This window comes from Lactobacillus melliventris, assembly GCF_013346935.1.
Lineage (GTDB): Bacteria > Bacillota > Bacilli > Lactobacillales > Lactobacillaceae > Lactobacillus.
In genome coordinates this window covers 1-57,671 of the sequence record NZ_JAAEEB010000005.1, presented here as the reverse complement: position 1 = coordinate 57,671, position 57,671 = coordinate 1, and the positions used below count along the sequence as shown (strand labels likewise).

The 57,671-nt window shown below is 34.1% G+C and carries 56 protein-coding genes (1 of these 56 running past the window's edge); 13 read left to right on the top strand and 43 right to left on the bottom strand.

Annotated features, from left to right (window positions below):
• The 6 genes from GYV61_RS06040 to GYV61_RS06015 all read right to left on the bottom strand — a co-directional run.
• Nucleotides 1-1,438, bottom strand: the 5' portion of a protein-coding gene (locus GYV61_RS06040) for a M13 family metallopeptidase (RefSeq protein ID WP_174795159.1). 512 nt of this gene lie to the left of the window's left edge; 1,438 of the gene's 1,950 nt are visible here — the first part of the coding sequence; its start codon is at nucleotides 1,436-1,438; the stop codon falls past the left edge of the window.
• A 95-nt stretch (nucleotides 1,439-1,533) separates the two neighbouring features.
• A complete protein-coding gene (locus GYV61_RS06035) occupies nucleotides 1,534-2,754 on the bottom strand; it encodes an MDR family MFS transporter (RefSeq protein ID WP_174795158.1) in 1,221 nt (406 codons plus the stop codon).
• 170 nt (nucleotides 2,755-2,924) lie between these two features.
• The gene (locus GYV61_RS06030; RefSeq protein WP_174795157.1) at nucleotides 2,925-4,181 is read right to left on the bottom strand and encodes a carboxylate--amine ligase; all 1,257 of its coding nucleotides are present in this window, start codon (nucleotides 4,179-4,181) and stop codon (nucleotides 2,925-2,927) included.
• Nucleotides 4,182-4,200: 19 nt separating this feature from the next.
• Nucleotides 4,201-6,150, bottom strand: coding sequence for an asparagine synthase (glutamine-hydrolyzing) (asnB, locus tag GYV61_RS06025; RefSeq protein ID WP_174795156.1), 1,950 nt, complete (start codon nucleotides 6,148-6,150; stop codon nucleotides 4,201-4,203).
• A gap of 109 nt (nucleotides 6,151-6,259) precedes the next feature.
• Nucleotides 6,260-7,657, bottom strand: coding sequence for a metallophosphoesterase family protein (locus tag GYV61_RS06020; protein WP_174795155.1), 1,398 nt, complete (start codon nucleotides 7,655-7,657; stop codon nucleotides 6,260-6,262).
• 55 nt (nucleotides 7,658-7,712) lie between these two features.
• On the bottom strand, nucleotides 7,713-8,198 hold the full coding sequence (locus GYV61_RS06015) for a hypothetical protein (protein WP_046325563.1): 486 nt from the start codon (nucleotides 8,196-8,198) through the stop codon (nucleotides 7,713-7,715).
• Nucleotides 8,199-8,386: 188 nt separating this feature from the next.
• Here GYV61_RS06015 and GYV61_RS06010 point away from each other — a divergent pair, with 188 nt between their 5' ends.
• Nucleotides 8,387-8,953, top strand: coding sequence for a DNA-3-methyladenine glycosylase I (locus tag GYV61_RS06010; protein ID WP_174795154.1), 567 nt, complete (start codon nucleotides 8,387-8,389; stop codon nucleotides 8,951-8,953).
• Nucleotides 8,954-9,010: 57 nt separating this feature from the next.
• Here the strand turns inward: GYV61_RS06010 and phnE (GYV61_RS06005) are convergent, their stop codons facing one another.
• The 6 genes from phnE (GYV61_RS06005) to GYV61_RS05980 all read right to left on the bottom strand — a co-directional run bounded on the left by phnE (GYV61_RS06005) (nucleotide 9,011) and on the right by GYV61_RS05980 (nucleotide 14,608).
• Nucleotides 9,011-9,823: a phosphonate ABC transporter, permease protein PhnE gene (phnE, locus tag GYV61_RS06005; protein WP_110446630.1), complete on the bottom strand. Its 813-nt coding sequence runs from the start codon at nucleotides 9,821-9,823 to the stop codon at nucleotides 9,011-9,013.
• On the bottom strand, nucleotides 9,823-10,626 hold the full coding sequence (gene phnE, locus GYV61_RS06000) for a phosphonate ABC transporter, permease protein PhnE (RefSeq protein WP_174795153.1): 804 nt from the start codon (nucleotides 10,624-10,626) through the stop codon (nucleotides 9,823-9,825). Before phnE (GYV61_RS06000) ends, phnE (GYV61_RS06005) begins: the two co-directional genes overlap by 1 nt.
• Nucleotides 10,619-11,392: a phosphonate ABC transporter ATP-binding protein gene (phnC, locus tag GYV61_RS05995; protein WP_122026543.1), complete on the bottom strand. Its 774-nt coding sequence runs from the start codon at nucleotides 11,390-11,392 to the stop codon at nucleotides 10,619-10,621. The genes phnE (GYV61_RS06000) and phnC overlap by 8 nt, the downstream gene beginning before the upstream one ends.
• 21 nt (nucleotides 11,393-11,413) lie before the next feature.
• On the bottom strand, nucleotides 11,414-12,340 hold the full coding sequence (locus GYV61_RS05990; RefSeq protein ID WP_122026544.1) for a phosphate/phosphite/phosphonate ABC transporter substrate-binding protein: 927 nt from the start codon (nucleotides 12,338-12,340) through the stop codon (nucleotides 11,414-11,416).
• A gap of 325 nt (nucleotides 12,341-12,665) precedes the next feature.
• Complete coding sequence (locus GYV61_RS05985) at nucleotides 12,666-13,598, bottom strand: phosphate/phosphite/phosphonate ABC transporter substrate-binding protein (protein ID WP_110446632.1); 933 nt, start codon at nucleotides 13,596-13,598, stop codon at nucleotides 12,666-12,668.
• Between the two features lie 518 nt (nucleotides 13,599-14,116).
• Complete coding sequence (locus tag GYV61_RS05980; RefSeq protein WP_110446633.1) at nucleotides 14,117-14,608, bottom strand: universal stress protein; 492 nt, start codon at nucleotides 14,606-14,608, stop codon at nucleotides 14,117-14,119.
• A gap of 143 nt (nucleotides 14,609-14,751) precedes the next feature.
• On the opposite strand from GYV61_RS05980, the gene GYV61_RS05975 reads away from it, so the two are divergent.
• The 4 genes from GYV61_RS05975 to GYV61_RS05960 all read left to right on the top strand — a co-directional run bounded on the left by GYV61_RS05975 (nucleotide 14,752) and on the right by GYV61_RS05960 (nucleotide 16,494).
• Nucleotides 14,752-15,552, top strand: coding sequence for a tyrosine-protein phosphatase (locus GYV61_RS05975; protein WP_110446634.1), 801 nt, complete (start codon nucleotides 14,752-14,754; stop codon nucleotides 15,550-15,552).
• A gap of 24 nt (nucleotides 15,553-15,576) precedes the next feature.
• On the top strand, nucleotides 15,577-16,053 hold the full coding sequence (locus GYV61_RS05970; protein ID WP_046325572.1) for a nucleoside 2-deoxyribosyltransferase: 477 nt from the start codon (nucleotides 15,577-15,579) through the stop codon (nucleotides 16,051-16,053).
• A gap of 94 nt (nucleotides 16,054-16,147) precedes the next feature.
• Nucleotides 16,148-16,306, top strand: a complete 159-nt coding sequence (locus tag GYV61_RS05965; RefSeq protein WP_174795152.1) for a hypothetical protein — start codon at nucleotides 16,148-16,150, stop codon at nucleotides 16,304-16,306.
• The gene (locus GYV61_RS05960; protein WP_110446635.1) at nucleotides 16,306-16,494 is read left to right on the top strand and encodes an IS3 family transposase; all 189 of its coding nucleotides are present in this window, start codon (nucleotides 16,306-16,308) and stop codon (nucleotides 16,492-16,494) included. Before GYV61_RS05965 ends, GYV61_RS05960 begins: the two co-directional genes overlap by 1 nt.
• Nucleotides 16,495-16,816: 322 nt before the next feature.
• Here the strand turns inward: GYV61_RS05960 and GYV61_RS05955 are convergent, their stop codons facing one another.
• The 8 genes from GYV61_RS05955 to GYV61_RS05920 form a co-directional block, all read right to left on the bottom strand.
• Nucleotides 16,817-17,119 carry a hypothetical protein gene (locus tag GYV61_RS05955; protein WP_146207101.1) on the bottom strand — a complete coding sequence of 101 codons (303 nt, stop codon included), beginning with the start codon at nucleotides 17,117-17,119 and terminating at the stop codon, nucleotides 16,817-16,819.
• Between the two features lie 63 nt (nucleotides 17,120-17,182).
• On the bottom strand, nucleotides 17,183-17,833 hold the full coding sequence (locus tag GYV61_RS05950; RefSeq protein ID WP_174795151.1) for an ATPase: 651 nt from the start codon (nucleotides 17,831-17,833) through the stop codon (nucleotides 17,183-17,185).
• A complete protein-coding gene (locus GYV61_RS05945) occupies nucleotides 17,830-18,006 on the bottom strand; it encodes a hypothetical protein (RefSeq protein WP_174795150.1) in 177 nt (58 codons plus the stop codon). The genes GYV61_RS05950 and GYV61_RS05945 overlap by 4 nt, the downstream gene beginning before the upstream one ends.
• Nucleotides 18,007-18,622: 616 nt before the next feature.
• Nucleotides 18,623-18,715 carry a putative holin-like toxin gene (locus GYV61_RS05940; RefSeq protein ID WP_081945322.1) on the bottom strand — a complete coding sequence of 31 codons (93 nt, stop codon included), beginning with the start codon at nucleotides 18,713-18,715 and terminating at the stop codon, nucleotides 18,623-18,625.
• Between the two features lie 263 nt (nucleotides 18,716-18,978).
• Nucleotides 18,979-19,764 (bottom strand): ABC transporter permease, encoded by a 786-nt coding sequence (locus GYV61_RS05935; RefSeq protein WP_174795149.1) that lies wholly within the window; start codon nucleotides 19,762-19,764, stop codon nucleotides 18,979-18,981.
• A 1-nt stretch (nucleotide 19,765) separates the two neighbouring features.
• Complete coding sequence (locus GYV61_RS05930) at nucleotides 19,766-20,587, bottom strand: ABC transporter permease (RefSeq protein ID WP_194240818.1); 822 nt, start codon at nucleotides 20,585-20,587, stop codon at nucleotides 19,766-19,768.
• Nucleotides 20,568-21,578 carry an ABC transporter ATP-binding protein gene (locus tag GYV61_RS05925; protein ID WP_174795199.1) on the bottom strand — a complete coding sequence of 337 codons (1,011 nt, stop codon included), beginning with the start codon at nucleotides 21,576-21,578 and terminating at the stop codon, nucleotides 20,568-20,570. Before GYV61_RS05925 ends, GYV61_RS05930 begins: the two co-directional genes overlap by 20 nt.
• Before the next feature lie 621 nt (nucleotides 21,579-22,199).
• A complete protein-coding gene (locus tag GYV61_RS05920) occupies nucleotides 22,200-22,865 on the bottom strand; it encodes a type 1 glutamine amidotransferase (protein ID WP_174795148.1) in 666 nt (221 codons plus the stop codon).
• A 174-nt stretch (nucleotides 22,866-23,039) separates the two neighbouring features.
• On the opposite strand from GYV61_RS05920, the gene GYV61_RS05915 reads away from it, so the two are divergent.
• On the top strand, nucleotides 23,040-23,378 hold the full coding sequence (locus tag GYV61_RS05915) for a hypothetical protein (RefSeq protein ID WP_174795147.1): 339 nt from the start codon (nucleotides 23,040-23,042) through the stop codon (nucleotides 23,376-23,378).
• A 46-nt stretch (nucleotides 23,379-23,424) separates the two neighbouring features.
• On the opposite strand, the gene GYV61_RS05910 is transcribed toward GYV61_RS05915, so the two are convergent.
• From GYV61_RS05910 to GYV61_RS05895, 4 genes are all read right to left on the bottom strand, one after another.
• Nucleotides 23,425-23,787 carry a hypothetical protein gene (locus GYV61_RS05910; protein WP_174795146.1) on the bottom strand — a complete coding sequence of 121 codons (363 nt, stop codon included), beginning with the start codon at nucleotides 23,785-23,787 and terminating at the stop codon, nucleotides 23,425-23,427.
• Between the two features lie 170 nt (nucleotides 23,788-23,957).
• Complete coding sequence (locus GYV61_RS05905; protein WP_174795145.1) at nucleotides 23,958-24,815, bottom strand: HNH endonuclease; 858 nt, start codon at nucleotides 24,813-24,815, stop codon at nucleotides 23,958-23,960.
• A 338-nt stretch (nucleotides 24,816-25,153) separates the two neighbouring features.
• Nucleotides 25,154-25,408, bottom strand: a complete 255-nt coding sequence (locus GYV61_RS05900) for a hypothetical protein (RefSeq protein WP_174795144.1) — start codon at nucleotides 25,406-25,408, stop codon at nucleotides 25,154-25,156.
• Nucleotides 25,409-25,435: 27 nt separating this feature from the next.
• Complete coding sequence (locus GYV61_RS05895; protein WP_046332672.1) at nucleotides 25,436-25,699, bottom strand: hypothetical protein; 264 nt, start codon at nucleotides 25,697-25,699, stop codon at nucleotides 25,436-25,438.
• Between the two features lie 204 nt (nucleotides 25,700-25,903).
• Between GYV61_RS05895 and GYV61_RS05890 the strand changes: the two genes are divergently transcribed.
• The 3 genes from GYV61_RS05890 (at nucleotide 25,904) to GYV61_RS05880 (ending at nucleotide 28,325) form a co-directional block, all read left to right on the top strand.
• Nucleotides 25,904-26,728 carry a helix-turn-helix domain-containing protein gene (locus GYV61_RS05890; protein WP_174795143.1) on the top strand — a complete coding sequence of 275 codons (825 nt, stop codon included), beginning with the start codon at nucleotides 25,904-25,906 and terminating at the stop codon, nucleotides 26,726-26,728.
• 131 nt (nucleotides 26,729-26,859) lie between these two features.
• The gene (locus tag GYV61_RS05885) at nucleotides 26,860-27,159 is read left to right on the top strand and encodes a MazG nucleotide pyrophosphohydrolase domain-containing protein (RefSeq protein WP_174795142.1); all 300 of its coding nucleotides are present in this window, start codon (nucleotides 26,860-26,862) and stop codon (nucleotides 27,157-27,159) included.
• 818 nt (nucleotides 27,160-27,977) lie between these two features.
• Nucleotides 27,978-28,325: a hypothetical protein gene (locus tag GYV61_RS05880; protein WP_174795141.1), complete on the top strand. Its 348-nt coding sequence runs from the start codon at nucleotides 27,978-27,980 to the stop codon at nucleotides 28,323-28,325.
• Nucleotides 28,326-28,573: 248 nt separating this feature from the next.
• Here the strand turns inward: GYV61_RS05880 and GYV61_RS05875 are convergent, their stop codons facing one another.
• From GYV61_RS05875 to GYV61_RS05845, 7 genes are all read right to left on the bottom strand, one after another.
• Nucleotides 28,574-30,490 (bottom strand): FtsX-like permease family protein, encoded by a 1,917-nt coding sequence (locus tag GYV61_RS05875; RefSeq protein ID WP_174795140.1) that lies wholly within the window; start codon nucleotides 30,488-30,490, stop codon nucleotides 28,574-28,576.
• Between the two features lie 15 nt (nucleotides 30,491-30,505).
• Nucleotides 30,506-31,243: an ABC transporter ATP-binding protein gene (locus GYV61_RS05870; protein ID WP_174795139.1), complete on the bottom strand. Its 738-nt coding sequence runs from the start codon at nucleotides 31,241-31,243 to the stop codon at nucleotides 30,506-30,508.
• A gap of 276 nt (nucleotides 31,244-31,519) precedes the next feature.
• Entirely contained in the window at nucleotides 31,520-32,629 is a 1,110-nt protein-coding gene (locus GYV61_RS05865) for an SLAP domain-containing protein (RefSeq protein WP_174795138.1), read from the bottom strand.
• 187 nt (nucleotides 32,630-32,816) lie between these two features.
• The gene (locus tag GYV61_RS05860; RefSeq protein ID WP_174795137.1) at nucleotides 32,817-33,962 is read right to left on the bottom strand and encodes an SLAP domain-containing protein; all 1,146 of its coding nucleotides are present in this window, start codon (nucleotides 33,960-33,962) and stop codon (nucleotides 32,817-32,819) included.
• A 398-nt stretch (nucleotides 33,963-34,360) separates the two neighbouring features.
• Nucleotides 34,361-35,590: an MFS transporter gene (locus GYV61_RS05855; protein WP_174795198.1), complete on the bottom strand. Its 1,230-nt coding sequence runs from the start codon at nucleotides 35,588-35,590 to the stop codon at nucleotides 34,361-34,363.
• A gap of 129 nt (nucleotides 35,591-35,719) precedes the next feature.
• Nucleotides 35,720-36,550 (bottom strand): helix-turn-helix domain-containing protein, encoded by an 831-nt coding sequence (locus GYV61_RS05850; RefSeq protein ID WP_174795136.1) that lies wholly within the window; start codon nucleotides 36,548-36,550, stop codon nucleotides 35,720-35,722.
• 1,631 nt (nucleotides 36,551-38,181) lie between these two features.
• The gene (locus GYV61_RS05845; protein WP_174795135.1) at nucleotides 38,182-40,167 is read right to left on the bottom strand and encodes a BspA family leucine-rich repeat surface protein; all 1,986 of its coding nucleotides are present in this window, start codon (nucleotides 40,165-40,167) and stop codon (nucleotides 38,182-38,184) included.
• A gap of 549 nt (nucleotides 40,168-40,716) precedes the next feature.
• Here GYV61_RS05845 and GYV61_RS05840 point away from each other — a divergent pair.
• The 3 genes from GYV61_RS05840 to lepB (GYV61_RS05830) all read left to right on the top strand — a co-directional run bounded on the left by GYV61_RS05840 (nucleotide 40,717) and on the right by lepB (GYV61_RS05830) (nucleotide 45,477).
• Nucleotides 40,717-42,069 carry an FAD-dependent oxidoreductase gene (locus GYV61_RS05840; protein WP_174795134.1) on the top strand — a complete coding sequence of 451 codons (1,353 nt, stop codon included), beginning with the start codon at nucleotides 40,717-40,719 and terminating at the stop codon, nucleotides 42,067-42,069.
• 968 nt (nucleotides 42,070-43,037) lie between these two features.
• On the top strand, nucleotides 43,038-44,483 hold the full coding sequence (locus GYV61_RS05835; protein WP_174795133.1) for an SLAP domain-containing protein: 1,446 nt from the start codon (nucleotides 43,038-43,040) through the stop codon (nucleotides 44,481-44,483).
• Nucleotides 44,484-44,820: 337 nt separating this feature from the next.
• Nucleotides 44,821-45,477 (top strand): signal peptidase I, encoded by a 657-nt coding sequence (lepB, locus tag GYV61_RS05830; RefSeq protein WP_174795132.1) that lies wholly within the window; start codon nucleotides 44,821-44,823, stop codon nucleotides 45,475-45,477.
• Nucleotides 45,478-45,525: 48 nt separating this feature from the next.
• Here lepB (GYV61_RS05830) and GYV61_RS05825 read toward each other — a convergent pair whose 3' ends face one another.
• From GYV61_RS05825 to GYV61_RS05790, 8 genes are all read right to left on the bottom strand, one after another.
• Nucleotides 45,526-46,314: a hypothetical protein gene (locus tag GYV61_RS05825; protein ID WP_174795131.1), complete on the bottom strand. Its 789-nt coding sequence runs from the start codon at nucleotides 46,312-46,314 to the stop codon at nucleotides 45,526-45,528.
• A gap of 10 nt (nucleotides 46,315-46,324) precedes the next feature.
• Nucleotides 46,325-46,849: a hypothetical protein gene (locus GYV61_RS05820; RefSeq protein ID WP_174795130.1), complete on the bottom strand. Its 525-nt coding sequence runs from the start codon at nucleotides 46,847-46,849 to the stop codon at nucleotides 46,325-46,327.
• Complete coding sequence (locus GYV61_RS05815) at nucleotides 46,839-47,474, bottom strand: ATP-binding cassette domain-containing protein (protein ID WP_174795129.1); 636 nt, start codon at nucleotides 47,472-47,474, stop codon at nucleotides 46,839-46,841. Before GYV61_RS05815 ends, GYV61_RS05820 begins: the two co-directional genes overlap by 11 nt.
• Before the next feature lie 10 nt (nucleotides 47,475-47,484).
• Nucleotides 47,485-48,189 carry a rhodopsin gene (locus GYV61_RS05810; protein ID WP_174795128.1) on the bottom strand — a complete coding sequence of 235 codons (705 nt, stop codon included), beginning with the start codon at nucleotides 48,187-48,189 and terminating at the stop codon, nucleotides 47,485-47,487.
• 161 nt (nucleotides 48,190-48,350) lie between these two features.
• The gene (locus GYV61_RS05805) at nucleotides 48,351-48,953 is read right to left on the bottom strand and encodes a rhodopsin (RefSeq protein WP_174795127.1); all 603 of its coding nucleotides are present in this window, start codon (nucleotides 48,951-48,953) and stop codon (nucleotides 48,351-48,353) included.
• 441 nt (nucleotides 48,954-49,394) lie between these two features.
• Nucleotides 49,395-49,772 carry a type II toxin-antitoxin system RelE/ParE family toxin gene (locus GYV61_RS05800; protein WP_174795126.1) on the bottom strand — a complete coding sequence of 126 codons (378 nt, stop codon included), beginning with the start codon at nucleotides 49,770-49,772 and terminating at the stop codon, nucleotides 49,395-49,397.
• An 18-nt stretch (nucleotides 49,773-49,790) separates the two neighbouring features.
• The gene (locus GYV61_RS05795) at nucleotides 49,791-50,057 is read right to left on the bottom strand and encodes a type II toxin-antitoxin system RelB/DinJ family antitoxin (protein ID WP_110446663.1); all 267 of its coding nucleotides are present in this window, start codon (nucleotides 50,055-50,057) and stop codon (nucleotides 49,791-49,793) included.
• 229 nt (nucleotides 50,058-50,286) lie between these two features.
• Nucleotides 50,287-51,873 carry an ATP-binding cassette domain-containing protein gene (locus GYV61_RS05790; protein WP_174795125.1) on the bottom strand — a complete coding sequence of 529 codons (1,587 nt, stop codon included), beginning with the start codon at nucleotides 51,871-51,873 and terminating at the stop codon, nucleotides 50,287-50,289.
• Nucleotides 51,874-52,608: 735 nt separating this feature from the next.
• On the opposite strand from GYV61_RS05790, the gene lepB (GYV61_RS05785) reads away from it, so the two are divergent.
• Nucleotides 52,609-53,181 (top strand): signal peptidase I, encoded by a 573-nt coding sequence (gene lepB, locus GYV61_RS05785; protein WP_174795197.1) that lies wholly within the window; start codon nucleotides 52,609-52,611, stop codon nucleotides 53,179-53,181.
• A 393-nt stretch (nucleotides 53,182-53,574) separates the two neighbouring features.
• On the opposite strand, the gene GYV61_RS05780 is transcribed toward lepB (GYV61_RS05785), so the two are convergent.
• From GYV61_RS05780 to GYV61_RS09885, 4 genes are all read right to left on the bottom strand, one after another.
• Nucleotides 53,575-54,057 carry a hypothetical protein gene (locus tag GYV61_RS05780; RefSeq protein ID WP_174795124.1) on the bottom strand — a complete coding sequence of 161 codons (483 nt, stop codon included), beginning with the start codon at nucleotides 54,055-54,057 and terminating at the stop codon, nucleotides 53,575-53,577.
• Nucleotides 54,058-54,633: 576 nt separating this feature from the next.
• Nucleotides 54,634-54,696, bottom strand: coding sequence for a putative holin-like toxin (locus GYV61_RS09890; RefSeq protein ID WP_366125402.1), 63 nt, complete (start codon nucleotides 54,694-54,696; stop codon nucleotides 54,634-54,636).
• A 628-nt stretch (nucleotides 54,697-55,324) separates the two neighbouring features.
• Nucleotides 55,325-56,908 (bottom strand): ATP-binding cassette domain-containing protein, encoded by a 1,584-nt coding sequence (locus GYV61_RS05770; protein ID WP_174795123.1) that lies wholly within the window; start codon nucleotides 56,906-56,908, stop codon nucleotides 55,325-55,327.
• A 514-nt stretch (nucleotides 56,909-57,422) separates the two neighbouring features.
• Complete coding sequence (locus tag GYV61_RS09885) at nucleotides 57,423-57,485, bottom strand: putative holin-like toxin (protein WP_366125402.1); 63 nt, start codon at nucleotides 57,483-57,485, stop codon at nucleotides 57,423-57,425.
• Between the last annotated feature and the right edge of the window lie 186 nt (nucleotides 57,486-57,671).

Sequence of the window (57,671 nt, the reverse complement as noted above, 5' to 3'; positions counted from 1 at the left end):
CATAGAATGGCTTTTGCAAAATGGCTGCAGGGAAAGTCAGATCATTTCTTTGCGGATCATAGCAGGCGTTAACTAAATTACCAGGCATTGCCCATACTGTCCGGTCAACTTCCTTGTGCAGTTGCTCAATGTTGTACTTTTGTTCTGCAATAGTAAATGCACGTTCATTTGCATAAAGGCTGCCACCTTGACTTGCAGGGATAACCTTTAAACGATTATAAATCTCCTCGATTTTATCCGGATAACCAATTTTCAAGACCAAAGCATCAAGCTTAACAATCGCCCGCTTTTTAGTTTGTTCAGAAAGCCAGTCATTATTTTGCAGGCGTTCCTTATAAACGTCAAGCATACGATGAATCATGTCCTCAACGTCTTTTTTAGCATCTTCGCCAAAATAAGTCTGACCGTAATAAACGCCGACTACTTCACTAAAGGCGCCGTTGGCAATGTGGTAAGCTTGCTTTTCACCACTAGACAACTTAGGCTGGCCATATAAAGCCTGGCTAAATGGGAACGCTGCTTCTCTGAAGTCTTGTGACAAGGAATCAGCAGCCGCGTTAATAAAGGTAACAATCATCCAGCCCTTGATTTCAGCAAAGTTTTCTTCATTGATAATTTCGTTAATGTGATCCAAGTAGCGTGGTTCTTCAACAATAATTCGTTCTGGTTCTTCGCCAATTGCTTCTTTCAAGTAGTAAGCAATCTTGAATTTATCAAACTTAGCTTCAAAGTCCTCAATCTTCATTGGATTGTAAGTAGCAGGATAATCTGCCCACTCCTCTGTAGACTTAACGATCTTAGATAGCTTAGCATCAAACTTAATAGCATCTGCTGCATATTTTTCTGCTTGAGCTTGAGCAATACCAGCCATGGTTAAAAGCTTAACTGACTGCTTTTGCAAAGTATCTAACAATTGAGGTGCATCAGGCGTTTGATAAGTTGTAGTGTCAGGCAAGAAAGTTCCAGGACCGGCAAAATACAAAGCATTAACTTTAGTATTCTTCATGTCAGGTTCAACGCTAAGGCTAAATGGGAGCATGGTAAAAGTTGCTAAGTCAGGCGCATTTAAGTTGTAGTCAGAAAAGTCCTTAATGCCGTCAAGAATAGCTAAATCGTCCTTAATCGGATCAGCACCTTCTCTATTACGCTTGTCAAAATCGCCTGCTAATTTATAGAGCTTAACTGCTTCACCTAAGTTAGGAACATCAGGAATTTCTTTTTTACCAGATGCAAAATCGGCAAAATCCTGCATTAAATGCTTTTCAACATCTACATCGATGCCGTCAAATGAAGCCATCCGTGAACGGTCTTCAGGAATTTTAGTATTTTTAATCCACTCAGAATTAATAGCCAAGTAAAGGTTGTCCTGTGGACGAGCGGCAACATTAGGTTCAATAATATCGCCACTACCGCCGCGAACAGCAAAATTTTTATTCATTCAGAAAGTCCTCCCTTTTATATCTAAATTAAAAATAGACTAAATTAATCTTATCATTTTAATTAAACCGTTAATATTAAAAAGCCTTTACAAAATCATTTATAAAGTGTGATATGTTTACGCAACTTTGCGTGAAGGGGCAATAACATTAGCACCATCAGAAAAATACCACAGGCAGCAATTATGAAAAACGGAATATAACCCGCACGATCAATTACCATACCGCCAAATAAGGGGCCAAAGGCCTGACCAATCCCGCGGGCAACATTAATTTCACCCTGGTATTTACCCTTACTGGTTGCGGGGGATAAATAGTTAATGTAAGCAGGAACGGCAGGAAAAGCTGTCGCTTCACCTAACGTCAGCACAAACATTGACAGTGCAAAGTGGGCAAAGTCCTTGGCAAAAATCAATGTGGCAAAAGAGATTGCGAACATGATCGTACCAAAAATAATTTGCTGAAACAGATTTTTAAAAATATGGGGAAAACGTGCCAAAATTACCTGGACAGTAACTATGATGGCACCATTGAAGGTCCATAGCAAACTATACATGTGGAAAGGTATTCCCAAAGACACCATGTAAACCGACAGGTTGGACTCCCAGTTCATATACATTAACCAGGTCACAGCCAAAGAAACCAAAAATCCGACCATCAACATCACGTTATATTTTGGCATAGGAATCGCCTTGGATTGTGCATTCTTTTTAACACCATTCTTTTTACGGTTTTGGTGAAAAGTGCTGATCGGGCGGTAATGAATAGCCGCGTTGACGCAAGCAATGGCAAATAAAGATGCTGCCAGAATAAATAAAAATTCAATTGAAAAATCATAGAGATAACCGACAAGCAGAGTACCAGTGACAGTACCCACGTTTTGCGCAAAATAAATCAAATTAAAAACGTAACGTCCTGAATATTTACGCAAACTCGTCGCAATTGAATTAATCAGCGTGCCGTTCCAGCCACTGATACAGCCCGTCATAATCAGCCATATCCAATATTCCGGCCAGCCGTGAAAGAATGCCATCATAAACAGAACCAGCGCATCAAGGCCTAACCCAGTAACAATTAGCGGGTAGGGGTTCAGGCGGTCGTATAAGCGCCCGGCTAAAAATGAGCCTAAGACATTGCTGGCACAATTGCAAAATAAAACAACCCCTATTACAGAAAGGCTGATGTGTAATTGCTTGTTTAAATAAACCGAAGTTAAGGGCCAAACAAAACTTGACCCAATCCACGTGGCCAGTTCCCCCAGTAGTAGCCAACGCAGCTTAATTTCTGTTTCTTCATTAGATCCGTGTTTAAGTTTCATTTATTCAGTCCTTTCTTTTTTAGATTCCATTTACCAGTTTAGCAAGAAGTATTAAAAAAGAACACCCCAAAGCTAATAACTAACTGGGTAAAAAAGATAGTTTTTATCTAAAAAGATGATCACAGCTGTCTTGCTGCAATCATCTTTGTTATTATGCAATGGAAACAGGCCTAAAAGAACTGGCCCTTATTTTCCTGGTAATACTTTTGGTAGCGTCCTTTATAATTATGAAACATGTATTTCAAAAGCAACCACCGCTTAAAATTACGATCCTGATCATAAAAGACAGTTGTACCATAGCGCCCTTCATGAATCAGTTCTTCGGCCATCTGTTTAGCTTCATTGTCCACGGCATATTCTTTGAACACGCTCACCGGAATACCCAGCCACAGTTCATGCTTTGACTTTAATTTGTTACCGTAGATTGGTTCCTTGTCCTGCAGTGAATCGTAAACATAATCGTCCACGTACCATTTGGCTAGATTATAACCATTAAGGGTCACATAGAAACTTGAACGGCCCTGACGCAAATTAATTTCAAAGAACTTATATTTACCATCGCGGGCATCATATTTAATGTCAAAGTTGGCCATCCCCGTGTAATTGATTTTTTCCAAAAATGCTTCAACCTGCTCGTACAGCTTTTCATCATAATCAGGTAAAATCGCCATATAATTGCCAATTGACTGAGGTGTGGGATCTTCCAGCAAAGGGTGACCCATACACATCATCTTAACATGATGATCCTTATCAACATAGGCATTTAACACCCGCATGTTGGAATCATCACCGGGAATGAAGTCCTGCAGAATTAAATCTTCTTTGTAGCCATTTTCATAGATTTTTGTGACAATGTCGCGCAATTCAGTTTCATTATGAATGGTAAAAGCCTTTTTGCGACCTTCAAATTGCACATCAAGCCAGGATACCGGATCTTCCGGCTTAAGCTCCATTGGGTAGCCAAAAGGCAGTTCCAAATAATTTTCTGCCTTGTAATCTGCCATAGTCACAATTTTAGTCTTAGGGTACGGCAGACCATACTTTTCCGCAATTTGATAAAAGTTTTCTTTTGAAATTAATTTTTGTAAGAGGTCGTAGTCCACGTAAGGTACAACAAATACCTGCTCTAGTTCTTCTTTGTGTTTAGCAAGCAGTTCCGAATAACCATCTCCGCATGAAATCAAAATCACCGGTTCTTCATGGTCTTGGTAGAGTTTCATTTGCTTGCGCATTACTTCAATAAAAGTGGGATCTTCACTAAAACCCTGGTGCAGTTCCACACTAACAATTTTAGAATAACGCGTTGCTGCCAGCTGGCTGTCAGCCAGTGCTTTCACGCTAATACCATAAGCCTCGTTAAACGATCGGGCCATGCCGTAAACATTAATGTCACTACCAAGTAAAATTGGTGTAAAGTTTCGTTTCATTAATAAATTCTGCTCCTCATTAAACCAATTTGCCTTGTTTAATCAAATCGGCTACTTCTGGTTGAACACGCTGGTATTTGGCAACCGTACCTTCATAATCAACAAAGAATAGTTTATACCAAACTAAGAACGTATAAATTGTCCAAATCTGTCTGCGATGAGAACCATCGCCTTTATAGTTTTCATCAAGTAAGTCTAAAATTTTATCTTGTTCAAAGATGTCCTGAACAAAGTCTTCACTGAACAGTTCGCGTACCTGCTTATAAAAACGAGGTTCTTGCAGCCATTCTTTGATTGGGGTAGGAAAACCTAGCTTTGGCCGTTTAGCCCATTCAGCTGGTAAAACTTTTTCTGAAGCCTTGCGTAAAGCATATTTAGTATCATGCTTATTAACTAGATAATCGGTAGGAATTGAATTTGCCCTTTCAGCCACCTTTTTATCAAGATATGGTACCCGCAATTCCAGCGAATGTGCCATAGAAATCTTATCTGCCTTTTGTTCAATATCATTAAGCATAAAGTGATGCAGATCAATGTACTGCATTTGCCGGACGTTATCGAGATTTTTGACCTTCTTAAAGTCGCTTTGGTAAATCCCATTAACAGTTAGTTTATTCCGGTAAGACGGCTTTAAGATGCTGTTAGCATCTTCAGAAGAGAAGATTGTCGGGTAATCCATGTCATAAATAACCGATTGGCCAACGTAAAATTCACTTGGCTCAGCTAAGTTGGTATACAGGTGCACCTTCCCCGGGAAATTCGGCATTTTCTTAATTCTGCGCGCCAACTTAACCTTTGTATTCTTAGGCAATTTCTTGCACTGTGAAGTAAAGGCCTTAATAATACTGTTATGCGTGTGCATCCCGTAATTGACATACCCTGCAAACAATTCATCTGCACCTTCACCAGACAACGCGACAGTGACGTGCTTTCGCGCCATCTTGCACAAGTACCACAACGGGATAATTGACGGATTGGCATCCGGTTCATCCATATGATACTGCATCTCCGGAAAGTCATGCATCGCTTCATCGGCTTTAACCTTGTCGGAAAAGAAGTTCCAGCCTTTGATCTCTGCTAACGCCTTGGCCTTTGATGCCTCATCATAAGTGGCATCATCAAACGAAATTGAAAAGACGTCATCTGGATTTAAAATACTGGTGATATAGCTGGAATCGACCCCTTCGGATAAGAAGGCACCGACAGGAACATCCGCGATATGGTGCAGTTTAACTGACTCATGCAGGTCTTCGTTAATCTTATTAACGGTTTCTTCAAAACTTAAAGTATTGGCTTTGTACTCGGCGTCCCAGTATTGGTGGGTTTTCATTAAGCCATCTTTGTATTCGAACCAGTGACCGGCAGGAAACCTGTAAATACCCTTAAAGAAAGTCTCATGCAGGTCATTATACTGATTCATCAAATACGGTTTAACAGCCTCAATATTTAAACGCCGTTTAAAGCCGGGCAGTGCCAGAAAGCTTTTAATTTCTGAGCCCATGATCAAATGACCATTTTCATTGCTGTAATACAGCGGCTTAATACCAAAAAAGTCGCGGGCACCATACATTGTCTGGGTCTTATCATCCCAAATAATAAAGGCAAACATGCCCCTAATTCTTTTGAGCAGGCCAGCCATACCCCATTCTTCAAAACCATGCAAAAGCACTTCCGTATCGGACTTAGTGGTAAATGTATGACCTGCCGCAAGCAGTTCTTCTCTTAAAGGCTGGAAGTTATAAATTTCACCGTTAAAGATAATCGCCTTCGTTTTATCTTCATTGTAGATTGGCTGACTGCCGCCACGTAAATCAATGATTGACAGTCTCCGAAACCCTAAAGCAATTTTGTCATTGGTATAAAAACCATCTGAATCAGGACCACGATGCTTCATTGCCGCCATCATTTTACCGATAGCAGCTTGCTTATCATTTATTTCTGGATTATAGAATGCAACAATTCCGCACATTGCTTAACTTCCCTTAATTTGTCTTACTTTGTATATTTTTGTCTTCATTTTAACTTTTCCATTATATGCTAAGAACCGGGCAATTTCCAAATTGCCCGTCGCGACTTTACTAAATATAAAAGATTCTGCGTTTGCTGGCAGCACCATAACCGAAGGTCTGAATATAGTGTCTTTGTAAATCAATGTTTACAATATAACCGGCAAATTCGGTTTGGTGGTCAATTTGCCTTTTCCAATTTTTATTGTATTTGGTGGTCAAGGCGTGATTAGGACCCATCAGTGCAGAACAGTTAAACAAGATATACTGGATTCCGTTAATCCGGTACTGATCTTCTCTATGTCTGTGGCCGCAGAAGTAGGCAATAATGCGGGCATTTTTTACATTAGTAAAATCAAACTCATTTGCCAAACGAAATTCAGGAGGCAGCCCAAAGCTGGAATGCATCTCTCCTTTTTCACCTTGATTAAAAGCTACCAGCAGTTCATGCAGTGAACGACCGTTGTACTTTAATGCGTTTGAACCCTTACGATTGATGGGATTGGCATGACTCATCAAGATAATTTGCTTATTCGATGACTGCTCCAGAATTTCAATAATTTCTTCTATTTGATCTTCCCTCACAGCCAAAGTGAGTTTAGCATCATATTTTTTTCTGCCTTGTGCATCCAGATAATAGGGCAAGTCTGAAGTATTAACAGAAATAAAGCGCAAGTCATCCACATCATAGTAACAAACACCGTGCTGGCGGGAAATATAATGGATGCCATCTTGCTGATACATAGCAGGCCACATAATTCCTTCAAATTCATTTTCAGGAAAAGAAGCCCTTAAATCATGATGTTCATCGAATTTATCATTTTCATCGTGATTTCCTTTAATTAAAATATAAGGCACCTTATCTGATTTAAAAGAATCACGCAGTTTAGTTAACTCACTTTCGCCCAAAAAGCCGGTATCAGAGCCATCGATCCAGTCGCCTAAATGAACTTTTAAACTAAGAAGACCGGAATCATCAAGATAAGAAAATTCATTAACATGTGTCAGACCATTCCAACCATAAAAGTCCATACTGTTACGGTCCTTATAATGAGTGTCCGTAATGACACTCACATTCACAGAATTTTTCCCTGTACGAATGCGGCCTTTTACTCTTTCAATAAAGCGGTCGAGATATTCTTCTACCACGTAACGCCTGCCGGTTTTACGGTTGACAAAAGCGCGATAACGCTGCAGTTCAGGACTATACCTGCGCACATATTCAGGCTCTAACTTATCCGTGCTTTCCAAGCTCAATGCCTGGTGCAACACCTTTTCTTCATCTTGATAGACAGTCAAGGTATAAGGTTGATCATTGGGAGTTCTTTGTTCACCATCAACGTGATATTCTCCTACTGTCAAATAGTCTTGCATGGGATCAAGCTGTGTATCTTTTTTCTTAAATAAGGAATGCAGCTTAGCCCCGTTTATTTTATCAGCTAATCCTTTAGCATACTTAAAAACACCCATTTTTTGCCTCAAGCAGAAAGAAAAAGAGCTGAACACACATGTTTCAGCTCTAAAATTATAAACTTTTTTCTAAAGCGTGTGCCGCTAAACCAATTGACAGAAGTGCATCCTTAGACAAAACTCCTTGTAATGTTTTTGGCGCTACCTCTTCAACGGCTCCAATTACTTTTAAGCTGTAACTAACAACGTGAAAGTCTACTATATCATTGTAAAATCCATCTTCATAAGGATTTTCATGATTATAAGTCAAGTTGATTTCATTCTTGTCAACAAAACCGTCAACGTGGTTAGTTAAAATCCGATCATGTAAATCGGTTAACTGCTCTGATAATTTAATCAAAGTCAGTTTATGATCACTTTCAGTGTCATAATACTCTTCCTGAGTCATGCCGAAGTATTCTTTTATTGGCTTATGCAATACGTGCAAATTATCAATTACACGATAAACTGCCTCGGCGTCAAAATCCGTTTCTTTATTTAAAATACTCTCTTGATTTGCGGCCAAGTCATCGGCCAAAGTTACTATTTCTAACTTCTCCATGGTTTCCTCCTAAAGTTCAATATATATTATACCAAAAAAACTACTATTGCACTTTTTGAGGACAAAGTTTCTAATATTTTAGGAAAAAGAAAATAATTAAAAGTTACTAGTCAAATTATTTTAAAAAGGATAGAAAACTTTTGGCGTATTTATTTATGAACGCTAAGATATATTTAAGGAGAATAAAAATGAATGATATCACTCGCTGCCCCTGGAGTGACCATGATGATGCTTTAGTTAGAGAATACCACGATCACGAATGGGGCAAACTAAATTTAGACGAACGCTATTTATTTGAAATGCTGGTACTAGAACTGTTTCAGTCCGGACTCAGCTGGTCCACTGTTTTGCATAAACGTTTAAGCTTTAAGCAGGCTTTTCACAACTTTATTCCAGAAGAAGTTGCTCAAATGAGTGCGCTGGACCAAACTCGCTTACTGCAGAACAAGGCAATTATCCGCAATCAAAGAAAAATTGCGGCGGCAGTTACCAATGCTCGCGCTCTGTTAATTATTGATGCCAAATACGGTAGTTTCGCGCATTATTTGCAAAAGTTTATTCCTACACCCATTATTCATCATCCCCAAACAAGTGCTGAAGTACCAACGACCAACAAGATTGCACAAGAACTAGCAAAGCAGATGAAAAAAGACGGCTTTACTTTTGTGGGTCCCGTAATTATTTATTCTTTCTTACAAAGCGTAGGCTTAATTAACGATCACCTTGAAAATTGCCCATTTAAATATCACGGCTAAAAAAATGAATCAAGTTGCTAGTTACCAACTTGATTCACCATTTGTTATATTTGCATTTTATACTAATTTCTTCCGAATCCAGCCTGAAATCCAGTCAATTACAACAACCATAATAATGATACCTAATAAAATGATACCAACACGGTTCCACTGGCGATATTGCAGCGCAATAATTAACGGATAACCGATACCACCGGCTCCAACTAAGCCTAAAATAGAAGCGGACCGAATTGAAACGTCAAACCGGTATAAGGTGTTTGAAATAAGAGCAGGCATCAGATTAGGCAGAGTAGAAAACATAATAATATTTGTTTTTGAACCACCAACCGCAGTGACTGCTTCGTTAGGGCCATCATCCAAGTTCTCAATTGCTTCAGAAAAGAGCTTGGCGAGCATTCCTACTGAGTGAAAACCCAAGGCCAAAACACCGGCTGCCGATCCTGGACCTACAGCTTTAATAAACATCAAGGCCAAAACAATTTCTGGGAATGACCTGATGATTGCCAGCACAATTTTACCAGAGCGTGAGACATACCAGTGCTTATGCTTAGTATGTGCTGCCCAAAAGGCAAACGGCAGTGAAATAATAGCGGAAATAAATGTGCCCAAAAAGGCAATGCAGACAGTTTCCCAAAGCTGCGAAAGCAGATCTTCACCCGTACCGTTATAAACATATGACCAGTCAGGATGGAAAATACCAGAAAAGATCGCACCTGCAATTTGACCGGCTGTTTCTTTAATGCCGCCAAAGTCAATACCAGTACACGACCAAATAATCAGCACTACTGTGATAATAGCCATCAACCAGTGAAAGGCACGCTTTTTAACATCTATAGGCCTAGGAGGCAACTTTTTCATACTTGTATCCATTATTGCATCAACGCCTCCCGTGACTTAGATGAAACGTAGTCAATCAGCACTACCACAATGATAATTACAATAATAATTGTACCTGTCTTCGGATAATCGAAGATTTGCAGTGTTTGTTGCAGATATAATCCAATACCACCGGCACCGATGTAACCCAAAACGGTTGAAGCCCGCACATTAATTTCGAATGCGTATAAACAATAAGAAATAAAATAGGTAATAACTTGTGGCAAAACCGCAAAGACAATAATTTGTATTTTATTAGCCCCAACTGCAGTTAATGCTTCAATCGGACCCGGATCAATAGTTTCAATAGCTTCATAAAAGAGCTTGACCACAATTCCGAATGTACAAATAGCTAGTGCCAAGACACCGGCTACCGGTCCGATACCAACAATAGCGACAAAGATGGCACCAAGAAGCAAGTCCGGTATAGTTCTGATAATGTTCATGATTATCCGCAAAATACCCGTAACTGCCTTATTTTTAACAATATTGCGGGCAATAAGCAAAGAGTAAATAAAAGCAATTACAGAACCTATTGCCGTGCCTAAGATCGCCATCTTAATAGTTTCAAGCAACAGCGGTACCACTGTTGCAAGGTATGACCAGTCTGGGTGCAACATTTGCAAGAAAATATCGGCAAATTCCCCAAAGTTGGCAAATAGAGCACCCAAATCTGTTTTGGTTTCATTAGTTGAAATGAATAGTCCGGCGACAAAAAGCAGCACCCAAAGCCAATTCAAAATTTTAAACTTTTTCTTAGGTAAAGTCATCAGCTTTTCTTGCTCTGTACTACTCATCTTGATCACCACCGGAATAGATCTGATCAAACGTGGATGCCGGAGTATCTGACATCTTGCCGTCATAAATAATTTCACCAGCACGAACACCAATGACCCGCTTACCGAATTCTTGTGCTAACTGGACGCTGTGCAGGTTAATGACTACCGTCATACCATGCTTTTCATTCAACATCTGCAAGTCTTTCATTACGCGACGTGAAGTCTGTGGGTCAAGTGAAGCTGTCGGCTCATCCGCCAAAATAATATCCGGGTTTTGAGTCAAAACACGAGCAATCGCTACCCTTTGTTGCTGACCACCAGACAATTCATCAGCTCGTGAATAAACCTTGTCTGCCAAATCCACTTGCTGGAGTGCATCATACGCGCGCTGCTTATCTTCTTTAGTAAAAAGGTTGAGAGTAGATTTCCAAGTAGGATAATAACCCACTCTGCCTGTTAAAACGTTACGCAGAACACTTGACCGTTTAACCAGATTAAAGCTTTGGAAAATCATTCCAATATGCCGGCGCAGTGTTCTTAACTTTTTACCCTTGGCCTTGGTAATAGATTCACCGTTAATTAAAATATCACCTTCAGTAATATCAATTAAACGGTTAATCGACCGCAAAAGTGTTGATTTGCCGGCGCCAGATAGACCAACAATAACGACAAATTCACCTTTATTAATAGTTAAATTGACGTCTTTTAAACCAACAACATCTTTGCCATAAACTTTTTTAACGTTTTTTAATTCGATTATTGGCTTAACTGCAGAATCTGCCATTATAAACTTCCTTTGTATTCTTTATTTTTTGGTCGATTCAATAATTTTTTCATACTTACGCACAACATTAAAGTCGCTGTCCTTAGTGTGGACATATCCTTCGTGAGTGTAAATACTTTCGATGACCTTTTTACCCTTCTTGGACTTACCGATAGCGATAAATGCCTTAGCCAATTTCTTTCTGAATGATTCACTCATGCTCGGAACAACGGAAATGGTATCGTTTGGAATAGGCTTAGTAAAGTAAATTGGAACAACTTGGCTCATGATCTTAGGATTATCGTCTTTAACAATCGTTCGTGCATCTTCAAAAACAAATGCGGCGTCTGTGTCGCCATTGAGAACATTTAAAACAGCTTGGTCTTGACCAGTTACTGTCACTAGTTTGCAACTCTTGCGCACATCAAGACCCTTTTCCTTTAATTCAGCAATTGGGAAAACGTAGCCAGCTGAAGAAGTAGGACTTTGAATAGAAATAGACTTGCCCTTTAAATCTTTCCAGCTCTTAATTTTGGAATTTTTCTTTGCCACAATTTCAGCGCGATAGAAGTTAACCAGTTCCTTAGTTGGTCGTCCATCAGGTTGCTTAACACCATATCTTTGAGCTTGGAGCAAGACATCTGCTGCACCCTGCTTATGAGCTAAAATGTAGCCATTTGGCGGCAAGAAGCCCACATCAACTTTCTTAGACTTCATAGCTTCAACCACCGTGTTGTAGTCGGTAGACATTGATACGTGTACTGGAATGCCTAAACGATCCGACAACATTTTTTCCAGCGGCTTTGCACGAGATTCCAGTTTAGTGGCAGCCTGACTAGGAACGAATTGGACGTTCAAAGACTTAGGCGTGCCAGTATCTTTGCTCTTTTCTTTGTTTGAGCAGGCAGCCATCATGAATGCTACTAAAAAAATAGCGGCACCAGCTAGTATTTTTCTAAATTTTTTCATCATGCCCTCCCAGACATAAAAAAAGACTTTAGCTAAAAACACGAATGTGAATTAAACTAAGTCTTTCAATAACACTTTTACTAAAAAGCGAACAATACCATTTTGAAAGGAACGAAAAGGCTTTTTTGCAAAAACTTCAATGAACGCCAAGCGCCGTTTTTGCATTACCTTCACCCTCCTTTCGACATACCGTATTTATTCTATCAAATAATAGCAGAAATGTTTTATTTAGAAAAGAGAATTGACTAGAAATCTTATTTTGTTTAAGAAAGTTTATTTAATTCTTGGTATGTAGCCTTTTGAGATTTTTAAAATATTGGGGAAACTATTTCTTAGTAGAAGAAACTATTTTATTGTATTGACGAATAATATCGTAGTCACTATCTTTGGCGTATGTATAACCCTCCTGGTTATAAACATTTTCAATAATCTTCTTACCTTCTTTAGACTTGCCAATAGCAATAAATGCTTTAGCCAGTTTCTTCTGGAAAGCTTTTGGCAAACTTGGGATGACTGAAATAGTGTCGTTAGGAATACGCTTAGTGAAGTAAATTGGTACTACTTTGCTCATAATCTTCGGGTCATCATTTTTAACATTGTTACGAGCATCTTCAAATACAAAGGCTGCATCAGTGTCACCGTTTAAGACGTTTAAAACGCCTTGGTCAGCGCCTTTAACAGATACCGTCTTGCAACTCTTGGTTACATCTAAACCCTTTTGCTTTAATTCGGCAACTGGGAAAACATAGCCAGAATCGGAAGTAATATCTTGAACAGAAATTGACTTACCCTTTAAATCCTTCCAACTCTTAATTTTTGAATCCTTCTTAACCAGGATCTCACCACGATAAGAATTAACTAATTCTTTGGTTTGAACACCATTTGGTTGCTTAATGCCATAACGAACAGATTGTAAAAGCAGATCAGCTGCTTTTTGCTTATGCGCCATAATATAGGCATCTGAAGGTAAAAAGCCGACTTCTACTTTCTTAGATTTCATGGCTTCAACTAGTCCGTTGTAGTCCGTTGACATTGAAACATGTACCGGAATCCCCAGACGCTTAGACAATAACTTTTCCATAGGCTTAGCCCGTGCTTCCAACTTGTTAGCTGCTACGCTGGGAACAAACTGGACGTTGAGTGACTTTGGCGTGTTACTGCTTGAACTTGATTTCTTACTTGAATTGGAACATGCGGTAGCACCAACGGTTAATAATAATGCAAAACATGCTATCAGAAACTTTTTGATTTTGGTCATTTGTTTTTTTACTCCTAATAAATACGTTTACCATAACTTTAATTTTGTTTAAGCATAAACTTCGTTGTCATATTCATGGCAATTTATTCATGTAAATATTCAAATAAAATTAACCCGAATCAGCTTCCGTTTCTATTTTTCATTACATCCTCCTGAAATTAAGCAAATAAAAAGGCATGATATGACCAATGTCATATCATGCCCTGGTAGTTATTCTGAAAGAAAAACGAACGGTTAACAAAGCTAGTTGAACAGTACATAAATAGGAAAATAAATTATAAATTCTTCCTGTTACCTTCATTGCCCTCAACCTTCCAAACAGTATAATTACGTTCATTTCATAATGATGATACCATAAATATTCGCAAAATGGCAACAAAATATCAAAATTTATTTTAAAATTGTATAATGAAAGTTATATTTACGAACACTATCATTACATAGTGCTTTAAGGTTCAGTATTCAATACAAAAAAGGCACACGAATTGTTGATCGTATGCTTTTAAATTTATGTATAATTATTTCTTACCGTTTTGCGGCTTAAGTGGATTATTATTAACGTCTGTTCTGACAATTAAAACATCAGCCAAAGCATGTTGATTAACATATTCAGTAACTGAACCCATCAACATTCTTTCGACTGCATTTAGTCCAGTTGCACCCATGATAATCAAATCATTGTGATGATCTTTAATAAAGTCATAGGAAATAATCGCCTTCGGACTGCCATAACGAATGTGATAATCAATATCATCAAAGCCCAAGTTGTCATGAGCCCATTCTTTTAAGCTTTTAAGATATTTTTCTGAATCTTGCGTCATCTGATAAACGGTGTCGCCCGTAATCAGTGTATCTTGCATCTCACCCAAAAATTGTCTGGTATCAATGACACTTAAGACATCGATATGTGCATTTTCCGTCATTGCGATTTTAACTGCTTTATCAAAGGATCTTTCTGCCGACTCTGAACCGTCAACTGGAACTAAAATGCTAGCTTTTTTCGTTTCCATGTTCTCACCCTTTTGAAATATAATGTTCTTTTGTTTATTTTACCATAATTTCACTATCCACTTAGGTTTTTTTATAATTGTTTATATACTAGTTTATTGCTAAAATTAAGTGTAATTGTCAAACGCAAAGGTGGAGGTATTCAATGACCCAAAAACTTAAAAATCAATTAATTGGCGTAACAAGTGGCCGTAATTTCCGCGAGCTGGGCGGCTATCAAACTACTGACGGGAAAACTGTTAAAATGCATAAATTACTCAGAACAGCTAACTTAGCCAAACTGGATAAAACCGATCTGAAATTTTTACATGACTATGGCGTTAAGTATGTCGTTGACTTCCGGAGCAAAGATGAGGCTGAAAAAGAACCTGATCGGGTTCCTGCAGGCGCCATTTACAATTTTGATCCGGTATTTAGTGAGGACTTGACCGAGTCATCAAAGGGAATTGATGAAATTCTTAGTCAAAAAAACCAAGATCCCAAAGCCGGATTTGACCACATGTTTTTGGCCTATGATGACATGATTAAAAGCGAGTCTGCTCAAAAAGCTTACCGCCACTTTTTTGATGTACTGCTAGCTAATGACGAAGAAGACCAGAGTGTAATTTTCCATTGCACCGCTGGTAAAGACCGAACTGGTTTTGCAGCACTACTGATTTTATCAGCACTTGGTGTGCCATTTGAAACTATCAAAAAAGATTACCTGTTAACAAACGTTGCCACCAAAGACTTTGTCCATGATTTTTTGCAAAAAGCCAAAGATGAAGGAGCAAATGACGTTACAGTAAATATCCTAAAAGACTTGCAAACCGTGCACTCCGAGTACATTGACTTTGTAGTTTCAACTATAAATAAAAATTATGGTAGCGTTGAAAACTACTTACATGATATTATGAGATTAACTGATGATGAAATCAGTAAATTACGTGAAATATATTTAAAATAGGTTTAAATGGTAAGGAGAAATTTTATGACTAAAACAAAGACTGTTTATTTTGGTGCTGGTTGGTTTAACGATAAGCAAAACGACGCTTACAAGAAGACAATGAAAGCTTTAGAAGAAAACCCAACCATTGACCTGGAAAACAGCTATGTTCCTTTAGATCATCAATACAAAGGCATCAATGTCGAGGAGCATCCCGAATATCTGCGTGATCGTGAATGGGAAACCGCTACTTACCGCGGTGATTTAACTGGTATTAAGACCAGCGATATTATGATCGGCGTCTATTTACCAGATGAAGAAGATGTAGGTCTCGGTATGGAATTGGGTTATGCGCTGTCCCAAGGAAAATACATTGTATTGGTTATTCCTGATGAAGACTACGGCAAACCAATCAATTTAATGAGCTGGGGTGTTTGCGATATTGCACTTAAGCTCAGTGAAGTAAAAGACTTTGACTTCAATAAACCTCGTTTTGACTTTTATGATGGAGCTGCTTATTAAATAGAACTTTGTTTAATCAAAACTAAATAAGACAAATAAAAACCGTTTCTTTTGTGATATGACCCCAAATTTAGGACAAATTTGGGGTATTATTATGGCTAAATTATCTAAGCAAGACAAAATTGAAATCTTTAATCTTTGGCAAAACTATCAGGTTGGAACCACTAATGCCAATCAGAATCTGCCCCATCTATCTCGCAGTAATTACTACTACACTAGAAGAAGGACAAAGAGCGGGATAATCGAGAAATAATGGCTGAAATTAAAGCTATTTATGAAGAACAAAAGCACCGCTATGGCTATCGCCGCATTACTGTGGAACTAAGACCGCGCGGTTTATTAATCAATCATAAAAAAGTGCAGCGCTTAATGAACAAAATGAAATTATTTGGCATAGTCAGTAAACGCTGGCACAAATACAACAGCTATCGCAGCACTTAGGGTCCGATCAAGCCTGACCTGTTTAAACGCAGCTTTAGTGCAGTTTAAGTGCAGTTTATCCCAATCACAAATGGTATTCAGATGCGACGGAGTTTAAGCTCAATGAGCAAAAGAAGTATTTATCACCGATCATTGATGGGTGTACTCTATTGAACTGAAACTTAAAAAATTTAAGGTTGATTTTGACGGTGGTAAAATTCTTCTATTGTTTATTTGTAACCAACGAAGCATGAACTTTATTAGTCACTTTTTCAACTACTCTAAGCAAATTAAAGAAGGCACTTTAAAGTGCCTTCTTTAACTCTAGTGATAGATGGTCTTATCAAATATCATTAGGATCTATGTGTTCACGTATCAATCTTGCAACCTCTGAAAGATCAAGTCCATAATCAGTTATTGAAATTTCATATTCAAAAGCATGAATTTCATCGACTTCTTCTGCCTTACCATAATTAAAAAAGGCACCAAGCGTTCCACATAAATGTAAAATGCTAGAGAGACTTTCAGTAGAATACACAACAATAAAAACACTATTTTTATATGATTTTTCAATTCTATATTCAAAATCATTTTTAATACTTGTTTTTATAGCAAGTATTAAATCTTCTTGTTTCTTTTCGTTCATTATTTCCTTTCTAAATAAAAAGGATGGCATATGCTATCCTTCTAATTAGCAATAACTATATTTTTATTCCTTTCGCTTTGCTCTTTTAAGTCGCTGCAGAGCAAGTTGCTTAACTCTAATCGCATGCTTATCGGCCATAATGCTTGGCTGAGCCCAGACTATAGAGGTTTTAAAAGTCGTCGTCTTTAACCTATTTCTTTCATAAATAGTCTGAAATACATTAGTGTTATCATATAGTTCTACGCTATCGAATAATGGAGCTAGTAATTCTAAATTCTTGACTGATTTTGAATAGCGTCGATCAATTACTTCGTCAGGTATCCCATGACCGCCTTTAGCTACCCTATACTTAACCCTTTCTTTAGCTAATTCTGCACTATCAACGCCCACATATAATAAATGTGTAGTAAAACCCTGCTCCTTAGCTGAACTTAAGATGTTTATATAAGTTTTTTTGGAAGAAGCTAAAGTAGTTTCCATATTGAAACTTTGTTTATTAGCAATAAAAGAATTGATTCTTTTGACTTCCATTCTCATTGCTTTAAAATTGCTTACAGGGTCGCGCCAATCCCAGTGGTTGTTCCGGGCAATTTCATCTGCATTAGCACGCCTACTGTTTTTAATTTTGGGACGCTCATTTGCATCTATTGAGCTATACAGAGTTGATTTCCCGGCTCCATTAACTCCTGCAAACATATATAGATCTATACTCATCTAATAAAGTCTTTACGATTAATTATCTGTCTCTGTCGTAATTGAAGTGCGCGATCCCGAATTGTTATCCAGAAATTGGTATCAACTTGATTAGTCGAGTTGTCAATCATTTTATTAATCTGATCATAGTTCATATTCTTAATATCTTCTTCTAATTGTTTTGGATTAACCATTATTTTTACCCCTTTCCTATAAAATGAGCGTTACTAGTTATTGATGATTATATCATTTAGAGAGTATGTGTTCTAACATAAAAAACCTTTGGGATTTGGTCTTTTGTGGTCTTGCTAACTTCAATGAACTTGGCCTTAGAATTGCGCTCTCAGCATTTGCTTTAATCAAGAATTGATCTACTTTTGTTTTGATAGAAATATTTTCCCTATACCTTTTTATGTAAACCAAAAACGTTCCTGCGCTTAATTGAAATGACCCCCAAATTTAGGACAAATTTGGGGGTCACATCAATCTAGGACGGTTTTGTTATATGTTTTCAATTGTTTAGGAAGTTTATAGTTTAGCGCGTAAACTAATTGCATGTTGTTAAATTAGCTCTATCTTTGCAATTTAAAATGCCTTATATACTTTAGCGCTATGAATTCTGCTCTATAATACTTAATTGCACCATAAAAGCATTCATGCTAAAATACAGGTGTAAGAAAAAGGAAGACTTACGCCAATAAGTCTTCCTCACGTAGAGCCACCACAAAGGACGGTAGCTGCGCTTATAGTTATAATTTTTTAAATTTATAAACCGCCCAGCCAGTATCTAGGACGGTTTTTTGATTTTGCTCATTTATCATGATGCTTGTCAATAAACATTAACAAGGTCAAGATAAACATACCAAAGTTAAGCATTAAACTTAACGCTTCGGCAGTGCTCATCAACTGCTGCTCCTTTCTTTTGGGAGACTGAAGTATGAATCAAAATAGTTCATAGGCCTCACTTCCTTCATGAAAGCGGCAGCTACCGTCCTTTTAACTTTTCTACGCTAATTAAATTATAACAAACCAATCTCAAATATTAACCAGATTTTAGGAAAATTATCTATAATCATATACACCAAGCCATTGAAATGGCTTGGTTTTTAATGTGAAATAAAAGTTATCAAACAAAATGAAATTATTGTTGAATTTTAATAATGCATCTAAGATCCTGAACTTTCATAGACAGAAATTCCCTTATGCCATATTAACAAGGATAGTGTAAAGAGCAATATTGATATTATTATTAAGCCTCCAATGTTAAACCATCCCTTATTGCCAGTTAGAAAAAAGCTGGCAGGATAGAATGCTGTGAACGCAAAAGGAATGATAAAACTAATAATAATACGAATAGTTCCGTTATATATACTTACAGGATATTTAGCAAAATTATTTAACATATAAAATATATACATCAAGCTACCTGATTGTTTGCTCCAAAAAGCAATACTTGCAGCAATTATTTTAATACTAGTATAAATTAAGGTCGCAAAGGGAATAGCAATTATAAACAAAGCAGCCTTCCACAATGACCAGTGGACGATATTGCTAGTTTTTATTAATAATGCAATTCCAATTATGAGTTCGCCACATGCATCTAGTTGAAATGTTTCTATCAAAACCTGAAAAAGTGGTGAAATCGGTCTTAACATATATTTATCAAACTGACCATTTCTAATAATTCTTTTCCCCAAGTTCCATAAATTATCAAATAATAAATGATCAATCCCTTTGGGAACCAAAGAAAAGCCGTAAATAAAGGCAATTTGAGTTAGAGTCCACCCATATAATGATGGAATCTTGGAGAAAATTATCCATAAAAAAGCAATATTTAATGCCTGTGTCAAAAATACACCTATAATTCCAATTACAAAATCAGTTTTATATTCCATTAATTGTTTTAAATATTGGACAATAAATATTTTTTGTAATTTAAAATACCTTAGCATTTTATCCTCCTTGAATCGTTAACTTACTAATTACCACAGACCAAATAAATCTCGATAATAAATAAAACGCTAGCGCCCAAAATAATTGAATTCCCAGTACTTCGAGCAGCTCCAACTCTTGATACTTACCTAAATAAATCATTACTGGTGTATAAACAAACGATCCAAACGGAAAAATCTGTAAAACAGTGGCTATAATTTTTGGAAAAAAGGAAAGCGGAATTAATGATCCAGACATAAAGGCTATAATAGCCTGTTTCATCACTCTAGCGCCCCACAGATTTTTAGAAACAAAAGCTGTGAATCCAAAACAAACATTAAAATAGAAATTGATAAAGTATGAAAGAATCGCCGAAAAAGCAAAAAATAGTATATTTAGAAAATTAATTGGAACGCTGCTGGGATTCATACTTTGAAAAATCAAAATACCGCCAAATATTGGTACTGCCAGCATTATTATCTGCAAGAGCTTTATACCAATTTCACTAAAAAGATATGTATCTACAAAGTTAATTGGCTTTAATAATCTCATACTAATGGATCCATCTTTAACTTCTTCACCAATATTGTCACTGACGCCAGTTTTAGTAATTACGCTAACAAAAAAGCTTAAAAACACATAAAGTTTCATTTGTTGAATACTAAATCCACCAATAGTAACTGCATTTGATGAATTAAAAATTGAAATCCAAAGAAAATATGTTACTACAGCTTCAAGAATGTCTCCTAGTCGATAACAAATAAAGTCTAAACGGTATGAAAGACTAATTTTTAAGCCAGCACTGATAAAAGGTGTGTACTTTTTAAACCTTCTCGGAATCATTACCAATCTCCCTTCTGATAAATCTCCGCACAATATCCTCTACGTCAGGATCCTTAACAGCTACATCAACTATAGGCACCCGATCTAAGGTATATTTTATTATGTTAGGTAAAGGAACTTTAGTTGCATCAAAGTAAACGTGGACCGTATCTTCAGCAACTGCAGTATCAATATTACTAAATTTCTTTTGATACTCTAAGATGCTAGAGTCATTTTTATTTTCAAGCTTAAAAACTACTTCATGAATTTTACCGTATTGCTTTTTTAGTTCTTCAATTGAACCGTCAAAAATCTTTTCCCCATGATCAATCAAATATATTCTCTGACATAGTAGCTCAATGTCTTTTAAATCATGTGTAGTTAATAAAATAGTCGTTTTTTCTTCTTGATTTATTGCAGTTATTGCTTTCCTAATCTTATCTTTAACAGACACATCCAATCCTATTGTTGGTTCATCTAGAAATAAAACTTTAGGTCTATGCAATAAGCTGGCTGCAATATCAGCCCTCATTCTTTGCCCCAATGATAACGTTCGAACGGGATCATTAATGAAATCATTCAAATCCAAAATTTCATTTAAAAATCCCATACGTGTCCTAAACTCTTTATCTGGAACTTGGTAAACTTCTTTTAATACAGAATATGTTTCCTGGAGAGGAAGGTCCCACCATAATTGTGTTCTTTGTCCAAAAACGACACCTATTTCTTGAACATACTTTTTTCTGTCTTTTTGAGGGTTAAAGCCATTAATAGTACATTTACCGGAAGTTGGTGTAAGAATGCCAGTTAACATCTTGATTGTTGTCGATTTACCCGCTCCATTGGCTCCTATAAACCCAAATACTTGTCCTTTTGGAACGTTAAAAGTCAAATTCTTAACAGCTTCAAAGTCCACAGTTTGAGGATTAAATAATGATTTTAAACTGCCAGCTAATCCTTTCTCCTTTACTACTTTTTTAAATGTCTTATTTAAATCGTGAACTTCAATCATATAATTGCTAGACAAAATTTTCCCTCCCTTTTTTGTTTCTTCTTTCCTTCTTGCTTCGCATAATAAAATTTGCTAATGATTTAATATCATTAACAATTTACAAGCTAGAAATTAAGTACTTTTGTTACATTAACTAATGCTAGACAAGAGAGACCCTTATTTTAGGCACATATATAGTCCTAACATAAAGTTCTGACAAATCAATATTTAGTTTAATGTTAGCGGTAACAAAATGTTTTAACTATTTATAATGGTTAAGCAAAAAGGGACTAACTTTCTCTTATCAAGCGTTAGTCCCAAATTAAATTCTATTAAAAGATCTTTTCTGACTTAATAAAAATCCTAAAAATGCTCTTTTTAATATACGCCCCAATGCTAATCATTCTTAAACCTCCGTCATGATACTTACTGTTTATTATTTTAAGGTAAAATTTGCCAGCGCCAGCTGACAATTCATTTTTCACTGCCATTGGTGTAAGACCAGCTTTTAAACACCGATTGCGCGGGAGATAATGCTTTTGCTTTAAATCTTGGAGAACTGCAATCAAAATTTCCCATTCTTTAACGGTAATTTCATCACTTTCAAGTAATTTTAAAACAAATTTTCTATAACTAAATTATTTACTCCGTCAAATAATCTAAAATGCGAAACATTGCCCTTTTATTTTCTTTAGGAACAGGATGCTCAATAATTTGCTTAGCTGTTTGTTTAAACATCGACCCAGAAAGATATTGAGAATCGTTAACCACAATCTCTTTGATATTATCTTTTTCTGGTTCTAAGTGAAACTGCAAACCCACGGCTCGCTTGCCTAAGACAAAAGCCTGATTTTGTAAATTTGCATTTGCAAATAAAATTTCAGCTTCATCTGGTATTTCAAACATTTCTTCATGCCAATGCAATACTTCTAAACTTTCAGGCAAACCGCTTATTAATTTGGACTGCAACTTGACCGGACCCCAGCCCACTTCTTTAACCGGTGCCTTTTTAACCTGATAGCCTAAAGTTTTAACAATTTGTTGGGCGCCAAAGCATACTCCTAAAACAGGCTTTCCCTCCTGAAATAGCTGCTTAATTAACTGGCGCTCTTGCTTAATCCATGGCAGATCGTCATTTGGACTCATAGGACCGCCTAAGATAACTAGTAAATCTGTTGTGGCAGCAACGGGCAAAATGCCAAACTGATAGGGATGATATACATAAAAATCATGCTGATGCAGGTCGGCCCATTCCTGAATTGAACCGGGGCCTTCGTTTGGCGTGTGTTGTAAAACATTAACTCTCATCACTTTGCTCCTTTTAAAATAATTTAGCACCATAATGTTTTTAATAAAATATTCAAATAATAATTTAATATTATTATAATTTAGTGATAAGGTATAGTTTAAGTCTATACAGTAAAAATATTACTTTTTTTATTGCATAGACTTATTAAATTTAATTTTGAAAGGTTTCAAATCATGCTGAAATATGAACTTAATCCGAAAATTGCCTTATTTTTAATGGGCATTTTACAATTTTTAATTGGTATTCTTTTTATTTATTATCATAAAAATAAAATAGCTATATATACTTACTTTTTCTTTGGTGTGATATTACTGCTAGGCGCTATTTTCATTAAAACCACCCACCCTGTAAAAATTATTCAAAAGGCTAATCTGGATGGCGGAGAAAAGTTTTTCAAGTGCTTATTTTTAGCAGCTTTGGCATTTTCGCTTCTAGTATTAATTTTTGATAGGACTAATCTGACTTCGTATATTCCGCAGATTGATGCATACTTATTTCTTATCCTATTTTAACCTGCCGGTTTTAGGGAAAGTAGTAGATAAAAAGTTCTGCAACAGCTCAATCAAAACATATGATACTTTTTATTTTCCAATTCCAAAAAGAATTGGATTTTTTTTGCATATAAATCCCAACAGGTTTATTTTTGATACTTGCAACATAATAGCCACATTCTTCAGTTCCACCTTGAAACTTGCTAATTTTCTGGCAGCGATCACTTGTTTTAAGAGAATGTAAAAATTTCACTGTTTTCCTATTAGTTGCTACTTGGTTAATTTCTCGGGTATCGTGTTTTCTTATTATTTGATTAACCTGATATTGTGCTATGTCAGGTACATAGTCATTTGATGCCCAATAGTAAAATAAAAAAAGACCTGCAGCAACAATACATGCAAATATACCAAATTTCACTTTTCTAGTCATAAGCGGTACCTCATTTATAAAGTTGACCAAATAGTAATTCATTTTATTAAAAAAGCAACATATAAAAATGACTGGCTATCATTTGCATAATGATAACCAGTCCTTAATTATATATTGATAAGCTATACTAATTAGTAGAAAAATTTTCTTTAAATTTTATTAATTTCAAATTAACTCAGCCAATTATCTATCTTAGATGTTCCACACATATCCGTTCCCTTAGGATCCAGCGCGTTTTCTATTTTGTTCCCATTTTCTTTTATTTTCTCAAGATTATCTTTGTTAACTGTATTTATAATGAACTGATACCCACCGTTTTTATTATCCCTATTTAAATATTTATTATCTACTTTTTTATACATGGTAAAGTATTTTCTAAAGCCAAAATTTTTTTGTTCTCTAACTAAGATATATCTTTCGTCATTATCTATTTTTGCTTTATAAAAGTGGTAACACTCACTTAACTTTCTTATGTAGTTTTTTCCTTTCTCCCCGATACATTCCTCAGGATCGCCAAAAATCCTATTAGACTTTTTTTCGTTGCAAGGCTCACAAACTAATGCCCAGTTTTTATAATAATCATTGCCGCCCTCTTTTTTAGGAACAATATGATCTATTTGACTATCAGTAAAACAGAGACACTTGCCACAATAAACACATTTCCCATCATATAAGTAATAAACAATTCTTTTTTCTTGTTCATTTAAAGGCGGGGTATTATTAGGAACTTTAAAACCAAACCTGCTGTGATATTCTGCTGCCCCAATAATTTTGCAGCCATTTTCTTTCATTCTATTGAGAATCGTATTTTGATTTTCAAAGTCTGCTTTTTGCATATCTTTTAAGACGTAATCCTCTTCAACAACAATAAGAAGTTTACAATCTGCTTTGGTAGAAAAGTCTTCAATATCTTCAAATACTTGCTTTACATGAGATGCAGTTTGACTTTTACTGGATTTCGTGCATAATATTTCGCCATTATGAGTGGAATATATAAGAAGAATTCCTCCCCATATAGCCAATTGCATTAAATTTTGTTAAGTCAATGTCATTAATTTCTTTAATCTTGCTACAAGGTAAACTCGAAAAAGACATATTCCTTAATTTGTGTAGTAAATTAATTTTTTTATTGCACTGAATCATGGCTATCACCTGTTCTTAAATTTGGATTATTATTTAGTAACTTTTATAATAGCATATTATTACTATACATGTATTCAAAACGCTTATTTTGATTTTTTATCAAAGTTAAATAGCTTTATTTTTATCATAGAAAAAATGCTTCTTATAATTAGATTACTAATCTATTAATAGAAGCACTTTAACGCTAAAATTCTTATTACAAATTATTTTATGCTTTTAATAACTAATCGTTCAAAGCAATTTTTCTGAATATAAAATATATTGCTGCTAGTACACATACCTGAACTACCCCAAGAATAATGCTGACACTGTTTAAAGCAGTGAAATTCTTAAATAGCAAGTACGATACAACTGGTGGTATAACAATAATTGCAATTGCTACCCCAGCAAAAATCTTGTTAAGAGCTTGCAGTTGTTCTCTTCCTGTATATTCCATTCCCGCAAATACTATAAGAAGTAAAATCATAATCCACAACATATTTTCACCTCATAATAACTCTATCGTTTATTTTGCTGAACGATAATCCCTAAAAATATAAAATAAACCTAACAGAATAAACAAAACAATTCCAGAATGGAAAGCCGGTAAAATTTGGCCAAACTGAAAATTATGTATTACTAATTCAAAGGCTACTAAGGAAACGGAGGTTAATATCAATATCATTCCCCGATTAGTCCTAAGAAATTTGATTGCTGGATTATCTTTATAGATTTTACCCAAACACCAGCATGTAATGATTAAAGATACCCCTGCTATTGTTTCGGTCATGTATTTATCCTCCTTTCCAAATAAATGTACAAAAGTCATGCTGTTACGTCTTTATAGGTAAGATGACGACTTCTTAATTAACGAAATAAATCAGATATAATTATTGATTTATTTCTAAACTAAGAATAGCATTAAACCATTATTAATAATGTGCAAAATCAGCACATCATTCTAAGAATAAATAAACATAAAAAGAGTAATACCATGAGCAATTTTGGCAAAACAATTCATAGTCTTAGAACTACACGTAAAATGACCCAGCAAGATTTAGCACAAGATTTATTTGACCGTAGTACAATTTCAAAAATTGAAAATACTGAATTATCAACTACTTATGAAAATGAACTTAAATTAATAAAGCGACTGGGTTTAACTCCCAACGAGTTTGAATATATTAGTAATGGTTATCATATTAGTACTAAAAGTCAACTTCTGCATCGGTTTTTAAACCTTGATGGTAGTATTGATAAGGATAAAATAAATAGTTTGTTACAAGATTGTCTCTTAGTCAAAAACGACGATGATATTAAACGAATTACTATTATTCTTAAAGCTCTACTATTAGTCGATAAACAAAAAGGATTTACTCATGCACAAGAACTAGTTCAACCTATTTGGTTCAACTCTCTTCGTAATATCGAGATTTTTACTGTTACAGATATTACGATCCTTAATTCAATTTTATTTGCCTTTGACTATCAAACAGCAAACGAAATTATTGCCAAGATTATTGCTAATATAGACAATCATTATCCGTTTATGAAAGCTCTGAAAACCAATACGCTAATTAATCAGGCAATAATACAAATGACGCATCACAAATTTAAGTTAGCTGTCACTACTTTAGATAGTTTAAAGCCTTTATTAAAGAGCCTAAGACAGTATGATAAATTGCTTGTTGTTAATGTCCGCATAGCAATCTGCCAGAAAAAGAAACAAGAAGCGCTTAAGCAAATTTGCTTATTACAAAAAATTGGTGCCGAAAACTTGGCAGAAAGTTTAAAACAGGAAATCGCAGAATTTTTTTAAATAATAATTATTTTTAATTAGAGTTATCAAAAATACACAATAAAAGTTTTATAACTTGACCAGATATTGATATTGTATCTATTTACAAATTAAATATAAAATAGAAAAAAATCATTATTTAGGAGTCAAAATTGATCATAGATACTAAGAAACTGCAAAAAGCAGTCATGGAAAATAAGAAAAAACACGGTTTCAATACCGCAGATATTGAGTTTGAATTATTGCGATTACATGGAGAAGCTAATGAGTTATTTGAAGCCTGGCGCAAAAATGATAAACAAAACATCAATGAAGAATTAGCCGATGTGGGGATATTCTTACTAGGCATTGCAGAAATGCTTGTGAGTGATTTGGGTGAAGACATTGTTAATAAAATGAAAATAAACGAAAAAAGAATATACAAAAATGGTGTTAAACGCAGTCCTCATTAATTATGAAATAATTAAAAATCCTGTTGCTTTTTTAATTATCAGGGTTTAATATATCCAAATATAATATAAATACCATCTTTGATATCAAGTTATATACAAGATTATTTGATAATAGAGAAAGCGTCATAATGTTATGGTTTTAAAAAACTTATCTTATAAAACTAAACATATAATATCTGGTTTTATACAAATTCTGCTAGGCCTCTTTGCAATTTTTGTGTTAAAACACAAATTTTATGTCATAGTCATATTTTTAATTCTTGCTCTCTTGGATTTTGCAAATGTTCTTTTTGGAAAGGATCCAGTCGATAAACCTAAAAAATATTCTGAAAAAGTCTATAGGAATAGGCAAATATTTTCGACTTGCGTAGGTTTAGTTTTGTTTTTTATGGCTCTAATAGAACTTATAGATCAACCGAGAAGTGGCTTAGGTCTTGTTTATATGGAATCCGGCCTGCTATGCGTATTATTCCCCTAATGAACATTTAGAAATAGTTATTTCTGAAAAATGCAATCTTGATTTGACAAAGGTTCCGAAATTTTTGGTAAATTTTTCTTCTATGGCTATTTCCCAAATACTCTTTGTTTCAAGATGTTTAGTTAATTAGTTAATTAATATGGATATATTTTTCTTTTCCTAGTTGCTTGAATTAAAACTTATATATTTTTTGGCAGCACTGATTAATTATGAAACAATTTAAAATTTTGTTGCCTTTTTAATAATCAGGGTTTAATATATCCAAATATAATATAATTATCATCTTTGATATCAAGTTATATACAAGATTATTTGATAATAGGGAAAGCGTTATACTGTTATGATTTTAAAAAAATTGTCTTATAAAGCTAGAGTTTTAATATGTGCCTTTATTCAGGTTCTGCTAGGCATCTTTTTAACTTTTGGTTTAGGAAAAAGTATTGGTTTCCTATTCTGCTTTTTAATTTTAGCCCTCATGTGCTTCATATCAGCTTTTTTTGGAAAGAATCCCACTACTAGAATTAAAAAAATTTCTAAAAAAGCATATAAAAATTCGAAAAAATTTTCTGCTATTTTAGGTTTGGTATTTCTTTTCTTAGGCTTAGTGGATATGATAACCAGTCCAAAAAGCGGTTCCAATTTTCTTTATTTAGATACTGGCCTGATCTTCTTATTGCTACCCGAGTAAAATGCTTAGAAATAGCTATTTTGGAAAAATACAATCTTGACTTGACTGAATAGTCTTGAAGAATTATTTCTTATAGACCAACAAAAGACATTGAGTTTAATGCTCAATGCTTTTTTCATATATATTTTCTCTCAGTCTTGAATTTTGCATCTTAAATAGGTCACAGACTACTCAATATGTATAAAAGCTATGGGTCTACCCTTCTTTATATGATTAATAATCTAATTTTTAAAATTATTTCGTTCTATTTATATTTCCAATAGCGCTTTAGTTTTATGGTATGAAAAAATGTAGATTAATCCATAAACTATTAAAAATAATAAACATGTTTCAATAATTGGCTTCCCCACAATTTGAAAGCTTCCTATGAGTTCCACAACATCATTTTCCAAGAAACTGTATCTAAAGCCAATAAAAGCTATTAATCCATTTAATAGTCCCATCACTGCAGGAGGAACGAAAAGCAATAAATTGCTAGCACTAGCTATTTTTTTCAATTGTTTTCTACTATAACCAATATTATCTAAAAATCTAAACTCGTCAGTTAGTTCTATAGTTTCCATTAAAGTAGTAAAGTAAAGAATACAACCGATAAAGACAAAAAATAACACAGAAATGAAAGCTTCCATTAAAAATGTTGCACTATTATTGTCAACCGCATCTTTATTCTTTTTATAAGCGCTTAAAAACCTAATGTTCATATGCTTAATATCTTGATAAAGCTGCTTGTTATCTCGTAGATTAGGCCCATTAACCGTATAAACCATTTTAGCTGAATGATGTTTACTAATTTTTTTAAAGTCTTGATTATTCAGCACTATATATGCGTAGCCATATCCTGCGTTCATAGGCCACATGTGCATTTCTTTCAAATTAAACTTGATACTATTAATATTTACCTTACGCCAAGATTTGTTTGGCTTATAAAAGGCATAAATATATCCAGTTCCCTTAGTAAATGCAAGGTTTGGGACTTGCTTATTACCTTGTAATTTAAACAGCTCTTGATAATCCTGTTTATTAATAACTTTGCATTTTTTAGTTGACTGCTTTTTGTTTACCATTATTGGTTTATCAGAAATCAGTTTAATTACCTTTGTTGCTTTAAATTTACCATCATATTTTCTAGCTATTTGCTTTACCTTGGTTACTTGATTAGGTTCAAGTTTCTGATTAATTTCAATAGCCGAAGGTATAGTTTTCATAAACGAAGCTTTTGGATAAGTTAAAAGCATGAAAGTCGTGCTGGCAAGACCAATAACAGCTGAAATAACTAAGGACAGTACAACCAATAAATTTGATTTAGTTTTTAGTTTAAACAGTGATTCTGGTAAAAAGATATTGTTCGTCGGTCGGTACAACTGACGGTGATTATTAATTTTCCGATTAATAAAATAAGCCAAAGTGCTTTTGATGATTAAGAATGTGCCAATTATTACCAATACTAATGAAATCATTGCCATTGGCGCAAAACCAATTTTAACCCATAAAGATTGTTGCTGCTTAACGAGATCTAAAACTAAGAAATAGGCTATTAATAACGCAATCATTCCTAAGTAAGCTGTCCAGGACTTGGTTTTCACTGCTTTTTCGCTAACTTGATTTAAATTAGAAATATTTAAGATAGATAAGCTCTTAATTAAATGGTAATTATCAAAAAAGATAACTAACAACATAAAAATTGAAAGTACTACTGTAATTATGAATGGTGACAAGGTGAAATGTGTTAAATATGGTATATCAAGCTTTAAAGCTACAATCAAAAGTACTTTTATTAAACTATAAAACAAAATACTAATAAGCATTCCAACAAGGCAGGCAGTTCCAATAATAATGGTGTTTTCTGTCATTAAAATCGAAGTAATGTTCTTCTTTGACATACCCAGCATTGAATAAATTCCTAGTTCTTCAGCACGTTGCTTTAAGAAAAAGCGGTTAAAGTAAATAATAAAGAAAATTGTAAATAAGGTAAACAATACCGAAGTAACATAAGACATAAACTCTACTTTGGCTGAGCTCGATAAAGAATCTGCAATTACATGGTCCTTGGCGAAAATTTGCAGAGTGTTGAATAATCCTAGAATTAAAGAAAGCGATATAAAATAATTTCGGTATAGGCCAAAACTATTTTTGATATTATTTTTAGCTATTACTTTGTAATTCATAATTAATTGCACCCCCTATGCTTCTACTTCGGCTAATTTCCTTGCTAGCTCCTGTTGAAAAGTATTATTGCTATCTTTTTTAACGATTTGGTCAACAATTTTCCCATCTTTTAGAAAAATAACTTTATTAGCGTAACTAGCTGCTAAGCTATCATGGGTAACCATTAAGATAGAAGTATGAAATTTTTGATTTAATTTTGCTAAATACTCCATGATTAATTTAGCTGCTTGTGAATCCAATGCACCAGTAGGCTCGTCGGCCAATAAGAGTGTTGGATTTTTAATGATAGCCCTAATTATCGCTACACGCTGTTTTTGACCACCAGATAAAGCCACTGGATATTTATCAAGTTGATCACTTAATCTAAAATATTCGGCTAATTTATCAATTTTTTGATCGATTTCTTGGTCATTTTTACCGAGTAATGACATAGGAACGGCAATATTTTGTCTTACTGTTAAGCTTTTTAATAAACGATAGTTTTGAAAAACAAAACCTAGTTTTTTCTTACGAAAATTGGCAGCTTCATCATCAGATAATTTGGAGATTTCATGATCATCAACATAGATCTCACCGCCAGAAGCTGTATCTAATGTTGAAATCATATTAAGCAGAGTAGTTTTGCCTGAACCAGACGCACCCATAATTGCCACAAATTCGCCAAAGTTAATTCCAAAGCTAATACCTGCTATTGTTTGATATTGTTTTTCATAAATTTTGGTAACATTACTTACTTGCAAAATTTCGGCCATAACTAATCCTCACTTTCTGTTTCTTTGTACTATTTATCTAGTACACTAGTTCTAACAAAAAGCGTTGTCAATAAGTACAATGAAAAAGATGACTAAATTTTAAAAAAGCTTTACTTTGAATCAGTGAAAATTTAAATAAAAAGGTTCAAAGTTAATTTGATAAATTATTGAGATAATTTTGAAATATGTTTTTATAATAAATACAAAAATGCGCCTAACAGCTTATTCTTACTACTAGGTGCATTTAAATTATTTATTCAGTTTTTTCAAAATGTTTTACTTGGCCGTCTTTGGCTTAGCATTTTGTTGTGCTTCTTCTGCAGTATTAATTGGACTTAATTTCACTCCTGCAATAAATTTGACGTCACTCTTTTTTACATAACCGTCACCCACATCAATGGAATCTGGTCCTCCACCACCTGGAAGGTCAGTGGCATAAAACTTATGACCTTTTAAATGGTAAAATAGTTCAGCTTTATTTTCGGCTGGCACCCAAATATAAAGCAATTTATCTACCTTTAAATTACCGCCTTGTTTCCTGATTCTTTGTCCTTTATGATCTTGCTTGGCGCCATCGGCATTATAAACATCTGTATCTTGATAAAATCTAATATAGGAATAGTGCTCATAATTATAGTTATGAGAAGGCAGATCTTTCTTAACTTTAACGTCTAAGCAATAGAGCCAATTATTCGTTCCTTTAATACGATAAATAACTGCATTTGGTATAGCTAATTGGCTAATTTCTTCAGCATATCCTTGTTCTTCAGCACGATCGACTACGAAGGTAGTGCCTTTTTTTGCCTTTTTAGTAGTTTTGAGACCATTATTGATCTCATAAATTGGAGCACCACCATCTCTTGTTACTGTTGCGATCGTTTCTTCGGTGTTTGAAGCGGTGATTTTGCCCAAGTTGCTGGCTCTTACATATTGCTTTGCGGGACCACCAATGCGGTAATAGCGCAGACCGTTCTTAAACTTGACGGTGCCACCATAAGTTGTAATAGAAGCTCCCTTTCGAATTAAGCGGTAGTTAGCCCTGCGTGAGCTGGTAGCGTAAACATAGGAATTATGCTTAACTGCACGTTTAACACCGTCAATGTTATTAGCTTTGATAAATTGTTTTTTACCGCTAATTCTATAATATGGTGCGTATGGCTCAAAATCTAAGATAACAGGTTTTTTATCAACTTCAATTCGGCGAAAAGCTGGATACTTAGCATCTGCCTTTTGTCCGTTCTCATCATATGCTTGTGACGTATACATAACGGTTCTTATAGTGCTGGGAATCTTTGCTTGAACAGTATGGGATTGCTGATTAAATGTCCAAATTGCAGTAAGTCCTAAAAAACCAGCTGCTAAATAATGAGTAATTTTTTTATTCATATGTTTTAACCTCTCTTCTTCAAAAAATGCTATCTTTATTTTTGATTCTCTAATTTCTGCAATCAAAACAAGAAATTATATAATTTCATTCTGTGCTTTTCTTAACGATTAATGAAGTTAAAAAATGATGGACTTAATTAGCCAAATATCTTAATACAAATAGGAAATAAGTATGTTATGACTTTAACTAATTCCCTGCTCTTTTCTTAGCAGCTTCAATTACTTCTTTGGTCGTTTTTTGCTTAGCAGCTTGACTTGCTTCTTCTGCTGTATTAATTGGGCTTAGTCTAACACCGGAAATAAATCTAACATCACTCGCTTTGACATAGCTATCATCAAAATCTACTTGACCGCCGCCTTTTCCGTCTGGCTTATTGGTGGCATAAAACATATGACCCTTCATATGATAAAACAGCTCGGCTTTATTTTCGGATGGTACCCAAATGTAAAGTAATTTATCTACCTTTATGTCACCGCCTTGCTTCCTAATTCTTTGCCCATTAATATCTTTCTTGGTGCCATCGGCATTATAGACATCTGTGTCTTGATAAAATCTAATATAAGAATAATGCTCAAGGTCATAATAATGATGCGGAAGTTCTTTTTGAACTTTAACGTCTAGGCAATAGAGCCAATTATTCGTCCCTTTAATACGATAAATAGTAGGATTAGGGATAGCCGAATGACCAATCTTCTCCGCATAGTTATCTTCTTCAGCTCGGTCGACTACAAAGGTAGTACCTTTTTTAGCCTTTTTAGTAGTTTTGACCCCATTTTTGATCTCATAAATTGGAGCACCACCATCTCTTGTCACTGTTGCGACAGTTTCTTCGGTGTTTGAAGCAGTGATTTTGCCCAAGTTGCTGGCTTTCACATATTGCTTTGCAGGACCACCAATGCGGTAGTAGCGCAAACCATTCTTAAACTTGACGGTGCCACCATAAGTTGTAATTGAGGTTCCTTTTCTAATTAAACGATAGTCAGCCCTGCGTGAACTTGTAGCATAAACATAAGAGTTACGTTTGACCTTGCGTTTAACGCCATCGATGTTATTAGCTTTGATATATTGCTTTTTCCCGCTAATTTTATAGTATGGGGCATAGGGCTTGAAATCTAAGATTAATGGCGTTTTATCAACTTCAACCCGGCGAAAAGCTGGATACTTAGCGTCTACCTTTTGTCCATCCTCATCGTATGCTTGTGACGTGTACATAACTGTTCTTATAGCACTAGGAATCTTTGCCTGAACAGTATGGGCTTGATGATTAAATGTCCAAATAGTTGTTAAGCCTAAAAAACCAGCTGCTAAATAATGAACAAGTTTTTTATTCATATTTTAACCTCTCTTCTTTAAAAATTACTATCTTTTGCCATTGCTTTTATTTTGGGAACAAAAGCGCAAAACGAGACAATAGTAAAAGACAACTAATATAATAACTATTACTAATCATGTACCCCTTTTTATAATTATGGAAGATAAAAAATGATGAATTTAATTAAGGAAATATCTTAATATATAGGAAGATACTTAATTTTAAACTTACTCCGTTAAATTTATACGTATAATAAGAAACATGGAAGGTTTACTATATGACGAAGACCCCAAAAGAAATTATCAAGATTTAATGAAAAGTCTCACTATGTTTAGGTGTTAAGTCCTATTTTTGCCTGTTTAGTATCGTACATGAATACCCTGCTTGCACGGCATTTTGGCTATTGCCAGCCACCCACTTATTTTTGTCTCTTTTTATACTGCGTTACACTAAAGTAATAAAGCGCACTGAACAATAACGCAAACCCATAAACGTACTGTGTACTCATTGAGCCAAATGTTTGCACAATCCAGCTCCCCACAAATGTACCTAACGGAATCATTAGCGAAAGTATGCTGTCGTTAATGGTGTCTATTCTACCCAAAACCGCGGCTGAGAAGCTTGTCTGAACCAAGACTTCAAAAACGGTGTTCATCATCGTGCCCCATAAAGACGATACACCCGCGTTAAATAGGGCAAGGTAGATATTGAACCGCACGACTAACGGTACCAATATCCTAAAAATGCCCGTGCCTAAAAAGCAGGCTGCAATAAAAATTTCCATTTTCTTCTGGCCCAGCTTAAAGCGTTGCACCAAAAAGGCACCGATAATGCTACCTGCGGAAGAAGCCATCAGCAATCCCCCATAGCCAATCGCGGAGTCATGGATATAGCTTTGCGCGAAATAAGGCAGCCCAATATCATAAATGCCAAAAAAGAAGTTGACCACACACAGGGGCAGAATCAATTTCAGGATATTCTTTTCCTCTTTTAAGGTGGTCCAACCCACCCGTAAATCCTTGAGATAAGAGCCAGAAAAGTATTCTTCGTTTTGCAAAAGATCTTTTGCAAGCACGTTTACCTGGATTTTAGCGTAGACAAACAGAGCCAAGCCGAAAATGATTGCTGATAAAACAATGGTCATGCTAATGGAAGTAGTAGCAATGATAAAGGTGGTTATGCCGTCCAGCACTAAATCCAATATCTTGTAGCTTACCTGAAAAAGGCCGTTAAAATGCAGCAGATCCTTCTTCTCAACCAGAACGGGCAGCAGCTTATATTCTGTGGGATAAATAATTGAAGACAGAATTGTTGACGCGCTGAACAATAAAAGCAGGAGAACATCAATTGTGATGTTGCTCTTTGCGACTTTTAAAATGAATACTACAACTAGACTAATTAGTGTCTGCAATATGGTTGAAAAGGCCAGCAGTTTTTTGATTGAAAAACTATCGATCAAAGGACCGAAGCCAAACGATACTATGTCTATCCCCGCCTCAATTGAAAAAAGCAAGGCAACCATTGCGGGCGAATGACTGGTTTCCTTGAAATACCAGAGAATCGCCATGTAAAACAGGCTGTCCGCAACATTGGTTGCTATTCGACCGCCTAATAACTTATACACATTTAAATATTTCTTTTTTAACACCACTTTTATAACCTTTTAAACTTAATAAATAACTGCTCATCACCTAGAAACGTTGGCAAGTAACCTGGGTGACCACCAATCCGCAATGCCTTCTTAACCTATTTTTGCAGGGCATTTATATAGGTGGATTTAACCAGGCCAATTTTTAGCTGCCAGTATGCGCTTGATATCAAGTAGTTCATCTTTTATTTTTTTTGCCTTATTTAGCTTATTGGAAAATAGAGCAGAATAATATCTAGCCGATATTCTGTAAATGATAAATCTAGGACTATTCTTTAAATTATCAAGAAATTCTATTGCATTCTCGACATTGTTTTCTTTATTGAATCTTTTGTTATTCTTATATCTCCAATGTAAATAATTATTACAAATGTCAGCAAAGCGTTCATTCATCGCGCCTGATATCCTATCTAACCTTTGAACTTTTTTAAAAAAAGAATTCATCATGATTTCCACAAAATCTTCAGGCAAAATTATGATAGCAGTACTAAATAAACTCAATGTATTAATGTTAAAAAACCAATTTTCGGTTTTAGTTAAATTGTTAATTACTACTTTCTTAAAACTTTCATCCAATTCATTTATAGAGTCATTTATATAAGCCATTGCGATTTCTGCACGGAGCTTAAGATTGCTGCTAACGTTGCTTTTTATGATCTGCTTATAGCACACTTTCACCTCATTTTTATTGTGAGTGTTTATAGCGACTGCCATCTTTTGTGATAAATTTTGTTCGAGTTGAATCTTTTCACATGAATATGTGTCTTTGATTTTAAATAAGAAATTCTCTAAATCAATGTCATGCATCAATAATATTTCGAGCAAAAGATCACTACTTATCCTTCTTTTATTATTGACGATACGAGAATAGGCACTGGTAGTTATAATATTTTCAACCATTTCTGTTTCTGTTAAGCCAAGTTCCTCTTGCTCTTTTTTTAAAGCTTCACCTATTGTCATAATATTTATACCTAAATCAAATAATTTATACCTCTCTATTGCTTTTCTACCTTATGTTGGAAACTTCTCTTCTCGCTGGAAAAAGGAAATCTACCGCTAGGATCATCATTTCCAATAGATGACCTACGTAGAAACCTGTAACCTGAGCTGAATATATTGCTGCAGGTATGCCAAAAATCGGCTTAGTTACACTACTCACAGCAAATAACCCAAGAATTCTAGTTTCCCCAAAAAACTTGTTTGGATAAAGCCTTTTTATGTAAAACACCTAAGTTCTGCAAGAAAAAATAGTACTATATATAATTTGTCCATTAAATATGCAGTAACATTCTAAAATTTCTCAGATATATAGAGGTCCTTAGCCAATTTATTTATAGAATCTTTATTATTTCCTACAATTAGCACACTATGCCAATTATATATATCAACTATTTTTTTAATATAATAATTCTACAAAAATTTAACGTATAACCAACGCTTCACTATATAGAATTTGAATGAATGCGTATTGGGTTAGACCGCCAATTTCTTGTGCCTCTACAATAAAAACTTTTATTAATTCATTAGAGACTTTCATTGGCGTACTTTTTTAAAAATTATACTTGTGTAAAGAACAGCTGGTCCGGCTTCAATTATTAATACATCATATTTTTTATTCATTTTGTGCCTATACCAAAAAATCAGATATAGATAATAAAACTATAAACTGATACTTCCAACTAATTGTAGTTAAATAAGATTTTTTCTGTTTAATTTATTTAGACAAACTAATGTTTTTTATTAGTAACCAAATCTTGACTAGATAATTTTATATGGTGATAGGCAGATTCATACCTTTTTTTATACTAGTCAAATCATTCAGAATTTGGTTTCTGTATATTTCTAATTTATCCATTTTTAGTCAATTCTGATTTTAACTTATAAAAAATCTTTTTTAGGAAAATTGATATTGTATAGTTCTCTATGGATAACATAATAAGCTCCAACGGGATACAGAAATACTGTACTGCCGTAAGAAATTAAAAAATTTTCATTATACCTAAATACCGCTTTATCATTTATTTAATTTAAAACTAATTATTATATTAAACCAAATTGTATACATTGACTACCTTTTTGACTATAGTCAAATCAAATTGTGGTAACGTTACTTAACTCCTACTTTGGTCAAAACTAGGCAAACGAATTAACCTGATAATACTGATACAATTTTATGGAACTAATGTCATAATTTCGTTAAAGGTTAAAAGCCCTGATTCTGACCTTAAGAATGAAGCGGTTGTGCCATTCAATTCCACTCTTCTCCTTCGAAGTGTAAAGGGTTCTAACTGGGCTAAATCTGTAAAACTGGGCAAAGAGAAAAATTTAAATTTTTCTGCTGTACTAACTAAAGCCTTAAAAGCAGAATTAAATTTATAACTAGAAAAAATAAGTCCTGGAAGTTAAGCAACTTTCGGGACCTTTTTACAATTTTCTGGACTAATCGCTAAATAGCATAATACAAAATAATGCACCTAATAGCTAATTTTTACTATTAGGTGCATTTAAATTGTGAATTCTTTCTTGACCGTTTTTGCTCAGTAGTTATAAACATATTTATGCTGTACTACTGAACTGCTTAACCAAAAATTCTAAAAGTTAGCCTTCTTCACGTACCGGTTCAGTCCGATGATGTAGTAATAACGACCTTTCCGCTTTACTGCACCACCATATGTTCTAACTTTGCGTCCGCGCTTCAGACTGGCATGTCTTATTTTCTTTACTTTTTGATTATAGATGAGTGCATTATGCTTTAACTTACGCTTTTGGCCTGTAATATTAGTGGCCTTCACAAACGTATTATTATCTAAAAGATAATACTTCTGACCGTTTATGGTTTCGGTATCATAGGTAGTAATCATCTGGCCTGACATAAGTTCGCCTGTTACCCGCTTACCGTTAATATCATAGAGATACGAATTATGCATTACCATTCTTTCAGTCCCTTTAAGGTAAGTGTAAGTTACGATCTGCGGTTGGTAGCTGAAGAAGCCTGTCGCATTATAAGGCCTTGCCTTTAATAAATAACCAGCAAATTTCAGTTCTTGGGTAACGTAGCCATCACCAACATTACCATTCAAGATTTTATCAGGTGTTAGTTTAAGGCCATTTTTATCTTCATAATGGACTCTGACCTCAGCTCCTGCAATCGGCTCTATAATACCAGATGAATGACTTGGTGGTGTTGGCGTTGGCGTCGGGGTTGGCGTTGGCGTTGGCGTCGGAGTCGGCGGTGTTGGTGGTGTTGGCGGATTGACTGGTGGCTTAGGCTCATCAAAGTGTGTACCCTCGCGAACATAAGTATCGGCATTTTTAGTTGGATCATAGTTTGCCATTAATTCTTTTGAGCTCCACCTATTCTTGCCTTGAGGGTCATTAAGTGTACCATCAGCAACATTGCGCCAAGTGCCATCAGCATCAAAGCCAGTACCCTTGACAATATTATCTTTACCTAGCTTTAACAGGTTTAGACTTTGCAAATCATTTAGCATATCGGAAATGTATATAATTTTGCTCATATCAAAACCGCTAATATCAAGCCTTTGCAACCGAATATCATACTGAAACATGCCGCTCATATTAAAAACATTCGCGGTTTTAAAATTACTGAGATCAAGCTCTGTGATATACTCACAGTCATTAAACATGTCATTCATTACAGTTACTTTATCAGTATTAAATTTGCTAACATCAATTTTTGTTAATAACTTACATGAAGCAAACATTCCTGACATAGTCGAAACGTTAGCAGTTGAAAAGCCGCTAACATCTAGGTCAGTTAAGTTCCAACAGTTGTTAAACATCCAGTTCATATCAGTGACATTATCAGTTTTGAAATCTTTGCCAAACTTAATGCTTTTTAGTGAATAGCAATTGTGGAACATAGTACTGGTATTAGTCACCTTACTAGTTTTAAAGTTGCTTAAATCAATTGCATTTAAACTTCTGCATTCTTCAAACATGCCACTTAATTCCGAAACATTTTCGGTATTAAAGGTACTAACATCAATATTTTTAAGACTTTCGCAACCATAAAACATGCTTGACATTGTGGTAACATTGGCAGTATTAAAGTTTTTTAGATTAACATCGCTTAGATAAATACATGTTGAAAACATGCTTGTCATATCAGTAACTTTACTAGTATCAAGCTTGTCCAAGCCGTCTATATTAGTTATATTACTAAAGCCTTTAAATAGATACCTGACTGACCCGCTAAGTGCCAAGTGACCCTGAATAACAATATGGTTAACATTTACAGGATCAAGCCCTACATTATATAAAGCATTTGCCAGCGGTTTCGGGTCATTAAAAGCTGTGGAGTTACCAGGAATAGTTAATGTTTTACTGGTCGAATCATAGCTAAGTGACAGTTCACTATTATCATCAATATCAGTACTGACCCATGGAACTGTCTTAGTTTCTCTTGTTGCAATTTTCGTTTCTTTTGCTGAATTTGCAGGAGGTGAAGCCGATGCAAATATTGTTTGCGGTTTAATAATACTTAAACCTACCACAGTCATAGCAATAGTAGCTAAGTATGTTGTAAATTTAATCCTAAAATGGTGTTCATTCATTATTCGTCTCCTTTAAGCAATATACTTCTAATTACCCAAAGTATAGCATAAATAACATTTGTTATAAAGTATAATTTTTAGATATATAAACACATATACATTTACAATTTATTATTATTTTTTATATACAAAAATACTGATATCATATAGCATTAAATTAATTATACAGATATATACCAGTAATATAATGGAATGTCACCTTTTTTTAAGCTAACATAAAAGGAGCTTATAATGAATTTTTGTATCAAATTTTTATCCTCACGTGACATGCTTTTTCTAACGTCATTCCCTTTCACTACTTTCTGGATACTTTTAAATGATTTACTTGGCCGTATTTTATTCATAAATTATCAGCAAATTTGATATTTAGTGAAATTTGCAAAGTCAATTTATACGGTCATAATTTTCATTGTTTTATAAGTTTTAATATATAAACTAATTAGCTATACTAGTGCATCTTTGTATAACTAACGTATTTCTTGTGTTACCATAGAAGACAGTAAAGTGCTACAAGCGCTTTCAGATATTGATAAAAAGGGGATTTTTTCTATGAATCAAAAAGTAGTTATCATTGGTGCTTCTCATCCGGGTCATGAAGCAGCTATCGAGTTATTAGACAGATATCAAGATCTTGATGTCACTATTTATGAAGCAAGTGACTTTGTTTCATTTATGTCTTGCGGAATGAAGCTCTTTTTAGAAGAAAAAACTACCGGACAAGATAATGTACGCAATTTTTCACCTGCTGATTTGGAAAAATTAGGTGGTAAGGTCGTTAATAATTCGCAAGCAGTTGCCTTAAATCCGGCGAATAAGCAAGTTACAATTAAAAATACCCAAACTGATCAGACTCAAGAAGTTAATTATGATAAATTAATCTTGTCTCCAGGAGTTGATCCACTCCAATTACCAATTCCAGGAGCAGATTTAGATTATGTTTATTTAATGCGGGGCTACAGTTGGGCTAAAAAGATCAATGAAGCTCTTCATAATGATGAAATTAAAAATATCGTTGTGGTGGGTGCTGGTAACGGAATCGCTGCCGTTGAAGCTGGTGTTTTAGCTGGTAAAAACATGACCTTGGTTGATGCCAGCAACCATATTTTGGCTAATTATTTTTCAAAAGACTTTACCGATGTTTTTGAACAAGAAATGCGAGACAAGGGTGTCGATTTAAAGCTTAATACAAAAGTTACTGGCTTTACCAATGATCACCTAGTCCAAACTGATCATGGTGATATTAAAGCTGATTTAGTTATCGTCGCTGCAGGCATTGTTGCTAATACTGACTGGCTTAAAGATACTATTAATTTAAACCAACGTGGTTATATTGAAACAGACGAATATTTGAGGACTAATCAAAAAGACGTTTATGCTTTGGGTGATGCTATTTGGCCACTGTCAATCCCGGCTAATAAAAGGATGCCAATTCCATCGGCAGTTGCTGCTCGCCATGAAGCAAATTATTTAGTAAAACATTTGTTTGAGAAAAAGCCAAGCCGGCCATTCCCAGGTTTAGTTGGTGGCCAATTATTAGAGTTCGGTGATGTACGTGCGGTAGTTAGCGGCCTCCCACAAAAATCTGCTGAATTTGCCGGCATTAATGCTGCAACTAGCATCTACATCGATCATTTGCGTCCAGACTTTATTCCTGCAGATGATAATCCGTTAGGATATATTTCCTTAACTTATAATAAGGACACTCATCAGATTCTTGGAGGTGCAGTTATGTCTAAATATGATATAACTGCTCAAGGAAATGTTTTAAGTTTAGCAATTGGTCATAAATTAACGTTAGAAGATTTAGCTGAGCAAGACTTTTTCTTTTCACCAAGTTTTGATCGGCAATGGAATATCTTGAATTTGGCTGCACAACATGCGCTAGGTTTACACAAATTTTAATTAATTTTGATAGGTGCTAAACCTTGTGAAATACCCATTATATTGTCCTACTATGTTTAGCAAATTTAATAAAGAAAAAGAAGTTTTGTAGCTCTTTTAAAAATAATTAGCCGCTTGATAAGCGGAAGTTGATTAAGAAATAGAAGACTGTCTCTAACCTGCTAAAGTATGATTGGGACAGTCTTTTTTATTCTTAGAGTTACTACTGCTTGAAAATGACTAAAAAACCCTAAATATGATTTCATCATTTGATAAATTTTCACTTAATTTATATATGCCTTTACTTTTATGTTGCCTTGCTTCAATTTGATGCGATAAACCAATTTAGCATCTTTTGCATTAACATAGGTATCGCCTACGTCTATCTGATTAACATTACCAGTCATATAAAATTTATGAACAGGTATATACTAAAATGATATATATATGATACAATTATTAAGAGGTGGTGAAAATGAAAAAAAGCATTTATAAACTTATTTGGGAATTCTTTTCTTTTCTGATATTAATCTTCTTTATAGGGTGGCTAATGGATCCCCAAAATACTTTTACAATGAGAAATATTGCTGGGTGTGTAATTAGTTCAATTATTTGGACGTTTGTTATGTATTTTTTTGAAGTGAAATCCAAAAATAAGGAAAAGGTTTAAAAAGTAAAACAGTGTAATAATTAGAATTCCTACAATAGCATGATATTGTACTAAGCCCCAAAAGTTGTATAACTTTGGGACTTTTTTATGACTAAATTATCTAGAAAGTCATGAGGCACTACAGTTAAATTAAAATTCTATTTTGATTAACTTCACTATTCTTGGGAAGTCAATTTTTTATCTGCCTTCAAATTTAAATAATTTTAGCTTATTTTCAATTCATTAATTAGTATTAATCTCTTTGAAAGCCTAACCGAAGACAGCTATACTGCTCTATAATGATTAGTAGATATTTAATCAGTATTTTTGAGGTGATTACATGAAATTAAACAAAAAGTTCGTTTATGCTTCCATAGCAAGCATTCTTGCTATTAGTCCTATGCTACCCGCAGTAATACCAAGCAATACAGAAGTATTAGCTGCTAAGACTGATACTCTCACGTTGAATCATAATTCTTATGTTTATACGGCTCAGGGCAAGCGCACCTATTATAACGGTAAAGGGACATTGCGTATGGGCGCCACCGTAAACGGTAATGCCAAAACAACTTCGATTAATGGTAAAAGCTACTATCCTTTAACCGGTGGTGCCTACGTTAAGGCGGCTAATGTTGGTGTTGTTAACAAACAGGTACAAGATGGCAACTTGGAGCTCAATTACAATTCTTATGTTTACGATAAGAATGGTAAACGGCTATACAAATTCCGTGGCAGTAAAAAGAATACACATTTGCGCAAAGGAACCCCTTTGAAATACTCTGGCTCTGTAGAAAAAATTGACCGGAATAGCAAACAGTATTTCTTAGTCAATGATGACAACTATAATCAGTCATGGCTCCCTTATAAAAAAATCGGTGGTAAATATTACTACAATATTGGAGCCGGTGGCTATGTTAATGCGGCCAATGTTGGGCAGATAGATAATAAACCACTTTACACAACTGATGTAAGTGTGAAAGTTAATACAACTAGTGCTATACGGGTTGGCACCGGTAAAGAGCGTACAAGTATTAAACCTGGAGAAAAGGTCAAAGTTGATCGCGTCTCTCAAGTATTGTCTGGACCATCATACAGAGCTAGTTATCGCATAAGCGGAACAAAGACAGGTTTTTTCGCCACATCTATAGTAAATAAAAAGCCAAGACAGCAGCTTCTAAACTATACATATTATACTTATGTTTCTGCCAGCAAGAATACTGATGCTTATGATGCCAACGGACAGGCTCGTTCAAACCTAACGGCAATAAACGGTGCAACTACTTCTTTTGCTAAAGGCACTTTCATACCCGTTGATGAGGTACTATACATTTGGAATAACAAGGAAAACAAGGCTGAGTTATATTACCACCTTGCTCCAAATACAACTGTGAGTGACATTTCTCTCCAGACAATTAACAAAGACAGTATGACTTTTGTTAAAGCAGCTGACAGCAAATTTGTTTCTGGACCATTGTTAAAGCCTGTTAATACAGTAGATGAAGCCAAAACAGATGCCAAGGCAGCTACTGAAACTGATAAACAAGACTTGCAAAAAGCAATCAATCAAGATGAAAAAGTTAAAGCAAGTGAGAATTATCAGCAATACAGACATGAAACATATGATGCAGCTTTAGCATATGCAAAGCAAATTAATAGTTCAAATACAGCCAGCCTGCAAGAGGTTAAACAAATTACACTCACCTTAAAGAATCAACAGAATAGTTGGTTTCTTCCAGCCGATGAATTAAAAGTTAATAGTGAGTTAGTACTAACGAAACCATTCTAAATGCTTTTTACTCTGTTTAATAGATTTTCAATTAAGGATTAACTTCCGATATTTAACGAAGTTAGTCCTTTTTGTTTTGTCTTGGTTCTTTTTTGACTGCAAATTTTTTATAACTATCACTTGCTATCTACAATAAAAACAGAAATTAGCCTTATGATCTGATATAGATTGTGATCTCCAAAATTAGGAGAAGTTTGTATCATCTAAATAGGTTATTTGTTTAATTTTAGGTTGGTTTTTAGATTATTTTGACTTTTAATTATTTATCTGCCTATAATTTATCTATTAATCACAGGCTAGTTATATTATATGTAATTTTATTTGTAAGGACTTACTTATGGCAAATAATCAGAATAACGAAAAAAATGAGAAAACAAAACAATTTTACGATTTTTTAAAATATACAATAGTCTTATTTGCGATTTTTATTTTAATTAATTTTTTACTGACAAAATATTTGATAGTTAAATGTTCCGTATCTGGCATCTCGATGCAACCAACTTTTGAAAACCAAGAAAGAGTTATAGCTAATCGCAATAGCAAATTGAAACGAAATGAAATTGTCATTTTAAAGGCTCCGGATGAACGTAATTCCTTTTATATAAAAAGAATTATAGGATTACCCGGTGAAACTGTTACTGGAAAAAATAATAAGATTTATGTTAATGGCAAAAAAATAAATCAAGACTATTTAAAGCCAGGATTTAAGCTGACGGATAATGAAGACGGCTTTTATGGTACAAAATATTCTTACACTGCTGACTTTTCAATTCGTTCTTTAGCAAGAACAAAAGAATATAAAAGTATTTATTCCCCTTCTCAATTAAAAGAAATGAAAAGTACTAACAAAGTTCCCAAAGGCTCGTATTTTGTAATGGGAGATCATAGGAGCGTTTCAAAAGATAGTCGTTATATAGGTGCAATTCCTAGAAGTAAAATTGAAGGTGTTGTTAAGTATCGTTATTGGCCACTTAACAGAATCAAAGTATATTAAAAAGGATTAAGTCCAAATTTAGGTCTTAATCCTTTTTCCTTTCACTTTTTATAACTCTGCTAATCTTTTTTCATCTAAATGAAACATAATCATGCAATAAAATAATAATATTGCAGTCATAAACACCACCACATAGATGTTAGTCATAATCCCAGGGAGTTCGCGTAAGAAATCAGCAGGTGAATAACTTATAAAGTATGGCAAATGGATAGTTGCATTCATTAATAATAAAATTATTTGCAAAACTAAACCTGTACACATGGCAGCAAACTTATTTTTAATCCACAAAGAAGTAACCATTGCGAATACAGAAAATAATCCACCCCAAAGAGAAGAAAATATAATTGACAAAATAGCGTGGACAAATGGATGGGAATAATAAAGGGAGACAAACAGCATAGTAAAATTCCTAGCACCAATATTAATATTAAGTAAGTTATCGGGCTTAACATTAGGTAATATCATAAACCAAGATAAGAAGTTAAACAGTAAAGGAACAGCAATCACAATAAAACCTGTCATAAATGCGATTTCTAGGTATCCTAACAAGATTTGTTTAATGGACTTCCCCATCTTTAATTTATAAAAATAGCCGTTGGTAAAATCTTCTTTTAATAATGTACTGGCAGGTAAACTCGCTATTAAAGGTAACAAGATAAAAAATATAGTAGGAACAAAAGTAAATCCATCTATTGACATCCACATAGTATAAGGTGAGTTTGTCGCAGGAATATTTTTAGACGCAGAAACAATGCATTGTACAACGCTAATACTTATTCCTATAACCAATGCCAAAAACAACCATAATTTATTCAAACGTGACCACAAAAATTTCATTTTATTCTCCCTATTCTAGCAGAAGCGAATATTTAACATAGTGCTTTTTAGCTGGTACCAAGAAACTGAAACGTAACTTTTGATTGCGCATGTCATATGAATAGCGCGGAATAGTAAAGTCCATTGTAAAAGGCTGCTTGCCATTCTCCAATGCTTTATAAGGATTAATACTGTGGTGACTTTTGTCATACAATTTTACCGAGGGATTGCTTGTACCATAAGGATTATTTAGATACATATTTTCTATAAAATTAGGATTGTTTTTTCTCTCGCCATAGAATGGCTGGCCAGTTTGACGTATATGAAATTTGACTTTGGCTTGTACAACATCTTTACTTTTCTTAACTGCAGCTTCATGAACAATAAAGTTAACGTGATAGGCTTTTACCAATTCATTTTTGTGAAAAAGCTGTTCTTTAGTCACACCATACTGCTGAGGATGGGCGTTTACCTGGCGGTAGCGATAAAAGCCCACGCAGCCAACTACAATCAATATCACCATCAAAAAGCTCCATAATAATTTTTTATTTTTCATGATTAATTGTTCCTTCTTGTACATATAGCTTTTGTGTGGCGACTTTGTTTACAAATTCATGATCATGCGAAGCAATAACAAAGGTTGAACCTTTATGGTTATACCCATCAATCAATCTGATTAATTTACCAATACTTTCATGATCCAGCGCATTGGTGGGTTCATCCAGAACAATTAACGGATAGGCTCCAAGAAAAGCCTGTGCAATTCCTAATTTCTGCTTCATCCCCAGTGAAAATTTCTTAACTTTTTGTTTAGGGAACCTGGTTAACTCAAAGTACGCCAATAAATCATTAATCTGCTTTTCTTGAATATCCGGATCTAATTTCGCTAATAGTTCTAAATTTTTATAAGCAGTAAATTCTTCTATTAAACTGGGATTTTCAATTAAAATTCCCGCTTTAATTGGATAAGGCTCTTGGACCTTCATCTTCTTACCATTAACTATGACTTCCCCACTAGTTTTTATTAAACCTAAAATTGCTTTTAAGATTAACGTTTTACCAGAACCATTTATTCCTTCTAAAACAGTGATACTGCCTTCTGGAATATCTGCACTAACATCATGCAATAGTGGCCGTCTTTTCACCATTTTTCCTACTTGCTTTAATTCAATAAAACCCATTTTTTACTCCTTAATCTACACTAAAGAAATGGTCAATAATCCCATAAACAATCACCATAATCAAAGTTGCCAGCAATAATAATAAAAAACCAGGGAAATTAAATCTCATAATTATCAAGTTATTTAAAGGATTTAATTGCCATTTTAAAAGAGAGGTCATTATCAAAAATGAAGCTGGAATAATCAGACCCAATGCCGAATTAAACTTTCCAATTGTACCTTGCAAAAGAAGCATCAGATATATTCCCAAAAAATTGTTGATAAAAAGTAGCGGGATCGCCTGCCAGTCAGTTAAATCAAAAAAAGACAAAGAGGGCAATTTAAATAAAGCCGTAACAAGCAACATAACTAAAAGTGTAACAAACACATAGGCAAAAGCTATTACTCCCATTAATAACATAGTGGCAACAGTAAAATTTTTCGGTGGAATTTGTAATCCTCTTAGGTGCATAATGGTAGTTTGCCAAAGCTGTTTAAAGCTATTTAGCACAATAAGCAGCGGTATCAAGAAATAAACCAGCCACAAAATAAAATTAAAAGATGTATCTTGACTGGTATCGGCAAAGAAAAGATTAAATATAGAAGTATGCGGACTGTTAATTAGCTGCGCACTGAGAAAAATAATTGAAAAGCAAATCAAACTTAGCCAGCAAATAAAACGGAAGCGGATTATTTGCCATAAATATAGTAATTGATTCCAAAACAAACGTTTCATAAAGACCTTCTTTTTAAGAGTGAGGATAGCCGTAACAATAAAGATAAATTAATTTGACTATTATAAATAGCCAGTTTTTGTTTCTTATTTTTTAATTATCGTTTAATTCTATACGTTCATAATACCATTTTAGTATTATTAAAAATAGTAGAATTAGACTTTTAATAATCCAGCTCACTATAGCGATTAGTAATTAAATAGACGATTGTCATTAATAGCGTTGTAACTAGTAACAACAGAATATTTTTCTTATTGACCCGCAGCAACATTAAACTATTGAGCGGATTATATTTCCAAGTGGTATAAACAGTCATTATAAGCCAACTAAATGGAATAATTATGCCCAGTGGAGCATTGAAGCGACCGATAGTGGCCTGAATTATCAACAACAGAAATATTCCTAAAAAATTATTAATGACCAGTACTAATAAAGCTGATAATCCGTGAAATTGCATTAGTTTAAAATTTTTTAGCCAGGAAAAATCAGTCACTAAAGCCATGATTCCTTCTGTTAGTGCCACATAAATGAGGGTGATCAATCCCATTAACCCAACATTAACTACAGCGAAACTTAAGGGTGAATATCGCAGCCCTCGCAATTGCATTCCTCTTACTTGCCACAATTGTTTAAAACCGCTTAAGACTATCAATAGCGGCACTACAAAATAAACAAACCAGAAAACCGGCAAAATAACTTGGCCTGATTTAACAGCGTTAAAATCAACACCCATGAAAAAAAGAGGAACTATAGCAGAATTAGGCATCAATTTCAGCATCAGTATTACAAAGTTTATTAAGCCTAACCAAAAAAGAAAGCGTGCTTTTATTAGTTGCCACAAAAATAAAAATTGGTCCCAAAATAAATTTACAAGAGATGCTTTTGAGTCTACCGCTTTAGAATGCAATTGTTCTCTCCTTATTTGTTTACACACGCACTTCTTAAAAATGAAATAGTTTACACCAATACTACCACTTGTATAGGATTTAAAAAATACGATCAGTAGAATTAAAATATTAAATTCCTTTAATTAAAGCAAAAATGCTCTAGGCGTTAATCAACTGATTAACTTTCTAGGGCATTTTAATAAAAAGGTTAGCTATTATTTTCCTTCTTCTATTTCTTTTTAATTTTGGTTGTATATCATATTAAAATGAGTATTTTCTATTGGCTTGGAATAACTTTTTTTCTAACTCTTATAGATACCTCATTTGAATAATTCACTATGCCTTCCTATACCAATTAAAAAAACTGTTTCTTGTATAGGAGCATATACTAATAAATGGTCACCACTATGACCGTCAAAATGAAGTTCCAGAATAATTACTGTTGCTCTTTTATCGCTTAGTTGTTTTTTAATTTGTTTCTTTATATTGATTAAATTTTCCAAAGCATGCGGATGAAAATAATTAGGTATTTTATTATCTTCAATCAAACATTGAATAATGAATTTCCAAGGACTTCGTTCCTGATTATCAAGCTCTTGTGGAAGAGATCCATTAAATACAGAATGCCATTTCGGATCCTGCCTTCGCTTTTTTAACTGCTTTTTAAATATCTTAGTATATTTGATTGTTTTATCCATTTATCATATAAGATCCAACTATTCATTTGAATTGAGTGACTTTTCTAATTCTTTAAAATTATGAGCTTCTGGCAGCTTTTCTTTTCCAGATAAATCATCAAGCATTTCTTCTAACGAACTGTTTAATTCTTGGTTAGGTAAAGAATAATATTTTGGTAAGCCCTGATTAGCCACAGTAGTTACCGTCATTCTAACAAATTCTGAAATTGTTAAGCCATGGCTGGCAAGTACTGTTTTCGCTTTATTTTTGATAGCTGGATCAATTCTAGCTTCTATTCTAGCCATTTTTATCACCTCATTATCATTGTACGTTGAATGCCACACATGGTCAATTACATAATTTTTCTTGTTTCAGGTGAATTTATAATTTCCTTTATTGATCATTCTTTTCACAATGTTAAGCAGTTTAAAGCTTTGATAAACCCCGCTATTTTTAAATAGTGACTTAATTACTTTGCCATAACTAAATCATTAAATTAACAGTTAAAATCCGGTCTACTTTATCCCTATACTTTTAACTAATCAGGCTTAGCTTCTTATCTTCCAACTTGTAAGAACGCGTAAACTTACTTTGCAAATCTTCCGGAATATGGTGATCAATTTCAACTACGGTTAAGTTGGAAGACAATATCAATTCATGGATTTCATGTGCAGTTTGGGGATCAAGAGATGCGGTACCCTCATCAATCAGTAAAAAGTTGCGATTGTATAAAAAGGCACGAGCAATTTCTATTCGTTTCTTTTCTCCACCCGACAAGTTAGTTCCGTCTTCTTTAATTACAGCATCAAGACCAATCTTTTGCATTAATGGTGTTAAACCCGCTTTTTGAATAGCATATTCAATTTCTTGGTCAGAAAAGTTGCGTCCCAAAGTCAAGTTAAAGCGCAAGGTATCGTTAAAAATATTGGAATCCTGGTTGACTTCTCCAAAGTAGTCGGGCTGTGGAGTAATAGCCTTGCCATCTGGTTCAACGAGTTCAACGGTTCCTTTATTTGGATGGATTATATTGGCCATTAATTTGAGCAGTGTACTCTTACCCTGCCCGCTACGACCAGTTAGCAGAATTTTATCGCCGCGATTAACTGTCAAGCTGGCATTTTGAATAATAGTCTTATTTTGATAGCCAAAACTCACATCATTGAGCTGCAAGTCTTTAAAGTCTATTGTGGTCATCTCGTCACTGAGAGCGGACTGTGGTAATTCCTTGATATTAGCCAGTTTTGTTAACAAGGGTTTGGCCGAGTTAATCGTTGTCATTGACTGGTTGATTGCCAAGATAGAATTCACGATCCAAGAACTGGAATACTGAACCATGATAAAGGAAGAAAGGGGCAAGCGCTTGTCTAAAACAAATAAAATACCAATTCCGATGGGCAGAAATGATAAGGAATAAGCCAGAATCCCAGCCAGTAAATTGCTCATGGCAATCGTATTTTCCCGTTTCTGTTTGGCTGCAGCGGTTTCGGTAATTGCCTTCTTACCTTTCAGTAAAAAGAAAGGCATTGCATTATAATGTAGAATTAAGTCAATGTGCTTGAGATAATCCGACATAAATCCCGTATACTTACCAACACTAGCACTCCAAGCTTCAGAACTCTCCATAACCCGTCTGGCCATAATTTCCGGAGCAACTGCGGAAATAACTGAGAAAAGCATGAAAACTAAAGTTAGAATAAAGTTTGCATTTATTGCCATAGCTAAACAAAGTAGCAGGTTAACAACACAAGTAATTAAGTTAAATACTTCTTTAACGTAATTATTTTCTACCAACTCTAAATCGTTGGTGACAAACGACAGCTTATCAGAAACTGGTCCTTGCTGTTTAACAAAATCTGAAGATAGCAGATCACTGCGTACGTTTTTATTGAAGAGGTAGATGTTCCGATTTAATGTCCTCTCGTAAAAATAGCGGGCAACAGTTAATAAGAAAATAATCAGAACAATCAAACAGACTTCAAGAACTACTCGTCTTTTATCACCGGCTTCAACCATGGCAAAGATTTGCGAGTAAGACCACGTATTAAAAGGAGTATCAAGACCTACGATTAGAGTTAACAAAAAACATAGGATTATGCTTTTGTTATCAAAATATTTTTTCATAATTGTTTTTACCTTTCACTTATATTTAACATATTTTGCTAAAATGGTCTTGTTTCCATAGAAGCAATATGATTTATCTTGTTTAAATCTTTCCCGTTACTGTTTGTTCTTTTAATTTAATCATAATTTTATTTTAAAGTATATATTTATTTTCTAAGAGGTATTTTTTTAAAACTAAGTGGTTATTATTAGATACTAAAAATACTCCACACAATAGTTAAGAAGTAATTTAACTATTATGGAGTATTTCATAAGCTATTTTTAGATTGTACAGATTATGACTGACAAGCTTATTCACAGAGGTAGCCGCAGACAAATTTTCTATCCACTACGCCCAATTTATGCATCATAGATAAATTCAGTTTTTTTATTGATTTTAATCAGCAAAATAAAAAAGAGCTAATTTTATTGTTAAGTAAGAGCATTAAAGGATAGGATTGATTTGCTTGAACATTTATGCAAAAATAGTCTTTCTATTTTATGAAAAAGTAATATTAAGGATTTAGTTTGAATGACTATATAAAATTAGGAAAAGCTATTTCAATTAACATTACTTAAGCTAATAGTAATTGAAAAAATTTTTTGACTTTTTATTATTTATAAGTCTATAATTTTTACATTAATATTAATTTAAGCAGTGGGACTGAATAATGAAAAACGATCAAAATAACGAAACAAAAGAAAAATCAAAACAGATCTACGAATTTCTAAGATATGTAATAGTTTTTTTTTGCTATTTTTGTTTTATGTAACTTTTTACTAACAAAATATTTAATAGTTAAGTGTTCTGTATCTGGGATCTCAATGCAACCCACTTTTGAAAATCAAGAAAAAGTTATAGCCGATCGAAATAGCGAATTGAGAAGAAACGAAGTTGTTATTTTAAAAGCTCCTGATGAACGCAATTCTTTTTATATCAAAAGAATTATTGGATTGCCAGGTGACACTATAACTGCAAAAGATAATAAAATTTATGTTAACGGTAAAAAAATAAATCAGGACTTTTTAAAGCCCGGCTTTAAGCTTACAGATAATGAAGATGGCTTTTATGGTACGAAATATTCTTATACGGAAAATTTCTCAATTCGGTCTTTGGCTAAAACTAAAGAATACAAAAGTATCTATTCCTCTGCGCAACTGAAAAAAATGAAAAAAACTAATGAGGTTCCTAAAGGTTCATATTTCGTAATGGGTGACCATAGAAGTGTTTCAAAGGACAGTCGCTATATAGGAGCCATCCCCAGAAGCAAAATAGAAGGTGTAGTCAAGTATCGCTACTGGCCACTTAATAGAATCAGGGCATATTAAAAAAGTAAGTCTCAAAAGTTTAAATGAAGTGACTCCCAAATTTAGGACAAATTTGGGGTTATTTTTATGACTAAATTATCTAAACCAGATAAAATAAAATTTCGGCGTTGTAACCCATGCAAATTTTTAAAGAACTGAGCAGCGTTCATCTGATAAAGTCGTTTTGATTGATTATCTTTTTCTGTCATAATTAACCCATTCTATCACGAATTGTTAGCCAAAATTTATATTGGTTTTAGTAGTAGATTCGTCTATCATTTTATTAATCTAATCATGGTTCATATTTTTAATTTGAGCAGTCGGTCAAATTGGCAATAAATTGAATTTTTAGCAATCTGAAAAAATAGCAGAACTTGTATCTTCTGCTTAAAGCTTTTCACAATTCAGTTTCGTCTACCAGCCATATACTGAATAGATAAAGAAAGTACCTGCAGTAAAACCAACTATAAAAGAAACGCGGCTAGTGACATATAATCGCCATACTAATTTTGCCCGTTTTGCATTATGAATATAGGAAGTACTTGTAAACTGCTTTCTTATTTTTTTAATTATATCTGCACTCATATATATTTCTGCTAATAAGGCGGCAATAAAAATCAAATTTCCTATACATAGAATACCAACATCTGATGTAAAACAAACCCAACTTAATCCTAGAGCAATAATTGCAATAAACGGGCAGACATTTATCATTATCAATTCTCTTTCAATTCCAGGCTGTGCTGAAAGCTCAACTGTAAACGCTGCGATTTCTTTTCGTAATTCCAGACTACGTTTATGCCAAGCTTTTGAGACGATATAAATCATATATAACAAACTTAGAGCTCCAACAGGTATGAATATCATAACAATGGCATAGCAGATCATAATTTCCATAAAAAGCTCTCCCACTTTTAGTTTTTTTAGAATGCGTCAATTACTCACATGTTTAACATAAATCCTGGATGTTTAATCGCTAAAAGTCAGTCCTATTTAGTCATTAATTTTAATAAAAAGAAATCAAAGTTTTAAGTCTTATGTGACTATATTTTTTATCACTTAGACTAACTTATTAAGAAATTTATGTCCTTAATTGTAAGTTTAGCAGAAAGGTTTCCATGTATATATAATATTTGTAGAGTTTTCATTGATTTTTTAACATTTTATTGTTCTTTATGTAATTCTGATTTTTCATTGAACTACTATTTATAGCCACAAAGAAGTGGTTATTTAGATTTTTTATGAAAACTCACCTGATTTTCTTTGTAAGATACTTTATTAATTGAGATTCCACTCATTACTCAGCCCATTGTGCAAAATTAATTCAGTCATGCTATAATGTAATCATAAAGAAAAGAGGCCTCGTCACTAACAAGACCTCTTTGAAAACAAGCAGCCGCTCTAAAGGCGGTTAGCTGAGTAAGAGATAAAGACCATCCCTAACTGGCTAAAGTATTATTGGGACGGTCTTTTTTATTTCTTGTGATTATTGATATAATCCAACAACACAATAATAAACGTGGCGAATGCCAACATTATTTGTAATGCCTGGTAAACGCTCATTGACTGCTTCTCTTTCTAAAAGATTTCGTGCCATAGGCACCATCTCCTTTCCGGATCAACAGCCAACCGCCCTCAAAACAATTTGCTTGAATTCTAAATTAATTATAACAAATACTGTTTGCATATTGAATAACTATAAAGCATTATTGCCAAATCAATAGCTTATTTTGATTAACTTCCATATTACAGGGAAGTTATTTTTTATCTACCTTTAAATTTAAATAGTTCCAGCTCAGCTTTAATTCATTAGCTTAGCATTAACCTATGTGGAAGCCTATCAAATTTATTATTCTATGACATCAAGGTAAATTATTTTTTAAGGTAATTATATGAGATTAAAGAAAAAATTCGTTTTCAGTTCCATAATATGCATTCTTCCTATTAGTTCTACTTTACCGGCAGTATATCTAATACTATTGTCTACGATAAGAAAAATTGAGAAGTGTTGGTATTGTATTACAAGGAGCAAGAGAAATATATCCACCTTTTTTATGCAATAAAAAACCTGTTAACAGCTTATTACATGGATAAGTCATCAGCAGGATAAATTATAAGATTCTTTTATTTTTTCTCTAGATTCATACTTCACGATAACTTGGAATTAAGATTGCTTTGCCAAGTCAACTATTTGGTCAAACATTTCCTTTTCGTTGGTTGAAATGTGGTGAGCAACTTCGATCACAGTTCCTTTAAACTCACTTAGAATAGTTTGGTGTATTTGCAAAGATAAATTCTGATCAAGAGATGAAGTTGCTTCATCAGCCAATAATATTGGTCTTTTTGATACTAATGCTCGTGCAATTTCAACTCGTTGATTTTGACCACCAGATAAATTACTGCCACCCTTCCCAAGCTGGTAGTCCAAGCCCTTTTCGTTTACGAGATCAGTTAAGCCGGCTTGCTCAACAGCATAATTTAAGTCTTCTTCAGATACATGCCGACCTAAAGTAATATTGTATTTTAATGTATCATCTAGAATAAAAGGCTTTTGCTGAATAAAGGAGAAGTACTCGTGTAATTTTGCCCAATTACCATTTACTTCAGAATGATTAACTTCATAAGATCCAGAATCAAGTTGTTGAATACCAATTAATACATTCAGTAAAGTTGATTTCCCCCAACCTGATGGAGCTTGCAGGAGAACTTTTTCTCCGGAATCAATTTTTAGATTAACATTGGCAAAAATTTTCTGTTTACCCTGGCTAACTCCAGCATCAGTCAATTGTAATGATTGGAAAGTGTCTGGAGCAGTTGCAGTATTGCTACCCTGCGGCTTTATTAGCAAGTCGATTTTTTTGATTTTTTGCAAAATCGGTTTTGCCGTTTTAATATCGTTAACTGAGCCAAAAATACCAACTACAGGATTAATAAAATTATTAGCCAGTTGTGAAATCATCATAAAAGTGCCTAAAGTCAGCCGACCGCTAACAATGAAACTAATACCAATGGCAAAAGGAAGGAACATACTGAAAATATATGCTACTATCATAGTCATCTCATTAGACATGCCTTTAGTCCAATTGGTTTTGAAAAGAGCCGTTTCCATCAGCTTCGCCGCTTTAATCAGCCTGTTAACCATTGAAAATTGAACATCATAGATGTTAGCCATTTCCGCTCCAGAATGAGTTTCAATAACAGTATTGGTATAGTTGCTATTGGATTTTTCCCACTTTTCAGAATTTTTTTCGATCTTAGGGCCAAAAAAAGACTGAATAACGGCAGGAGTAAATGAAGCTATTAAAAATACCAGCGCAATAATCCAAGAACTAACAAATGCAGAGATTACAGCTGCCAAAAATTGAATTAAATCAGAAATGATTGAAAGCTCTGCCTCAATACTATTAGTTTCAATTTGCTTGAGGTCATTGGTCATAAATGAACTGTCAATTTCGTTATGGCCAGCATAGTTATTAACTAAATAATTGGCAGATGCACTTTTTAGGTTAAGATTAATTTCTTCTATAATTTTATAATAGAAATACTGATATATAACGCCGACTATTCCAAATATTAGCAGACCACAAACAGCAAAGACAGTCAGCTTGATTAAGCTGCCTTGAGGCTTTTGGGCGAAATCAATAAATTTTTGAAAAATGAAGGCAACAAAAACAACCTGAAGTGATTTTAAAAGAGCAAAAAAGACATACAAGGCGAGTCTCCACGGGTTTGAATATTTTATAATCATAGCTTTCCCTTTCAATATTTTTTAAATAGCATTTTGTTAGTCTAGTTCTTCACTTATAGTATGTATACTCATTTTTAAATTCAATATTGCTCTTAAGCTTGTCCAATAAGCCATGTAAAGAAATTTTTAGCTTAATTATTAAAACTCAGGCTTTTAAATTAATAAAAAACAAATATTAGATAACCAAAATAATAAGGTTTTAATCTTTAAAAGTCAATAAGATAATTTTATTTTATTTTAATATTTATACTGAACAATTTCCCGTTAGCACTAATTTTTTCCTTAATCCTATTTTGTAACTGTAAAAAAAACGATTATAAATGGCAACATGCAATCCCTGACTCAGTCAACTTGTGCAAAATTAATTCAGTCATGATATAATGTAATTGTAAAGAAAAGAGGCCTTGCGCTAACAAGACCTCTTTGAAAACAAGCAGCCGCTCTAAAGGCGGTTAGCTGTGTGAGAGATAAAGACCATCCCTAACTAGCTAAAGTATTATTGGGACGGTCTTTTTTATTTCTTGTGATTATTGATATAATCCAACAACACAATAATAAACGTGGCGAATGCCAACATTATTTGTAATGCCTGGTAAACGCTCATTAACTGCTTCTCTTTCTAAAAGATTTCGTGCCATAGGCACCATCTCCTTTCCGGATCAACAGCCAACCGCCCTCAAAACAATTTGCTTGAATTCTAAATTAATTATAACAAATACTGTTTGCATATTGAATAACTATAAAGCATTATTGCCAAATCAAT

Coding starts and splice junctions, on each gene's coding strand:
- GYV61_RS05975 (WP_110446634.1), top strand. CDS start 14,752: ATGACCCAAAAACTTAAAAATCAATTAATTGGCGTAACAAGTGGCCGT.
- GYV61_RS05940 (WP_081945322.1), bottom strand. CDS start 18,715: ATGAGCACTGCCGAAGCGTTAAGTTTAATGCTTAACTTTGGTATGTTT.
- GYV61_RS05890 (WP_174795143.1), top strand. CDS start 25,904: ATGAGCAATTTTGGCAAAACAATTCATAGTCTTAGAACTACACGTAAA.
- GYV61_RS05790 (WP_174795125.1), bottom strand. CDS start 51,873: ATGAAAAAATATTTTGATAACAAAAGCATAATCCTATGTTTTTTGTTA.
- GYV61_RS05880 (WP_174795141.1), top strand. CDS start 27,978: ATGATTTTAAAAAAATTGTCTTATAAAGCTAGAGTTTTAATATGTGCC.
- GYV61_RS05875 (WP_174795140.1), bottom strand. CDS start 30,490: ATGAATTACAAAGTAATAGCTAAAAATAATATCAAAAATAGTTTTGGC.
- phnC (WP_122026543.1), bottom strand. CDS start 11,392: ATGGCAGATTCTGCAGTTAAGCCAATAATCGAATTAAAAAACGTTAAA.
- GYV61_RS05930 (WP_194240818.1), bottom strand. CDS start 20,587: ATGATTCCGAGAAGGTTTAAAAAGTACACACCTTTTATCAGTGCTGGC.
- GYV61_RS05795 (WP_110446663.1), bottom strand. CDS start 50,057: ATGGCTAGAATAGAAGCTAGAATTGATCCAGCTATCAAAAATAAAGCG.
- GYV61_RS05825 (WP_174795131.1), bottom strand. CDS start 46,314: ATGAAATTTTTGTGGTCACGTTTGAATAAATTATGGTTGTTTTTGGCA.
- GYV61_RS05920 (WP_174795148.1), bottom strand. CDS start 22,865: ATGAGAGTTAATGTTTTACAACACACGCCAAACGAAGGCCCCGGTTCA.
- GYV61_RS05805 (WP_174795127.1), bottom strand. CDS start 48,953: ATGCCTAATTCTGCTATAGTTCCTCTTTTTTTCATGGGTGTTGATTTT.
- GYV61_RS06030 (WP_174795157.1), bottom strand. CDS start 4,181: ATGAAACGAAACTTTACACCAATTTTACTTGGTAGTGACATTAATGTT.
- GYV61_RS05950 (WP_174795151.1), bottom strand. CDS start 17,833: ATGAGTATAGATCTATATATGTTTGCAGGAGTTAATGGAGCCGGGAAA.
- GYV61_RS05900 (WP_174795144.1), bottom strand. CDS start 25,408: ATGTTGTGGATTATGATTTTACTTCTTATAGTATTTGCGGGAATGGAA.
- phnE (WP_174795153.1), bottom strand. CDS start 10,626: ATGAGTAGTACAGAGCAAGAAAAGCTGATGACTTTACCTAAGAAAAAG.
- GYV61_RS05905 (WP_174795145.1), bottom strand. CDS start 24,815: ATGCAATTGGCTATATGGGGAGGAATTCTTCTTATATATTCCACTCAT.
- GYV61_RS05965 (WP_174795152.1), top strand. CDS start 16,148: ATGGCTAAATTATCTAAGCAAGACAAAATTGAAATCTTTAATCTTTGG.
- GYV61_RS05955 (WP_146207101.1), bottom strand. CDS start 17,119: ATGAACGAAAAGAAACAAGAAGATTTAATACTTGCTATAAAAACAAGT.
- GYV61_RS05910 (WP_174795146.1), bottom strand. CDS start 23,787: ATGACTAGAAAAGTGAAATTTGGTATATTTGCATGTATTGTTGCTGCA.
- GYV61_RS06020 (WP_174795155.1), bottom strand. CDS start 7,657: ATGGGTGTTTTTAAGTATGCTAAAGGATTAGCTGATAAAATAAACGGG.
- GYV61_RS06015 (WP_046325563.1), bottom strand. CDS start 8,198: ATGGAGAAGTTAGAAATAGTAACTTTGGCCGATGACTTGGCCGCAAAT.
- GYV61_RS05925 (WP_174795199.1), bottom strand. CDS start 21,578: ATGATTGAAGTTCACGATTTAAATAAGACATTTAAAAAAGTAGTAAAG.
- GYV61_RS05820 (WP_174795130.1), bottom strand. CDS start 46,849: ATGAAAAATAAAAAATTATTATGGAGCTTTTTGATGGTGATATTGATT.
- lepB (WP_174795132.1), top strand. CDS start 44,821: ATGGCAAATAATCAGAATAACGAAAAAAATGAGAAAACAAAACAATTT.
- GYV61_RS05845 (WP_174795135.1), bottom strand. CDS start 40,167: ATGAATGAACACCATTTTAGGATTAAATTTACAACATACTTAGCTACT.
- GYV61_RS05960 (WP_110446635.1), top strand. CDS start 16,306: ATGGCTGAAATTAAAGCTATTTATGAAGAACAAAAGCACCGCTATGGC.
- GYV61_RS06035 (WP_174795158.1), bottom strand. CDS start 2,754: ATGAAACTTAAACACGGATCTAATGAAGAAACAGAAATTAAGCTGCGT.
- GYV61_RS05815 (WP_174795129.1), bottom strand. CDS start 47,474: ATGGGTTTTATTGAATTAAAGCAAGTAGGAAAAATGGTGAAAAGACGG.
- GYV61_RS05990 (WP_122026544.1), bottom strand. CDS start 12,340: ATGAAAAAATTTAGAAAAATACTAGCTGGTGCCGCTATTTTTTTAGTA.
- GYV61_RS05865 (WP_174795138.1), bottom strand. CDS start 32,629: ATGAATAAAAAAATTACTCATTATTTAGCAGCTGGTTTTTTAGGACTT.
- GYV61_RS05980 (WP_110446633.1), bottom strand. CDS start 14,608: ATGGAAACGAAAAAAGCTAGCATTTTAGTTCCAGTTGACGGTTCAGAG.
- phnE (WP_110446630.1), bottom strand. CDS start 9,823: ATGGATACAAGTATGAAAAAGTTGCCTCCTAGGCCTATAGATGTTAAA.
- GYV61_RS05915 (WP_174795147.1), top strand. CDS start 23,040: ATGCTGAAATATGAACTTAATCCGAAAATTGCCTTATTTTTAATGGGC.
- GYV61_RS05970 (WP_046325572.1), top strand. CDS start 15,577: ATGACTAAAACAAAGACTGTTTATTTTGGTGCTGGTTGGTTTAACGAT.
- GYV61_RS05835 (WP_174795133.1), top strand. CDS start 43,038: ATGAAATTAAACAAAAAGTTCGTTTATGCTTCCATAGCAAGCATTCTT.
- GYV61_RS05780 (WP_174795124.1), bottom strand. CDS start 54,057: ATGGAAATTATGATCTGCTATGCCATTGTTATGATATTCATACCTGTT.
- asnB (WP_174795156.1), bottom strand. CDS start 6,150: ATGTGCGGAATTGTTGCATTCTATAATCCAGAAATAAATGATAAGCAA.
- GYV61_RS06010 (WP_174795154.1), top strand. CDS start 8,387: ATGAATGATATCACTCGCTGCCCCTGGAGTGACCATGATGATGCTTTA.
- GYV61_RS05945 (WP_174795150.1), bottom strand. CDS start 18,006: ATGGTTAATCCAAAACAATTAGAAGAAGATATTAAGAATATGAACTAT.
- GYV61_RS05860 (WP_174795137.1), bottom strand. CDS start 33,962: ATGAATAAAAAACTTGTTCATTATTTAGCAGCTGGTTTTTTAGGCTTA.
- GYV61_RS05770 (WP_174795123.1), bottom strand. CDS start 56,908: ATGATTATAAAATATTCAAACCCGTGGAGACTCGCCTTGTATGTCTTT.
- GYV61_RS05840 (WP_174795134.1), top strand. CDS start 40,717: ATGAATCAAAAAGTAGTTATCATTGGTGCTTCTCATCCGGGTCATGAA.
- GYV61_RS05870 (WP_174795139.1), bottom strand. CDS start 31,243: ATGGCCGAAATTTTGCAAGTAAGTAATGTTACCAAAATTTATGAAAAA.
- GYV61_RS05850 (WP_174795136.1), bottom strand. CDS start 36,550: ATGACAATAGGTGAAGCTTTAAAAAAAGAGCAAGAGGAACTTGGCTTA.
- GYV61_RS05935 (WP_174795149.1), bottom strand. CDS start 19,764: ATGCTAAGGTATTTTAAATTACAAAAAATATTTATTGTCCAATATTTA.
- GYV61_RS05800 (WP_174795126.1), bottom strand. CDS start 49,772: ATGGATAAAACAATCAAATATACTAAGATATTTAAAAAGCAGTTAAAA.
- GYV61_RS05985 (WP_110446632.1), bottom strand. CDS start 13,598: ATGACCAAAATCAAAAAGTTTCTGATAGCATGTTTTGCATTATTATTA.
- GYV61_RS05810 (WP_174795128.1), bottom strand. CDS start 48,189: ATGAAACGTTTGTTTTGGAATCAATTACTATATTTATGGCAAATAATC.
- GYV61_RS05895 (WP_046332672.1), bottom strand. CDS start 25,699: ATGACCGAAACAATAGCAGGGGTATCTTTAATCATTACATGCTGGTGT.